This is a genomic window from Vibrio proteolyticus NBRC 13287, from assembly GCF_000467125.1.
Taxonomy (GTDB): Bacteria; Pseudomonadota; Gammaproteobacteria; order Enterobacterales; family Vibrionaceae; genus Vibrio; species Vibrio proteolyticus.
The window spans coordinates 1-57,089 of record NZ_BATJ01000012.1 but is presented as its reverse complement, the minus strand read 5'-3'; the positions used below and the strand labels follow the sequence as shown (position 1 = coordinate 57,089).

General features: G+C 51.1%; 55 protein-coding genes and 2 pseudogenes. 34 read left to right on the top strand and 23 right to left on the bottom strand.

Translation table 11 applies throughout. From position 1 onward, the window contains the following. Positions 1-226: 226 nt before the first annotated feature. Positions 227-1,597, bottom strand: a complete 1,371-nt coding sequence (locus VPR01S_RS15075; RefSeq protein WP_040902857.1) for a YjiH family protein — start codon at positions 1,595-1,597, stop codon at positions 227-229. Positions 1,598-2,012: 415 nt separating this feature from the next. On the opposite strand from VPR01S_RS15075, the gene VPR01S_RS15070 reads away from it, so the two are divergent. Continuing rightward, on the top strand, positions 2,013-2,201 hold the full coding sequence (locus VPR01S_RS15070; RefSeq protein WP_021706219.1) for a ribbon-helix-helix protein: 189 nt from the start codon (positions 2,013-2,015) through the stop codon (positions 2,199-2,201). Positions 2,202-2,223: 22 nt separating this feature from the next. Here VPR01S_RS15070 and VPR01S_RS15065 read toward each other — a convergent pair whose 3' ends face one another. Continuing rightward, a complete protein-coding gene (locus VPR01S_RS15065) occupies positions 2,224-3,858 on the bottom strand; it encodes a SulP family inorganic anion transporter (RefSeq protein ID WP_021706218.1) in 1,635 nt (544 codons plus the stop codon). A 150-nt stretch (positions 3,859-4,008) separates the two neighbouring features. Continuing rightward, positions 4,009-4,416 carry a GFA family protein gene (locus tag VPR01S_RS15060; RefSeq protein WP_040902872.1) on the bottom strand — a complete coding sequence of 136 codons (408 nt, stop codon included), beginning with the start codon at positions 4,414-4,416 and terminating at the stop codon, positions 4,009-4,011. Positions 4,417-4,494: 78 nt separating this feature from the next. Here VPR01S_RS15060 and VPR01S_RS15055 point away from each other — a divergent pair, with 78 nt between their 5' ends. The 3 genes from VPR01S_RS15055 (at position 4,495) to shyA (ending at position 7,047) form a co-directional block, all read left to right on the top strand. Further along, a complete protein-coding gene (locus VPR01S_RS15055; protein ID WP_021706216.1) occupies positions 4,495-5,121 on the top strand; it encodes a hypothetical protein in 627 nt (208 codons plus the stop codon). A 128-nt stretch (positions 5,122-5,249) separates the two neighbouring features. After that, positions 5,250-5,549, top strand: a complete 300-nt coding sequence (locus VPR01S_RS15050) for an isoamylase early set domain-containing protein (protein WP_021706215.1) — start codon at positions 5,250-5,252, stop codon at positions 5,547-5,549. A gap of 190 nt (positions 5,550-5,739) precedes the next feature. Continuing rightward, the gene (shyA, locus tag VPR01S_RS15045) at positions 5,740-7,047 is read left to right on the top strand and encodes a peptidoglycan DD-endopeptidase ShyA (protein WP_021706214.1); all 1,308 of its coding nucleotides are present in this window, start codon (positions 5,740-5,742) and stop codon (positions 7,045-7,047) included. A 35-nt stretch (positions 7,048-7,082) separates the two neighbouring features. On the opposite strand, the gene VPR01S_RS15040 is transcribed toward shyA, so the two are convergent. Next, positions 7,083-7,964, bottom strand: a complete 882-nt coding sequence (locus tag VPR01S_RS15040) for a LysR family transcriptional regulator (RefSeq protein WP_021706213.1) — start codon at positions 7,962-7,964, stop codon at positions 7,083-7,085. A 91-nt stretch (positions 7,965-8,055) separates the two neighbouring features. Here VPR01S_RS15040 and VPR01S_RS15035 point away from each other — a divergent pair, with 91 nt between their 5' ends. From VPR01S_RS15035 to VPR01S_RS23155, 3 genes are all read left to right on the top strand, one after another. Next, on the top strand, positions 8,056-9,258 hold the full coding sequence (locus VPR01S_RS15035; RefSeq protein ID WP_040902867.1) for a multidrug effflux MFS transporter: 1,203 nt from the start codon (positions 8,056-8,058) through the stop codon (positions 9,256-9,258). A 50-nt stretch (positions 9,259-9,308) separates the two neighbouring features. Beyond that, a complete protein-coding gene (locus tag VPR01S_RS15030; RefSeq protein WP_021706211.1) occupies positions 9,309-9,662 on the top strand; it encodes a hypothetical protein in 354 nt (117 codons plus the stop codon). Positions 9,663-9,742: 80 nt separating this feature from the next. After that, on the top strand, positions 9,743-9,877 hold the full coding sequence (locus VPR01S_RS23155; protein WP_021706210.1) for a hypothetical protein: 135 nt from the start codon (positions 9,743-9,745) through the stop codon (positions 9,875-9,877). A gap of 82 nt (positions 9,878-9,959) precedes the next feature. Here VPR01S_RS23155 and VPR01S_RS15025 read toward each other — a convergent pair whose 3' ends face one another. Together VPR01S_RS15025 and VPR01S_RS15020 are read right to left on the bottom strand one after the other, a co-directional pair. After that, a complete protein-coding gene (locus VPR01S_RS15025; protein ID WP_021706209.1) occupies positions 9,960-10,565 on the bottom strand; it encodes a glutaredoxin domain-containing protein in 606 nt (201 codons plus the stop codon). Between the two features lie 41 nt (positions 10,566-10,606). Continuing rightward, positions 10,607-11,512, bottom strand: a complete 906-nt coding sequence (locus VPR01S_RS15020; protein ID WP_040902856.1) for a DMT family transporter — start codon at positions 11,510-11,512, stop codon at positions 10,607-10,609. 244 nt (positions 11,513-11,756) lie between these two features. Here VPR01S_RS15020 and VPR01S_RS15015 point away from each other — a divergent pair, with 244 nt between their 5' ends. Next, a complete protein-coding gene (locus VPR01S_RS15015; RefSeq protein ID WP_021706207.1) occupies positions 11,757-12,752 on the top strand; it encodes a succinylglutamate desuccinylase/aspartoacylase family protein in 996 nt (331 codons plus the stop codon). A 276-nt stretch (positions 12,753-13,028) separates the two neighbouring features. On the opposite strand, the gene VPR01S_RS15010 is transcribed toward VPR01S_RS15015, so the two are convergent. The 5 genes from VPR01S_RS15010 to VPR01S_RS14990 all read right to left on the bottom strand — a co-directional run bounded on the left by VPR01S_RS15010 (position 13,029) and on the right by VPR01S_RS14990 (position 18,050). Further along, positions 13,029-14,021, bottom strand: a complete 993-nt coding sequence (locus VPR01S_RS15010; protein WP_021706206.1) for a porin — start codon at positions 14,019-14,021, stop codon at positions 13,029-13,031. A gap of 241 nt (positions 14,022-14,262) precedes the next feature. After that, positions 14,263-14,997: a thioredoxin domain-containing protein gene (locus VPR01S_RS15005; RefSeq protein ID WP_021706205.1), complete on the bottom strand. Its 735-nt coding sequence runs from the start codon at positions 14,995-14,997 to the stop codon at positions 14,263-14,265. Positions 14,998-15,021: 24 nt separating this feature from the next. Next, on the bottom strand, positions 15,022-15,546 hold the full coding sequence (locus VPR01S_RS15000; RefSeq protein WP_237668182.1) for a protein disulfide oxidoreductase: 525 nt from the start codon (positions 15,544-15,546) through the stop codon (positions 15,022-15,024). Next, entirely contained in the window at positions 15,530-17,587 is a 2,058-nt protein-coding gene (locus VPR01S_RS14995) for a protein-disulfide reductase DsbD family protein (protein WP_345604576.1), read from the bottom strand. The genes VPR01S_RS15000 and VPR01S_RS14995 overlap by 17 nt, the downstream gene beginning before the upstream one ends. A gap of 100 nt (positions 17,588-17,687) precedes the next feature. Continuing rightward, positions 17,688-18,050 carry a hypothetical protein gene (locus tag VPR01S_RS14990; protein ID WP_021706202.1) on the bottom strand — a complete coding sequence of 121 codons (363 nt, stop codon included), beginning with the start codon at positions 18,048-18,050 and terminating at the stop codon, positions 17,688-17,690. 447 nt (positions 18,051-18,497) lie between these two features. On the opposite strand from VPR01S_RS14990, the gene VPR01S_RS14985 reads away from it, so the two are divergent. The 3 genes from VPR01S_RS14985 to VPR01S_RS14975 all read left to right on the top strand — a co-directional run bounded on the left by VPR01S_RS14985 (position 18,498) and on the right by VPR01S_RS14975 (position 21,570). Continuing rightward, the gene (locus tag VPR01S_RS14985; protein WP_021706201.1) at positions 18,498-19,505 is read left to right on the top strand and encodes a porin; all 1,008 of its coding nucleotides are present in this window, start codon (positions 18,498-18,500) and stop codon (positions 19,503-19,505) included. Positions 19,506-19,703: 198 nt separating this feature from the next. Further along, complete coding sequence (locus tag VPR01S_RS14980; protein WP_021706200.1) at positions 19,704-20,720, top strand: porin; 1,017 nt, start codon at positions 19,704-19,706, stop codon at positions 20,718-20,720. 235 nt (positions 20,721-20,955) lie between these two features. Then, positions 20,956-21,570: a fumarylacetoacetate hydrolase family protein gene (locus VPR01S_RS14975; protein WP_021706199.1), complete on the top strand. Its 615-nt coding sequence runs from the start codon at positions 20,956-20,958 to the stop codon at positions 21,568-21,570. 206 nt (positions 21,571-21,776) lie between these two features. On the opposite strand, the gene VPR01S_RS14970 is transcribed toward VPR01S_RS14975, so the two are convergent. The 3 genes from VPR01S_RS14970 to VPR01S_RS14960 form a co-directional block, all read right to left on the bottom strand. Then, complete coding sequence (locus tag VPR01S_RS14970; RefSeq protein ID WP_021706198.1) at positions 21,777-22,100, bottom strand: AzlD domain-containing protein; 324 nt, start codon at positions 22,098-22,100, stop codon at positions 21,777-21,779. A 2-nt stretch (positions 22,101-22,102) separates the two neighbouring features. Continuing rightward, the gene (locus VPR01S_RS14965) at positions 22,103-22,822 is read right to left on the bottom strand and encodes an AzlC family ABC transporter permease (protein WP_021706197.1); all 720 of its coding nucleotides are present in this window, start codon (positions 22,820-22,822) and stop codon (positions 22,103-22,105) included. An 85-nt stretch (positions 22,823-22,907) separates the two neighbouring features. Beyond that, positions 22,908-23,753 (bottom strand): AraC family transcriptional regulator, encoded by an 846-nt coding sequence (locus tag VPR01S_RS14960; RefSeq protein WP_021706196.1) that lies wholly within the window; start codon positions 23,751-23,753, stop codon positions 22,908-22,910. A 212-nt stretch (positions 23,754-23,965) separates the two neighbouring features. Between VPR01S_RS14960 and VPR01S_RS14955 the strand changes: the two genes are divergently transcribed. Further along, on the top strand, positions 23,966-24,598 hold the full coding sequence (locus VPR01S_RS14955; RefSeq protein ID WP_021706195.1) for a LysE family translocator: 633 nt from the start codon (positions 23,966-23,968) through the stop codon (positions 24,596-24,598). 74 nt (positions 24,599-24,672) lie between these two features. Next, on the top strand, positions 24,673-25,092 hold the full coding sequence (locus VPR01S_RS14950) for a GNAT family N-acetyltransferase (protein ID WP_021706194.1): 420 nt from the start codon (positions 24,673-24,675) through the stop codon (positions 25,090-25,092). Positions 25,093-25,145: 53 nt separating this feature from the next. On the opposite strand, the gene VPR01S_RS14945 is transcribed toward VPR01S_RS14950, so the two are convergent. Then, on the bottom strand, positions 25,146-26,849 hold the full coding sequence (locus VPR01S_RS14945) for a phospho-sugar mutase (protein WP_021706193.1): 1,704 nt from the start codon (positions 26,847-26,849) through the stop codon (positions 25,146-25,148). Positions 26,850-27,144: 295 nt separating this feature from the next. Between VPR01S_RS14945 and coxB the strand changes: the two genes are divergently transcribed. The 4 genes from coxB to VPR01S_RS14925 are packed head-to-tail and all read left to right on the top strand — an operon-like array spanning position 27,145 to position 31,446. Further along, entirely contained in the window at positions 27,145-28,311 is a 1,167-nt protein-coding gene (gene coxB / locus VPR01S_RS14940) for a cytochrome c oxidase subunit II (protein WP_021706192.1), read from the top strand. After that, positions 28,308-29,951 carry a cytochrome c oxidase subunit I gene (gene ctaD, locus VPR01S_RS14935; protein WP_021706191.1) on the top strand — a complete coding sequence of 548 codons (1,644 nt, stop codon included), beginning with the start codon at positions 28,308-28,310 and terminating at the stop codon, positions 29,949-29,951. The genes coxB and ctaD overlap by 4 nt, the downstream gene beginning before the upstream one ends. 14 nt (positions 29,952-29,965) lie before the next feature. Then, positions 29,966-30,565, top strand: coding sequence for a cytochrome c oxidase assembly protein (locus VPR01S_RS14930; RefSeq protein WP_021706190.1), 600 nt, complete (start codon positions 29,966-29,968; stop codon positions 30,563-30,565). Next, positions 30,562-31,446: a cytochrome c oxidase subunit 3 gene (locus tag VPR01S_RS14925; RefSeq protein ID WP_021706189.1), complete on the top strand. Its 885-nt coding sequence runs from the start codon at positions 30,562-30,564 to the stop codon at positions 31,444-31,446. The genes VPR01S_RS14930 and VPR01S_RS14925 overlap by 4 nt, the downstream gene beginning before the upstream one ends. Here the strand turns inward: VPR01S_RS14925 and VPR01S_RS14920 are convergent. Continuing rightward, on the bottom strand, positions 31,443-31,664 hold the full coding sequence (locus VPR01S_RS14920; protein ID WP_021706188.1) for a DUF2909 family protein: 222 nt from the start codon (positions 31,662-31,664) through the stop codon (positions 31,443-31,445). The genes VPR01S_RS14925 and VPR01S_RS14920 overlap by 4 nt on opposite strands. 67 nt (positions 31,665-31,731) lie before the next feature. On the opposite strand from VPR01S_RS14920, the gene VPR01S_RS14915 reads away from it, so the two are divergent. Genes VPR01S_RS14915 through cyoE form a run of 4 tightly spaced genes read left to right on the top strand, consistent with a single transcriptional unit; the run spans position 31,732 to position 34,884 of the window. After that, the gene (locus tag VPR01S_RS14915; protein WP_345604493.1) at positions 31,732-32,400 is read left to right on the top strand and encodes an SURF1 family protein; all 669 of its coding nucleotides are present in this window, start codon (positions 31,732-31,734) and stop codon (positions 32,398-32,400) included. Beyond that, a complete protein-coding gene (locus VPR01S_RS14910; protein ID WP_021706186.1) occupies positions 32,397-32,942 on the top strand; it encodes a redox-active disulfide-containing membrane protein in 546 nt (181 codons plus the stop codon). The genes VPR01S_RS14915 and VPR01S_RS14910 overlap by 4 nt, the downstream gene beginning before the upstream one ends. Positions 32,943-32,965: 23 nt before the next feature. Continuing rightward, complete coding sequence (locus VPR01S_RS14905) at positions 32,966-33,982, top strand: COX15/CtaA family protein (RefSeq protein ID WP_021706185.1); 1,017 nt, start codon at positions 32,966-32,968, stop codon at positions 33,980-33,982. Further along, positions 33,979-34,884: a heme o synthase gene (cyoE, locus tag VPR01S_RS14900; RefSeq protein ID WP_021706184.1), complete on the top strand. Its 906-nt coding sequence runs from the start codon at positions 33,979-33,981 to the stop codon at positions 34,882-34,884. The genes VPR01S_RS14905 and cyoE overlap by 4 nt, the downstream gene beginning before the upstream one ends. On the opposite strand, the pseudogene VPR01S_RS23075 reads toward cyoE, so the two are convergent. Then, positions 34,873-35,040: pseudogene (locus VPR01S_RS23075) on the bottom strand (amino acid ABC transporter permease); the annotation flags it as partial. The gene cyoE and the pseudogene VPR01S_RS23075 overlap by 12 nt on opposite strands. Beyond that, positions 35,022-35,159, bottom strand: coding sequence for a hypothetical protein (locus tag VPR01S_RS22685; RefSeq protein WP_021706182.1), 138 nt, complete (start codon positions 35,157-35,159; stop codon positions 35,022-35,024). The pseudogene VPR01S_RS23075 and the gene VPR01S_RS22685, both read right to left, overlap by 19 nt. 223 nt (positions 35,160-35,382) lie before the next feature. Between VPR01S_RS22685 and VPR01S_RS14895 the strand changes: the two genes are divergently transcribed. Then, positions 35,383-35,844 carry a hypothetical protein gene (locus VPR01S_RS14895; protein WP_021706181.1) on the top strand — a complete coding sequence of 154 codons (462 nt, stop codon included), beginning with the start codon at positions 35,383-35,385 and terminating at the stop codon, positions 35,842-35,844. A 475-nt stretch (positions 35,845-36,319) separates the two neighbouring features. Further along, complete coding sequence (gene aroG, locus VPR01S_RS14890) at positions 36,320-37,372, top strand: 3-deoxy-7-phosphoheptulonate synthase AroG (protein ID WP_021706180.1); 1,053 nt, start codon at positions 36,320-36,322, stop codon at positions 37,370-37,372. 118 nt (positions 37,373-37,490) lie between these two features. Here aroG and VPR01S_RS14885 read toward each other — a convergent pair whose 3' ends face one another. The 3 genes from VPR01S_RS14885 to VPR01S_RS14875 all read right to left on the bottom strand — a co-directional run bounded on the left by VPR01S_RS14885 (position 37,491) and on the right by VPR01S_RS14875 (position 43,512). Continuing rightward, positions 37,491-39,875: a VolA/Pla-1 family phospholipase gene (locus tag VPR01S_RS14885; protein WP_021706179.1), complete on the bottom strand. Its 2,385-nt coding sequence runs from the start codon at positions 39,873-39,875 to the stop codon at positions 37,491-37,493. A gap of 19 nt (positions 39,876-39,894) precedes the next feature. Beyond that, entirely contained in the window at positions 39,895-41,136 is a 1,242-nt protein-coding gene (locus VPR01S_RS14880; RefSeq protein ID WP_021706178.1) for an outer membrane protein transport protein, read from the bottom strand. A gap of 324 nt (positions 41,137-41,460) precedes the next feature. Then, on the bottom strand, positions 41,461-43,512 hold the full coding sequence (locus VPR01S_RS14875) for an alpha-amylase (protein WP_040902854.1): 2,052 nt from the start codon (positions 43,510-43,512) through the stop codon (positions 41,461-41,463). Between the two features lie 207 nt (positions 43,513-43,719). Between VPR01S_RS14875 and VPR01S_RS14870 the strand changes: the two genes are divergently transcribed. Then, the gene (locus tag VPR01S_RS14870) at positions 43,720-44,760 is read left to right on the top strand and encodes a helix-turn-helix domain-containing protein (RefSeq protein ID WP_021706176.1); all 1,041 of its coding nucleotides are present in this window, start codon (positions 43,720-43,722) and stop codon (positions 44,758-44,760) included. Here VPR01S_RS14870 and VPR01S_RS14865 read toward each other — a convergent pair. Next, positions 44,752-45,792, bottom strand: coding sequence for an alpha/beta hydrolase family protein (locus VPR01S_RS14865; RefSeq protein WP_021706175.1), 1,041 nt, complete (start codon positions 45,790-45,792; stop codon positions 44,752-44,754). The genes VPR01S_RS14870 and VPR01S_RS14865 overlap by 9 nt on opposite strands. 125 nt (positions 45,793-45,917) lie before the next feature. On the opposite strand from VPR01S_RS14865, the gene VPR01S_RS14860 reads away from it, so the two are divergent. Next, entirely contained in the window at positions 45,918-46,514 is a 597-nt protein-coding gene (locus VPR01S_RS14860) for a hypothetical protein (protein ID WP_021706174.1), read from the top strand. Here the strand turns inward: VPR01S_RS14860 and VPR01S_RS14855 are convergent. After that, complete coding sequence (locus VPR01S_RS14855; protein ID WP_021706173.1) at positions 46,474-46,884, bottom strand: helix-turn-helix domain-containing protein; 411 nt, start codon at positions 46,882-46,884, stop codon at positions 46,474-46,476. The genes VPR01S_RS14860 and VPR01S_RS14855 overlap by 41 nt on opposite strands. Before the next feature lie 94 nt (positions 46,885-46,978). On the opposite strand from VPR01S_RS14855, the gene VPR01S_RS14850 reads away from it, so the two are divergent. From VPR01S_RS14850 to VPR01S_RS14810, 9 genes and pseudogenes are all read left to right on the top strand, one after another. Continuing rightward, positions 46,979-47,887 carry an aldo/keto reductase gene (locus VPR01S_RS14850; RefSeq protein WP_021706172.1) on the top strand — a complete coding sequence of 303 codons (909 nt, stop codon included), beginning with the start codon at positions 46,979-46,981 and terminating at the stop codon, positions 47,885-47,887. 188 nt (positions 47,888-48,075) lie between these two features. Continuing rightward, complete coding sequence (locus VPR01S_RS14845) at positions 48,076-48,708, top strand: hypothetical protein (protein ID WP_021706171.1); 633 nt, start codon at positions 48,076-48,078, stop codon at positions 48,706-48,708. Positions 48,709-48,717: 9 nt separating this feature from the next. Then, positions 48,718-49,400 (top strand): annotated as a pseudogene (locus VPR01S_RS14840) (ABC transporter ATP-binding protein). After that, positions 49,388-50,647 carry an ABC transporter permease gene (locus tag VPR01S_RS14835; RefSeq protein ID WP_021706168.1) on the top strand — a complete coding sequence of 420 codons (1,260 nt, stop codon included), beginning with the start codon at positions 49,388-49,390 and terminating at the stop codon, positions 50,645-50,647. Before VPR01S_RS14840 ends, VPR01S_RS14835 begins: the two are co-directional and overlap by 13 nt. Then, on the top strand, positions 50,640-51,404 hold the full coding sequence (locus VPR01S_RS14830; protein WP_021706167.1) for an outer membrane lipoprotein-sorting protein: 765 nt from the start codon (positions 50,640-50,642) through the stop codon (positions 51,402-51,404). The genes VPR01S_RS14835 and VPR01S_RS14830 overlap by 8 nt, the downstream gene beginning before the upstream one ends. A 1-nt stretch (position 51,405) precedes the next feature. Beyond that, positions 51,406-52,635, top strand: coding sequence for a hypothetical protein (locus tag VPR01S_RS14825; RefSeq protein WP_021706166.1), 1,230 nt, complete (start codon positions 51,406-51,408; stop codon positions 52,633-52,635). Next, entirely contained in the window at positions 52,635-53,708 is a 1,074-nt protein-coding gene (locus VPR01S_RS14820) for a sensor histidine kinase (protein WP_021706165.1), read from the top strand. The genes VPR01S_RS14825 and VPR01S_RS14820 overlap by 1 nt, the downstream gene beginning before the upstream one ends. After that, complete coding sequence (locus VPR01S_RS14815; RefSeq protein WP_021706164.1) at positions 53,680-54,447, top strand: LytR/AlgR family response regulator transcription factor; 768 nt, start codon at positions 53,680-53,682, stop codon at positions 54,445-54,447. The genes VPR01S_RS14820 and VPR01S_RS14815 overlap by 29 nt, the downstream gene beginning before the upstream one ends. A 305-nt stretch (positions 54,448-54,752) precedes the next feature. Continuing rightward, the coding region (locus VPR01S_RS14810) for a retention module-containing protein (RefSeq protein WP_021706163.1) at positions 54,753-57,089 on the top strand (2,337 nt) is incomplete at its 3' end.

The following is a 57,089-nucleotide window of genomic DNA, read 5'->3' as shown; positions in this document are numbered from 1 at the left end:
TCCCGGTGATTTATCTGCTTTCGAGCCAAAAAGGGTAAACGTACTAATATTATAAGGTTAGTCATCCGGCAAGGGAATGAGTTATTAATAGATTTGATACTTAAGTTTAGGTTCGCTGTATTAGATATTAGCCCACTGTCACGGAATATGGAGTGCACCGGAGCGCAGAAGCAAACAAGCCCTGCACGATGGCAGGGCTTGTCAATTTATTAAGTGGTGGTGCTGATTAGAAAATCAGGTGTGCAACACCAGCGATCACTGGCAGCGTGATCAGGGTCCGCAGGATGAAAATCAGAAACAGCTCAAAGATGTTCACCGGAATACGGCTGCCCAGCAGCAAAGCGCCCACTTCCGACATGTATATCAACTGAGTGACAGACATCGCAGCAATCACAAAACGCGTCATCTCACTGTCGATAGAAGCCGCCAGAATCGCCGGAATAAACATATCGGCAAAACCGACCACGATGGTTTGTGACGCCTGTACCGCTTCCGGAATGCCCAGCAGTTCCAGGAATGGAATGAAAGGCTGGCCAAGGAAAGCAAATACAGAGGTGTATTCTGCCACGATCAGGGCAATGGTTCCCAGTCCCATCACGACGGGCAGTACACCAAAGACCATATCTGCCGCGTTACGCAGGCCTTCTGCAAACACCTCTTTGAAAGACTTAACCTGGCCGGCTTTGTTCAGGGCCAGTTCCATTCCCCAGGAGAAGGTAGTGTGACCTTGAGGTATGGCATCAGCGTCTTTGTGTGGTGCGGTGCCGTCGATGAACTTGTCTTTTTTCAAGCTCAATGGTGGCAGACGAGGAATGATCACGGCTGCCACAAAGCCAGCCAGACAGATCGCACCGTAAAATGGCAGGAACAAGTGTTCCAGGTTGACCTGAGCAATCACCACCAGACTGAACGTGATGGACACCGCTGAGAAGGTCGTCCCCACGACAGCCGCTTCACGCGCGGTGTAGAATTTATCTTCGTACTGTTTGCTGGTCAGCAGGATACCGACACTGCCGTCACCCAGCCAGGATGCCATACAGTCAATCGCGCTACGGCCAGGCAGATTAAACACCGGACGCATCACTTTAGACAGCAGGGTACCGAACAGTTCCAGCAGACCGAAGTTCAGCAGCAGTGGTAGCAACAGACCGGCAAAAATGAACACGGAGAACAGGGTCGGCAACAATCCTTCCAGAACCAGGCCCCCCGTGTTTTCTTCCCAGACCGCCTTAGGACCAAGCTGAAAAAACGTCATGACAACCGCAGCGCCGCCGATAAGGCGCACCGCCAGCCACAGTGGGGTCGGGTTAAACAATCCGTTCAGGAATGCGTTTTGAGTGACAAATGCCGGCTTGAAAACTTTGCACAAAAGAGAAGCGGCTGACATAAACGCGATAATGGCCGTCACGATGCCGACCAGAGCGTCACCAAACAGAGCCTGAATGGATTTCGCCAGAATGGCGACAGGAATGGTGATATCACCGTTGTAACTGACGGGTGCCATAAACAGGAATACACCGATCAGAGATGGGATGAAAAACATCCAGAAATTGCCCTTCTCTGGGCTGGATTCTAGGGCTTGAGTGTTACTTTGCATAGGGTTACTCATGTTACTGCTAGTCAATTACTGCCAACTCCGTGGCATATGTATTCACTAAACATCCTTAATTACTCACTACTGACAAGAGTATCTGCATTTGTAATCGGATGCAATACTATTCAACATAATGGGTTAATTATTCAGACGAAAAGTCCGTACTGATTGCATATTTTGGTTAAAAATATGTTTCCAGTGTGTTGCAATATATCCGATGTTTTATTGAAAGGCATGTGTTTTTTACCGACTGATGTATGGTTAATTCGTTGAGGCCAGAAGGAATGGTTGTTGAGCGGCTGATAAATAAAAGCGCCCAGAATGAGAAATGCGTGACAAAAAATGCGGATCAGAGTTGTTGCAGAGCGTTGGGGATGATAATTTGATGTTAATTGGATTATCATGTTGGTGAAGAACAATGGAAAAGAAAAGTGCACGTTTGACCGTGTTGATTGACCCAAGAAAAAAGCAAGCGTTTGAGTCGTTGTGCGCCCAGCAGGATCTCACGCCTTCGCAAGTCGTTCGCCAATTGATTCGCGATTATCTGGACAAGCACGGTGTCAGCTATCTGGATGACGGGGCGACCAATAACCCGCAGGTAAAATAAGCGGCTTGCGCCGCTTATTGCATTATTTTAGGGCTTGCAACGCCAGTTCGATGTGCGCGAAATAGTGTTCTTCTCCAACCAAACCCACCACTCCGGCTCTACGCAGCTTCTTATCAACCCGCTCGTTGGCCCCGGACAACATCACCGTAACGCCTTTGCTTTGCTGAGCCCGAATTACGTCTTCGAGCGCCTGTAAGCCAGTGATATCAATAAACGGGACCCAGCGCAGACGAATGATCAGTGTTTTGGGTTCAGTGTGAGTATTGGAGAGTGCCTGCTCAAAATTTTCCACGGCGGCGAAGAAAAATGGCCCGTCGATGGTAAAGACCAGTACGTCTGGTGGAAGCTCGCCTAATCCTTTGTGCGCGAACTCTTCCACCAACTCTTTGTGGCTGGCTTGATGCACGGCCACGCTGCTTGCCATCCGGCGCAGGAAGTGCAGCGTGGCAAGAATCACCCCAATGTTGACCGCGACCACCAGATCCGCGAAGACCGTCAGAGTAAACGTCATCAGTAAAATCACCACATCTGCACGTGGTGCGCGCTTGATCATCGCGATAAAATGCCGGGCTTCACTCATGTTCCATGCCACCACAAACAAGATGGCGGCCAGTGTGGCAAGCGGAATATGGACCGCCAGAGGTGCCAGCAGCAGCAGGATCAACACCAGCACCACTGAGTGAATCACACCTGCAAGTGGGGAATTGCCGCCATTGCGAATGTTGGTTGCTGTACGGGCAATGGCGCCGGTTGCCGCAAACCCGCCGAACAGTGGTGCCGCGATGTTGGCAATGCCCTGGCCGACCAGCTCCTGATTAGAGTTGTGACGTGTGCCTGCCATGCCATCGGCGACAACAGCAGACAGCAGTGATTCAATGGCCCCGAGCATCGCGATGGTAAAAGCCGGTCCAAGCAATTCGATCATTTTTCCCCAGGTCACGTTGGGCAAAGAAAACTCAGGCAACCCCTGTGGAATGCCGCCAAAGGCTGAGCCGATGGTTCGCACGTCGTCAAACTGAAATAGATATTGGAGGCTGGTAACGACCAACAACGCCAGCAGTGGCCCGGGCACGCGCTTAACGCCGGGTAATTTCGGACCAAGCAGAACCAGTGCCAGCGACAACAATGCCAGCAGGGTGGTGGTCAGGTGAAACTGAGGCAGAACTTCAAATAACTGCAACAGTTTTTGATGGAAATGCTGACCATGTATCTCAGGCAAACCAAAAAAATCCCGCCATTGTCCAACCCAGATGATCACACCGATCCCGGCAGTAAAGCCGACAATCACAGGCGCAGGGATGAATTTAATGATGCTGCCCATTTTAGCCAACCCAAGCAGCAGCAAGATGCCGCCAGCCATCAGCGTAGCAATTTGTAAACCTTCAAAGCCATACTGCGCGGTGATCCCCGAAAGTACCACGATGAAAGCACCGGTTGGGCCGGCGATCTGAACCCGGCTTCCCCCAAACAGTGAGACGCAAACGCCTGCGATGATGGAGGTATAGATACCTTGTTCGGGTTTGACGCCGGACGCGATAGCAAAGGCCATGGCAAGGGGCAGGGCGACGACCCCAACGATGACACCGGCAATGATGTTTCTGACCCACTGGTGTTTATTCAGCAGGCCGGCTTGTCTGGCTTCGAGAATGGCCAACATGGTGCGTTACTCCTCACGGAAAACATGTTAATCACATTATAATATTATTGTAATTGCATCATAATCCTGATGCTGGGAAGATCAAGCGCCATAAACAAAAAATCCAGCCCGTGATGAGCTGGATCATGTTTTACTTTGCCGCTAATGTGGTCAACGGTCGTATTCGATTTGGCAGTCAAACTGCACCCATCCTTGTTTACGCTCCTCATACACGCTGAAACTCGGTGGCGCAAAGTCGAGCTGGTTAAAGACACCGACGGGAATGACAAGCATGTCCGGCAGGGCACTCAATCGCATTAGCATTGTGGTGCTGCAACGCGGACAGAAGGAGTAGGTGACTTCTGCACCACTGTCGGCCAGGCGGGTATACTCAGTCATGTCACCACTGTAAGAGACTTGCTCTGCGCCGAAACGGGCCTGAACACCGAAAACGCTGCCGGTTCGTTTCTGACACTCAAAACAGTGGCACAGCGAAGTGCGGGCTGGTTCGCCACGGCAGACCAGATTCACCTGACCGCAACTGCAGTCAGCAATTCTAATTTTGTATTTACTTTCCATCATCTTCTGTACCTTCGCTGTGGTAAGGTATCGCCATTAGCTATCCTAATAACCAAGATACAAGACACCGGATCGATTATGAACAAGCGACGCTTACCCCTACCTCTTATTCTCCTTATTCCCATCGTGCTGCTGGTCATTGTTGCCATTGCCGGCGTTTATCGTTTCAGCCTCAGTGATGAGGAGATTCTGGCTAAGTTTCCTGCTCAGAAGGTGTCTGCTGATCCAATTGTAGATCAGGTTTTCTCGATTCAATCCGCAAATCCATGGACGATTGAAGTTCCGCAAAGCAAAGCATTCGCGTTTATCGATCAATATGACCCGGATCTCCACCAAGCTCGCGGCCGGTATGACGACGGCATCGAGCGAGGCCAAGTGGTGGTGGATACCCAACGGCTTATACCGTGGACGACCGAGGGCGACGCGCTCTATCTTGCGCCCATGGTGGTTTCCAATCAGGGTTCGGGGGCTTTTTATTATTTGACGCTGTTTCGTTTTGATTCGCAAAGAAGCCGTATGGTGGTGGCGGATACCCATTTTCTTGGCGACAGAATTGAAGTCACGGCTGTCACAGCAGAACCGAACGGAGTGCGGGTTAATATGAAAGTTCGTGAAGCTGGTCAATCAATGGCGGACGCACCGACGCAAAGTCACGCTATACTTTTTGCGATATCTTCGCAGGCTAAACTGCTGAAGACACCATAATCATCCTGTTGGAACAGGGGAAAGCGGAAGCTCAGGCCCACGTTGGTATCGGGCGTGCTTCTACAGCAATGCTGATATTTAACAAGGTATGAGAACGTCGTGACACCTGAAACAAAACGGAGTTTGAGATGATTAATAAGCGATTTTTTAAAACCAAAGACGAAGTGGAAGTGACTTTTGAGTTACCTCAAGAACTGGCCGGAGATTCGGTGGCGCTGGTTGCCGACTTTTTGCAGTGGCAGCCGATCGAAATGACGCGCGTGGCGAAATCCAAATGTTACAAATACAAAACCCGTCTGCCAAAAGACGGTGAGTTTGAATTTCGCTACTTGATCGATAACGAACGTTGGGTCAACGATCCTCATGCTGACAATTATAAGCCAAATGGTTTCGGTGAAGATAATTCCACTGTGGTGACGTACGCATGATTGACCACTTTTTTGCCGTGAGGTGGTCAAATGATAAATTTGGCCGAAGTGAACGCTTACTTGGAAAAGTCTGGTAAATATAAAAGGCGCAATTGCGCCTTTTTTGATCTTACTTTTACAATCCAAACCTAGAAATTTTTTTTCAAAACCGTAGTCTAATCACTTCGTTTACACTCTATTGAGGCTTATTGTGCGTCCGAAGTCTGTAGCTGCGCGTATTTCAGCGTGGTCAAAACAAAAAAAGATCCTAGCTGCGTGCCTTCCTATCGTAGCGATCGCGATCTTCTCTTCTTCGCGAGACAGCTCGCTCCAGGGCACTGTTGAGCTCTCGTTGCCGGAATCTCAGGTGATTGACACCATTCTGGCTGAAAATCAGGTGGCTCATGACATCCCTGATTATGAATACCAAATTTCGAAAGGTGACAACCTGAGCTCGATATTCAGCACGTTAGGATTCTCCTATCAGGAGCTGATGAGAGTCATGGAAACCGATTTAAACTATCTGGTGCTCGATACGCTCAAACCAGGTAATACATTACGCTTCTGGAAAACAGAAACCGGCGATCTGAAAAAAATGGAACTGGTGTTCAATATTGCTGAACATGCGGTTTATACGCGTCTGGATGATGGTTCGTTTGGGTATCGTGACGTTAAGATCCCGGGCACCTGGAAACAAGTCCCGGTGGTGGGAGAAATTCATGGCAGTTTGTCCGCATCGGTTAACAAACTTGGCCTCAACAGCGCTGAAATCAGTCAAATCGTGACTTTGCTGAAAGACAAGATCAACTTCAAGCGTGACCTGCGGGCTGGTGATCGCTTTGAAGTGGTGCAGTCACGTCAGTATGTCGGCGATGAAATGACGGGGAACAGCGAAATTGAGGCGGTCAGAATTTACAATCGCAATCGGGTCATTTCAATTTATTTGCACAGCGATGGTCAGTACTACGATCAGGATGGTAATAGTCTGCAGCGCGCGTTTCAGCGTCATCCGTTTAAAGGCAATTACCGTATGAGCTCCAAGTTCGATCCAAATCGTCACCACCCTGTCACTGGTCGGGTTGCCCCGCATAACGGTACGGATTGGGCTACGCCAAGTGGTACGCCGATTGTGGCAACAGGCGACGGTGTGGTGATCATGACTCGCAATCACCCGTACGCAGGCAAATATGTTGTGTTGCAGCATGGCGGCGCATACAAGACCCGGTATCTGCATCTGAGCAAGATTCTGGTGAAAAAAGGCCAGCGAATCAGTCGTGGTCAGCGCATTGGCTTGTCTGGCGCCACCGGCCGCGTAACCGGACCGCACATTCATTATGAGTTCATTATGCGTGGTCGTCCGGTGAACCCTGTGACAGCAAAAATTCCGATGGCCAGTTCAGTGCCAAAAGCGGAAATGGCTCAGTTTAAGGCCAACCGTGACAAGCTCAACGCCATGCTAAAAGCACAAGAAGCCAAGCTGGCGAACGTGGAACCGAAAACCGAGCCAGTGGAAAGCTAACATCGCTTCTCCCCCGGTGTGTCTGGGGGAGAGCCTTATCCGGCCTGAGACAAGCGCATTTTCAAGTAATTGAGAAACAATTTCGTGCGGGTGTGTTCGTAATCTAGCTTCGGGTAATAGGCGTAGACGGTGGAATCGTTGGTCGTCACGTCGGGCAAAATGCGCACCAGAGCGCCCGATCGTACATCTTCTTTGATCATTACATCATTGCTGATCAGAATCCCCATACCGTTTTTGGCGGCGTAAAACAGCGCTTCGGGGTTAGTGGTGGCGAAGTTACCACTGAGAACCGTCCGCTTGCCTTTCGAAAACTTAAACTCCCGCTGGGGGCGTTCACCCCAAATCAGAACCTTATGTTGTTTGAGCTCCTCAATCGTGGTCGGCACACCGTACTCGGTAATGTAACTGGGGGAGGCGTAAAAACCGATCCGCTGTTCAAACAGTGGCGTGGCTTTGTAACTCAGCGAATTGAATTGTTCCAGTTCACGACTGATAAACAGATCCAGACTCATCTCCGGTATCTGGCCCGGCGCGGTGGTCGTCAGCTGAATCCGGATATCCGGATATTGCTTGAGGAAGTCGTCCAGATATTGAACCAGAAACTTTGAGCCGACCGCGATGGTGGCCCCGATTTTCAGCAGGCCCGCCGGACTTTGACTGACTGAACGGGTTTCATCGATGATGGACTGCAAACGGTCTATCGAATCTTTAGCGCGCTCATAAAACAGCGCACCGGCTTCGGTTTGCGTGACTGAGCGTGTGGTGCGTTTGAGCAGTTGCACACCAACCCGTTCTTCCAGCCAGTGAATCCGTTTACTGATGGCTGAGCTGGTGGTGTTGAGCCGGCGGGCTGCGCCGTTAAAACTGCCTTCTTCGACAACTTTTATAAAGCTGTCGATGCCTTGAATCCAATCCATATTCCCACCTTACACTCATTCCTAAAAGGACTTAATTTATTTCCATTTTAATAGATTATCACTTAAGAGTTGGTAATTTAGAATGGCTGATATGAAGAAAAATGATGCAGACCGTTTCAAAAAAACACCGATGCTGCTGGCGATGATGATCATCGCCACCGGGCAGGTAGGTGTGAGTATTTACTTGCCTTCACTGCCAGTGATCAGCGAGCAGTTGGCGGTGGGACAAGCTCAGGTACAAATGTTGGTCACTCTGTTCCTGCTTGGGTTTGGGTTGTCACAACTGTTTTATGGCCCGATGTCCGATGCCATTGGACGCCGCCCGGTATTCCTGCTCGGTCAAGGCGTGTATCTTGTTGGCACAGTATTGTGCCTCAGCGGAGCGGACAGCTTTACGGCGCTGGAAGCGGGACGTCTGCTACAGGGACTCGGCGCCGGCAGTGCGTCGGTACTTGGCCGCAGCGTGCTGCGCGACAGTTATGATGGCGTGCACCTGACCAAAGCTTTGTCTTACATCTCCGTGACGGCATCGATTATGCCGATCATTTCGCCGGTATTCGGTGGCTGGATCGCGTTCCACTTTGGCTGGCAGGCGGTGTTTGTGTTTGTGCTTTTGTATTTGAGTGCGATCTTTATTCTCGGCTGGCGAATATTGCCGGAGACTTTGCCTTATGCCAAACGGCGCTTTCGGTTAAGCGATGTCGTTGTGACCTATTGGCAACTGATCCGCAACCCTCAAGTGATCAGCAGCGCCAGTTTCAACTGGGTGAGTTACCTTGGCAGCCTGGTGTCTCTGTCGGTACTGCCGTTTCTTATGCAGCATCAGTTGGGGTTGAGTGTTGCTGAGTACGGTTCGATCATGATCATTCCGTCTGCCGGGTTGCTGATTGGCAGTGTCTCGCTCAATGTGCTCAACCGTTTTATGTCCCGAAGCCGTTTGATGCTGCTCGCCATCGCGATCATTGTTTTTTCCGGACTGTGGCTGCTCAATACGCCGACGACTATTTTTAACCTGACCTGGGCGTTTACCTGTCTGACCATTGCACAGGGGATGTCGTTCCCGTTGTCGCTGAGCATGTTGCTCGAGCCGCACAAACGACAGGCTGGCGCCGTGTCTGCGCTGTCTGGTTCTGTACAGATGTGTATAGCCGGGCTGTTTGGCGGGTATCTGGTGGAACACTGGGTGACCAATCAGGATGCGCTGGGCGGATTTTACCTGCTAGTGGCGCTTAGCATGATTACAGTGCTCGCGTTGCGCCAGTTTCGTCGTCTGGGCGGGCGAGAGTTCGCTTGAAACCCGAAAGGGGGTTGATACAATGCGCGAAACTTTTAGAGGATACCTCCATGCAACAGAAAGAATTTGAAGCTCTGGTGAAAGCCGCATGCGAACAACAAACCCTGCCACGGGCGCTGGAGCTACTGAAAACGAGTGACGACAGTGACGTGGCCGAAGCGGCATTGTCTTTGAGCGGCCAGTTTGCTTTGGCGGACATCGACGGTGAAAAGCGCATTTATCACGTCACGACGCAAGCAAATGATGATGGCGAAGAAGAAGAGTTTGTTGAACACGTCATGAATGAGGGTGATGACGTGATTGCATTCGTTGCCTGGTTCTTTGATGCGATGTTTGAAGTAAAGCGTAAAGATACGTATCAAGCAGCAGGGAAGACCTATCGTCAACCAAAACGTGACAAATAAAAATGTGATATGGCGCTTGTTTTTTATGTGATCCCGATTACAATTCTTGGCGGTATTTCCAGTGCATGATCGGAGACAAGATGAGTTACGAACTGGGTTCAGCCTATCTGGGACAGATGGTGGCAAAACAAGCGATGCATGAAGCGTTTTACGGTAAGCCAAAAGCGAAAAAACCATCATTCTTTAAAAAAATGATGAAAAAGATGGCGAAGTAATAGACGCCAGCAAATGGACTTTCCCAAAAAGCCCCGGCAGTGATGCCGGGGCTTTTTACTGGTTTGCTGTCAGACACTCCGTTCAGGCGTCAAGATTGACCACGTTGTCCGGGACGTACTTTAAACCCCGCTCATCCAGCCAGGCTTCCAGATTGTCACAACCACCAACGTATTGGCCGTCAAGCCAGATCTGTGGCACCGTTACGGGCGTTTTTTCGCCGATGATGGCTTTGACTTCGGGAATCATTCGATATAGCGCTGCGCTTTCTTTTACCACGTCATGGTAGCGGTATTCGATACCTGCATTGTCCAGCAGCTGTTTGGCTTTGACGCAATAAGGGCATGTTGCTTTACCATAAACAATGTTGCCTTTTAACTTGTCTCGTTTGGTCCACGATTGAATCACCGACTGCACCAACACACCGCGATTGAGCGCTTCCCCCTGACTGACCACTTTACCTTCGACAACCAGAATCGGCGCATGCCATGCCCCCAGTTTCAGCGGTTCCCACCAGTGTGACAGCCAGTCTTTGACTTCCAGCTCTACGGGTACATCAGCCAGTTCATGCTCAAACGTATCATTGAGAATGTCTTTGGTCAGAGTGCACTCGCCACAGGGAATATTGACTTTAAATGGGCCCCAGCTTCCCGCCCAGCGGTAAAGGGTGATCTTAATTGGCTTAGCCATAGGTGTTCTCTCTCACATTGCGCTTATCCCATTAGAACCGTCTAAGACTGAATTTCTTTCAGCATACGACGGGATTTTTTCGCTTCCCATTGGGTGATAAACGCGACAGAGCCGATAATAAAAGCGGCCCCGAGCCACAAACGACCAGGCGGAACCCAACTAAAGACCAGCCAACCTGCCAGTACGTTCAGCGGCAACTTCGCGTTATCAAATGGTTGAACAAATGAAGCGTCGGCCACCGCATACGCTTTAACGATAGCCCACTGAGCCAGCGTTGTCATAACCCCAGTGCCAATCAATACCAGCCATAATGTCGCGCTTTGAGGTGTCTGCCATTCCGGAATGGCGAGGAAAATATTAAACGGAGTGATCAGGATCAGCAGATAAACCACCATGGTAGACGGAGAGTCGTAACTGGAGAGTTTTTTCACCATCAGCGAATAACAGGCCCAGAAGAACGCCGCGCCGACCGGCAATAGTGCAGCCCAGCTGAAATCATCAGACCAGGGTTCCAAAATGATCATGGCGCCGACAAATCCGGTCAGGGTCGCAATCCAGCGTGCCGGACCAACATTCTCTTTCAAAAACAATCCCGAACCGAGGGTGGCGAATAGCGGAGAGGTCATCAGCAGCGCAATTCCCTGCCAGATTGGCACTGGGTAAGCCAAGGCCCACAACCACAACTGAATGCCGATAACGGCCAGAAATACTCGAAATACATGAGCCGGAAAGTGGTTCGTTCGCAGTGAGTGGCGAATCCCCAAGGTTCGCAGATACGGCAGAATCACAATCAGGGCAACGGCATACTGAATAACAGCGACGGTTGTCGACGTCAGGCCATAGTGAATACTGGCGATTTGAGTCAGGCTATTGACGATGGCGAAAGCGAGGCCGGCGGTCAGCATCCAACTGGCCCCCTGGACTGGATGATGATGTCTGGTGATCATGAAATTAAAGCTATCAGTAAAAAATTCGTTAAATCATATACCCAAGTGAATGCAATAAGCGAGCGTCTGCATAGATTATCTGCTGCTATTTCAATAGGACGCCGCGTTGAAGCAGGCAATTGTGTGATGTCGGTGAGGATTATGACTCATATGGGTGGCACATCTGCCCGGGCTTTTTTATCTTGATTGGCGGGTGTGGCCTTGCCGCAGTGATGGTCGGTTTGGATTTCAGGGAGACGTAGCGATGCCAACCGAATATATGGATGACGTGGTTCAGGGAAAAAGAGTGATCCAACGCCTGGATGTGGAAGACTTACCACCGGGTGAGCACAGCTTTTGGTTTCAGGCCGGGACTCAGGCGCTTGGGCAGCCTCAGCATGTGCCAGTCAGAGTTATCAAAGGACAAAACGCGGGTCACCGGGTGGTGATCACAGCAGGCGTACACGGTGATGAAATGAACGGGATTCTCTCCGCCCAGGCGCTGGCTCGTGCGCTGCATCAGCAACCGCTGTGTGGGACGGTTGTGGTGTTGCCGCTGATGAATCTGCCCGGTGTGCTCAGTCACAGTCGTGATTTTACCAGCTCAGATCCGGAAATACCCAGCGCGAACCTTAACCGTGGCTTTCCCGGAAATCCGGACGGCGATGCGGCGCAGCGATACCTGCATGCTATCTGGACGCATTTACTGCAGCCGAATGCAGATATGGCCATTGATCTGCATACTCAGACACGTGGTACGGTTTATCCTTTGTATGTGTTTGCTGATTGTCGTGTTGAATCCGCCGCGACCCTGGCTCGATTGATGAATCCGGACATGATTTTAGATGATCCCGGGGAAGAGGGAGTGCTGGAGACGGTATGGAACAATCACGGTGTTCCCTGCATTACGGTGGAAGTCGGTATGGGTAAAGTAACCCAGCCGGATTTGATTGATCGAGCAGTGGCCGGTGTGATGAATACTCTGCGTCATTACGGCGTGTGTGAGGGGCAGGTCGTGCGCACGCAAGATACGATGAAAGCGCAACAGGTCATTTCGGTACGCGCGAGCCGTGGTGGTTTTGTTCTGCCACAGGTCAATTTACTAGACCGCATCAATAAAGATGATCTACTGGCGATCCAGTACGATGCGTTTGGCGACGAAGTGCATCGCTATCTGGCTCCGGATTTCGGGGTGGTGGTCAGTTATTGCAATGATGCGCTGCGTGAGCCCGGGGCGTTACTGGTGCGTTTGGTCAAATAAAAAAAACGCCTCCCGAGAGGGAGGCGGAAAGAACATGAAACTCTTTATAGTCTCTGCCGGGACTATAAAAATGAAGCACAAACGCTGCCGAGCATTTGTACTTACTGTATTGCAGTTCGCGTGCCACTTTTTAAGTGATTGATTTATAATAACTTGAAGTTTTGAATATATCCGATTTGCCTTCTTCTGGTGAAACTTGAACTTATCTGGTGCAATTAAAAAGGCCGAGCAGATGCCCGGCCTGAGTTTTCACGAGTATTTACGGACAGGTAAATATCAGAAGTCGTAACGTAGGCCCAGACGTACAGAATCGTTAACGTCGTAACCAGTGTCTTTATCGTCCAGGTTGTTCAGTTTATACGCAACGTAACCACGGATAGACTTGTTGAAGTCGTAACGTGCAGTCAGCTCGAAGAAGTCAGCAGTATCGACGCTGTCATTTTTCGCTGCGTCTTCTTCTTGTTTCACGTAAGCCGCAATCAGACGGAATTGTTTGGTAAATTTGTAGTGGCCCGCGAATTCGAGACCTTCAAATTCGGTATCCGCGTCGTCATCCAGATCACCCATGGTGTAAGTGGTTGCCAGGTACAGTGCGTCCATCTCGTAGTTGATACCAGCAATGATTTGGTTTGCCGAGCCAGCACCCTGACCATTGTCATTGGCCGCGTAGCCCAGACCAAAACCCAGACCCATAGGCAGAGTGTAAATAGCAGAAATACCGTAGCCATCTGTGTCTTTTTCTTCGCCAGCAATGAAGCTTGCTTTAATCGACAATGTGTCGGTGTTGTAGCCGTATGCAAACGTGTTGTTGATCTGCTCGTTACCGGCATTGATAAAGGCTTTCTGATCGCCTGTGTAAGTACCGATATCTGACATGTCGGAGATTTGAACGCCTGCGGTGTCCTGACGACCAGCGGAGACTGAGCCGAAGTCGCCTTTCAGGCCCGCGAAAGCGTAACGTTGTTTGAATTCAGTGTTCGCGTCTTTGTCGCCAGAGGACAAAACAGATTGCTCTGCTTCGTACTTACCGAAACCAGACAGAGAATCGCTGATCTGAGTCGAACCCACGACGTTTACACGCACGCGGCTTTTGTTTTTCATTGTGCCTTCGATGTCTTTGCCGTCTTCAGCACCATTGAAGTCACCACGGAATTCTGCGCGGCCGCCGATTTTCAGTTCCGTGCCGTCATTGCTGTAAACTGTTGCAGCCAGAGAAGAACCAGATACCAATGCTGTCAGGATCGCAGTAGAAATTGCTGCTTTTTTCATTTTATTTACCTTATTAGTCGTACTTGAGCTTCATTGCCCGATTGTTTTGGGATGGGAAGTAAGGTAGATGTTTAAAATGAAAGTTTGATTTCTGGAGTGTGACTGTTAAGTGTCGGTTTTATTTAGAAAATATTAATTATGCCCGCTCTGATATGCAGAGCGGGCAAGCAGTTTTACTACAGATTAATGAGGAAACAATCAGTTTTCTCTAGACTTCGTTCTGATTTAATAGATTGATAAATCAACTGTTTTTATTGATTTCCTTCTCAACCATTTGTTTGAGCTGCGCGTACGGAATGAAGCCCGGCACAACGTCATCGCCAACAAAAATGGCCGGCGTACCGCGCAGACCCAAGTTAGTAAATGTTTGCAGATTTTTAATGATCGACGCTTCTACATCTTTATTCGCGACCAGATATTGTGCGGTGTTGGTTTTCTTCGCAATGGCCTCCAGAGACTCTTTGGTGTGACGGCCATTTTTCGCCACCAACAACGCATGCACCTGAGCGAATTTATCCGGTGCTTTCTGCCACACATTCAGCGCGTAGATGGCGGAATTGGTATCCAGTCCAGCCACTTGTTGCTGTTGCAGCGGTACGTAAATATTGATCACTTTCACGTCGTTATATTCTTTGACCAGTTGGTCGATGCCCGCTTCAAGTTTTTTACAGTACGGACAGTTGTAGTCGGTAAAGTTGATCAGCACGGTGTTGCCATTCGGATTGCCGGTGACACTGTGAACCTGGGTGTTGTTCAGCCAGGCCTGGCTAGCTTGTTTTACCTGTTCAAATTGCGCCTGACTTTCCACATACTGATTCAAGCTGGCGTGGAGATCACTGATAATATCAGGATTATTTTCCAGTAACTGCTGAATCTCGTTGAGCTGCTTTTGCTGAGCAGGAGAGAGCGAGGCCATCGCGTTGGCCGTGAAAAGCAGGGTGGATGCGAGTGCGATACTGACGATTGATTTTTTCATGTAGGTATTCCTTTATTCTCGCTGTCAGGCGAAGAGAGTTCTGAGCCACAAGCCAACCGGAGAGGTAATGCCGGTTGCGATGCTCTTGATTTTGCCGTCTTTGATGATAACGATCGTCGGCGTAACAGCGATGTTCCAATCCCGGCTAATATGCCCGGTGGAATCATTGAGTACGCTGAACTGATACTGTTTAGCCTGCATGTACTGTCGTACTCGTTCATCCTGACCGGATGAAAGTGCCACAGAGACGACAGTATGCTGGTCGGCAAAGTAATTGATCGTTGGGCTAACCCAGCGGCAAGCACCGCACCAGGTCGCCCAAAAATACACAATAACCGGTTTTTCACGGCTGGCTTTAATGACGTCGATGGTCTCACCAGATAGAGCCGTAGCCACAATCGGTGGCGCGTCTCCATCGGGCATATCGGCGCTGTAATAGCGATCCATGAGCAGTGAGATCGCCACCACAACGATCATCATCAAACCGAGTTCTTTTGACCACTTTTTGAGTCTTGAAGTCCGGATTGGTTCCTCACTTTTTCTTGTCATGATCGCTCCCGGCAGAGTGAAGGGCCTGTATTACCTCAGTATCACTGAGTATGACGGGCAGTGCGATTCCACTGGCGGCATCAGGCCCATACACTATGTTAAATGGCACGCCAAAACGGCCGTGTTCGCGCAGATAGGCCGTAACCGAATCACTGGGCTTGGTCCAGTCGCCCTGCATCAGTACGATGTCCTGCGCTTTCAGAGCGCTATAGACCGGATCCTGTAAGATCACGCCGATTTTGTTGGCTTTACAGGTGATGCACCAGTTCGCTGTGACGTTGACAAATACCACTTTACCTTGGCTGACCAAAGTCGGAATGGCTGTCGCATCCAGCGGCTGCCAGGTGAGATCGTCGACGATCGGGGTGGCCCAACTGTTGGCGGTCAGGCTGCCAGTGATCAATCCACCGCCCAGCGCGAAAATTGTCACCACCGCCATCGGCACCGTTGCCTGACGGCCATAACGGCGTGCGAGCAACACGCCTACGCTCAGCAGCACGGTTCCCATCATGAGCAGACTAAGCCCGGTGCCTGTAAAGTTTTTCATCAACCACACCAGCCATAGGCTGGTCAGGAGCATCATGCCCGCAAACAACCACTTAACGTGGCTCATCCAACGGCCGGGTTTCGGTAGCCATTTCACCAACGAAGGACAAACCGCCATCACCAGCCACGGCAGGCTCATGCCCACTCCAAGTGCGAAAAAAATCATCCACATTTCAAGGTAACTGGCGGCCAGCGCATAAGCCACGGCGGTACCGAGAAATGGCGCGCTGCATGGTGTTGCCAGCAGCGTTGCAAAGGCGCCCTGGATAAAATGACCCGAGTAAGAGTGATTTCCTTTCGTCGCCAGCCAGGTATTCAGGCCACCAGGCAATCGGAATTCAAACAGGCCAAATAGGTTGGCCGAGAACAGCAGGGTGATCAGTGCCATAAAACCAATGAACCACGGGTTCTGAAACTGAATCCCCCAACCCACAGCATGACCGGCGAATTTCAGTAGCGAAAGTCCCAGAGCCAACAGTAGGAACGAGGTGATGATCCCGCTTGCAGAGGCCAAAAATGACAGGCGAATATGACCACGAGAGGCGCTCTGGTTGACCAGCAAAGTGTTGATTTTCATCCCTAGCACCGGCAGAACGCACGGCATGATATTGAGGATCAAGCCTCCGAGTAACGCCACTCCTATCATCCATAAGACATTGCCATTTTGCGGCAGGGTGAGTGGCGTGGTCGACACTAGGGTGCGGGTTTCGGATAACAGCAGTGTGTCCGAAACGGTGATGAGCACGGATTTGTCGCGAAGATCTGCCTTACCCAGCCAGTTGCTGACGTGAAAGCGTGCAAACAGCGTGTGACCGTCAATCTGCAACGTTGGCTCGGAAAAGAAATCATCGGCAACGTCCGGACCATCGATCAATACCTGAGGCTCTTGCCAGGGAGTCTCGCTACGCAGTTCAACTGTCAGAGTCTGAGCGTTGTGATCCCAGTAGTTGGCCACGGCTTCAATCTGCCCGTTTCGGGCTGGCGTCTGGCTGTTGCCCTGAGCGAAGAGGTACGCAGCTTCACTGTCAGGGCTTAGATCGTGTGGATCTACGTTGAGCTCAATGGGGTAATCGGTGACCACACAAATGTTGGTGCAACTGGGCAGGCGCAGGTTGGCCTTGAGCCGGACAGGCTGGTTGAGGTCATTGACTTCCACCAGGAGTGGGAAGTGAACCTGATGCTTGTAGCCCAGCGTCTGCACACCCAACTGTTCGTAGTAAGCCGGAACTGGCCAGCGCCACTCGATGTTGCGAATATTTTGCGATTCACGCCAGTCCAGCTCCGGAGCGATGCCGCCTTCGCCGGGGCTGCGCCAATAGGTTTTCCACTCTCCCTCTAACGCGACATCAAGCACCATTTCCAGGGTGCGATTGTCACTGTCCAGGTGGCCGGTCGACAGTAACCGGACTTTGACGGGCGGGTGTGCAGGATCTTGTATCCAGCCGGTTGTTTGAGCCTGCACGGGCAGCGTGGCAAAGCACAGCATGACCAGCATCGCAGGTAAGATAAAGCGTCTGTCAGACAACAGACAAGTAATTAATTTGTGCACATGGTTTCTCCAAAAATAGTGATACGACGAAATAAGACGTCGCACTCTATTCCCGGAAAATACAGTGAGTGATGTGGATACGTAATTTGGGTACGGTGAACTCAGACGGTGCAGCTCGTTGCACTTGTTGGGTTTGTACGGCACCAGAGAAGAGCAGGGCGATCAGAATCAGTAGCGGCGTCAAGGTTTCCAGATTTGCCAGAGACTGGGTGAGTAGCTTCTCTGTCAGCTTACACGGTGACGCTGAGCTTTCAGCTTGTGTGTCGTGGCTGTCATCAACATGGACGGACAGATACGGCTGAGGAGCGTTCTGATACGCGGTAGTGGTTTTCACTGCGCACAGCACGACCACCATCACCGCTAGCAGCAGTGATAAATACGCGGATGTGGTTCGGCGGAATAGGCGCACAGTAAACTCTTTGTTGATGTTCAATAAGCGATTCAAAGGCTAGAGGTTTTTGCACAAAGATCAAGTCTGTTTTCACGTGGAATTGTAACCGGAGCCTGTGTCTGGCCAGTGGATAATGTCTGGTACGTTAATGCAGTCAGATGTATAACGATGTTAATTAATTGTTATTGACGGTTTTGGGTCTGAATGGGTGAGACATTCGTTTTAATGTCAGTCATCATTGTTTCTAACTGTAACATCAAAACTTATCTCAATGACTTTGATGATTTTTATCTTTCTGTATGAAAAGAAAGGCTTTTTCTTTTTGATAAATGTGTTTTTATCGTTTTATATCATTTTATGCAACTTTCTCTGTTTCCATAGATACATTGAATCTAACTGTTAACCGGGTGGTAACAAACTCGGTGACGGTGGACCAAAAAACACAACAAAATATGGAAATAAAAAATGAATAAAAAGCTTATAGCTATGGCAGTGGCTACTGCGGCGTTTGGATCACAGGCATTTGCAGTAGAACTTTACAACAATGCAGGGACCACGTTTTCAGTGGGTGGTCATGTTTCTGTTGGTCTCGGTGGCTCTGAACAGGGCGATACGGAAGTCCAGCAGGTTTCTCCACGTATCAATTTCAATGCGACTCAGGATATTGGCAATGGCTTTACCGCCGATGCAAAAGGAGAGTGGGCGCTGAACTATCTTGATGGCGGTGAAGAGTCGTTTTCGACGCGTCTGGGCTACATTGGGCTGACGCACGATAGCTACGGCCGGGTTGTTGTGGGCACACAATGGTCACCGTATTACGACGCCGCGGGTATTGCTGATATGCCGATCGCTTATGCGAACGACTTCTTGTATGACGATCATGGCCCGCTGGGCACAGGCCGTGCGGATAAAATGATTTCGTACCGCAACGGGTTCAGTTTCGGTGATGCCGGTGAATTCTCGTTTGGCTTAGGCTGGCAGGGGTCGAAAACCGATGAATTGAATGCCGCCAACGTCAAATATGATGACCGCGTACAAGCGGCATTGACGTATAAGATTGCTGGGTTCAGCTTCAACTATGCGTACAACACGGGTGATGTTCAATGGACAAGCGCGAAAGACACTGCGGTGTCGAACATGCTCAGCGCCAGCTACGGTACCTATGGTAAAGGTTTGTATGTGGCGGGGGTTTATGCCATGAACGAATACATGAATCGTGGCCTGGAAGAGTCCATTGCGATGGAAGGTCTGCTGGCTTACGCGTTTGCCAACAGCCTGAATATCAGTATCAACTATGAAGGTGTGGAAGACGACAAGAACAACGACACCATCTACAGCCAAATGGCACTGCAGGCCGAATACAACTTTACGCCAAGCTTTGTCGGCTTCGCTGGCTATCAGTTCGATCTGGGCAATGACATCGATGTCGCTGAAGATGACATGTGGTTGCTGGGTGTGCGTTACTACCTATAAACTCGTCCCACTCTGTCCAAGAGTAATTATTGACGCTTGCTCCATTAGGAGCAGGCGTTTTTTTGTACATCTTCACGTATGTGGCACGTTGCATTTGAAATGTGATTTTTATGTACTACGGTTGAAGTGTTCGTGATGTATCAGTGCTTTAGCTCTGATTCGAACTCGTTATTAAACCAGTAATACGGACATTATAAGATGAAGATGAAATTATTAGCTGCAGCAGTGGCAGCGACAGCATGTGGTACTCAAGCCTTCGCAGCGCAAGTTTACAACAACGAAGGTACAACTCTGTCCATCGGCGGTCACGTTTCCGTGGGTGTCGGTGAATACGATGGCGGCGTTAACTACGACGGTTCTGATGAAGTTCAGGTTAATCAGGTTTCTCCACGTATCAATGTGGCGGGATCGCAAGATCTGGGCAACGGTGTCGTTGTCGACGCAAAAGGTGAATGGTCTCTGAACTACCTGGAAGGTGGTGACAACTCTTTTGCAACTCGTTTGGGCTACATTGGTGCAACACACGATGACTACGGTCGTCTGGTGGTGGGTACTCAGTGGTCGCCATACTACGATGTCGGTGGTATTGCGGATTTACCAATCGCGTTCGCGAACAACTTCTTGTATGACGATCAATACGATCTGGGTACTGCCCGTGCCGAACGTATGGTCAGCTACCGCAACGCTTTTGCGATTGGCGATGTGGGTGAACTGGCTATGGGTCTGGGCTGGCAAGGCGAGCACGACATGTACGATGCACGTATCCAGGCAGGTCTGACATTCTCTTTCAGTGCGTTCTCTATCGGTTATGCCTACAGCGGCGGTGACGTGGGTGTAGGTAGTCAGGAAAACGCAGAATCCAGCATTTTCTCAGCGAAGTACGGCAGCTATGGTTCAGGTCTGTACGTGGCTTTGGTTTACGCCATGAACGACTACATGAACGATGGATTTGCCGGTGGCAAGGTCAAAGACAGCGATGCGTATGAAGCGTTGGTCGCGTACGGTCTGGGCAACGGCCTGAACCTGAGCATCAACTACGAAGCAGTTGAAGACAATGACGACAGCGATACCGTATTCAGCCAGACGGCTCTGCAAGCAGAGTACAACTTCACACCGAAGCTGGTTGGTTTTGCAGGGTATCAGTTCGACTTGGGTAACGATTACAACAGCGATGAAAACGATGAGTGGATCATCGGTGCTCGTTACTACCTATAACTAGAATCTACTGCCTAAACACACCAACTTGTGTTTGCGCCTGTTCGTTTTGGACAGGCGTTTTATTTTTGGGTCATCGGGCCGCCATCAATCCGATGGCACGCGGATAACCAAAGAGAATGAAGTCGCAGAATGGGGCTGCGATCTTACTTTTGCAACGAAGTTCATTGATTTACTTCTGAATTTTTTCAACTAGGCTAAAATCTGCTCTCTTATTCACATCAGGGAAGAGTTTATGCAATCCGTTCGCTTACAGGATAAAGTCATTACGCCGTCCAAGATATTGTGCATCGGCCGTAACTACCTCGAACACATTCAGGAGTTGAACAATGCGGTGCCAGATGAAATGGTGGTGTTCAACAAAGCCAATTCCTGTATCAGTCAGCGTCTGCATTCCTTTCGTGATGAGCGCCTGCACTACGAAGCGGAGATCTGTTTTGTCGTTGAAAACGGTCAGTATAGCGGAGTGGGTCTTGGCCTCGACCTGACCAAACGTGAATTGCAGTCAAAACTCAAAGCCAAAGGGTTGCCGTGGGAACGGGCGAAAAGCTTTGATGGTTCTGCGGTCTTTAGTCGTTTCCTGCCGCTCAGTGGCATGGATATCAATGCGTTACAACTTGAACTGTTCATCAACTGTGTTCGCGTACAATGCGGAAAAGTGACGCAAATGATGTACCCACCACTGACGATTCTTGATGAACTGAAAAGTTACACGACGCTGAATGATGGCGACATCGTGATGACCGGGACGCCACAGGGAGTCGGAGAAGTACATCAGGGGGATGTTTTCCTCGGGCGTTTAAAATGCGGTGAGCAAACGCTGATCGAAATTGAATGGCTCGCTGACTGAAACAAATTCCTTTACCTTCACCCAAGGGCAAAGCGTAACCTCCGTGATGAGTGACATCTATCAGCGGAGGTTTTTTTATGGGTTGTTGTAATCAGGCACCGAATGGTGGCAGCGGAAACTTAGGATTGTTGGTGAAAGTCACCGTAGTGCTCGCCGCCGTTATCGTGTTGCTGACGTTCTTTTTCGGTTAGCTCTAAACGACACGCTTAATGGGCAAATACCCACAGATTCAGCAGCAGAAAGACGGCCATGCTGATGAGCGTGGTGAGTAATACGTTGCGCGTTTTCCAGGCCAGTAGGGCCGCCAGTGCCGCCCCCCATATATACGGATTGTCGGCGGCCACCCACAACTGGTCCTGTTCGGGCATAAACACAATCGGTGCCCAAATCGCGGTCAAAACCGCCGGGCTGGAGTAGCTCAGCAGACGTTGTGCCTGAGGATTTAGTCTGAGTGGCAGTTTGGGCTCCAGAAACAGGTAGCGACTGAGAAAAACCAGTGCCGTCATGGCAAGGATGGATACGATCACCATTGTTAAACTCCTTTCTTTCGCCAGGTTTCACACAAATAACCGGCCAGCATTCCTCCGATACTGGCGATCATCAGGGCTCCTTCCACTTGCCAGTGATTCAGCATCACAGACAATACCAGAGAGACTATTACCGCTGTCACGACCGGTAGGTTGACAACATGTGGTATGACCAACGCAATGAAGGTCGCCGCGACGGCAAACTCTAGGCCAAGTTGATTCAGTGCGGGGATGTAGCTGCCCGCGATGATGCCAACCAGTGTGGCTGCGTTCCAGGCGAAATAAAAACTCAACCCGGCACCGAGCGCATACCAGCGGTTAAATTGTTTCTCAGACTGTTGTCCGCAAACAGCGAACAGTTCATCAGTCAGGAGGAAACCCAGTGCCAACCGCCATTTGAGTGGCATTGGGCTGACCTTTTGGCGCATGGATACACTGTAAAGAAAGTGACGCGACGTGATGAAAAATGTGGTCAGCAACAAGGTTGCCAAGCCCGCACCTGCTTTCAGCATACCGGTCGCGACCAGTTGTGCCGAGCCCGCAAACAGAATCGCGGATAGCGCCTGGCTTTCAAGCGCGTTGAGTCCGGCATCAATGGCAAACGAACCCGCCAGAAGTCCCCAGGGAATCACAGCCACACTCAGTGGAATCATGGCAACAGTACCCCGCCAGAAAAGTTTACGCGGGCAGTCAGATGAAGAAGTTTGCAAAACGGTGGTATCCATAGCGTTATCGTTATTGAAAAATCATGAGGTTATCTAGCCACAAAACATCCAGTGAGGATTGCACAAAATTGCTATGCCAGGTGCATCATCGTAAGCGGATGGAGGTCAGATATTGTTTCGGGGTTATTCCCATGGCTCTTTTAAAGTGGCGATGCAAATGGCTTTGATCGTGAAAGCCTGCTTCCTGAGCGGCATCGGAAATCGAATGGCCACGTCTTAGCAGCGACCGGGCGCAGCGTAATCGAGACTGGATTTGGTAGGCGTGCGGAGGAAAACCAAATGCTTTCTGGAAAGTCCGCACCAGATAGTAAGGGCTGAGTCCGGCCAGTTTTGCCAGATCTTCCAGTGACACATCTGCCTGAGGAAAGTCGTCCAGAAACTCTTTCACCAGCAGGAGTTGTTTTTGACTGCGACTGACGGGCGGCTCATCAACCCTACGTTTACCGTGCCGGCAAATCAGCTTGACCAATGAGCCGTATACCAGCGTTTCTCGCAGCAAGCGGTTGTCAGAGTGTGTCAGCGTGTCAAACACCAGACGCAGTTGCTGTGCCATCTCGGGGTCATACACCACAGGTTCAGGGAAGTAAGGGATTCCAAGCCCAGACGAACAGGCATTTTCGGTTAACGCGGAGAATTGTTCAGGCAATGGATACATGGCTTTGTACTCCCAACCATGATCGGTGGCGGAGTGACCATTATGGACTTCATCAGCGTTGACGAGGATGATGCTGTCTTGTGGGGCCACGTGATTGCCCCCCGTCCGGTAAAAGCGCTGGGCGCCTTTTTCTATCACCCCGATCGTAAAGCCTTCATGGCTGTGACGAGAAAAGTTCTGATGCTTGTATTTAGCATCCAGTAATTCCAGGCCGCCAAGCTCTTTGGCTAACTGAAAGTTTGCGGTTTCAGTAAAGTGCTCTGCGTTCTTTGCCATCTTATGCCCGTTGTTTAAATACATCCTGACTCAGCCTAGCGTAAGTCGTTTCGCCTGTTTTGTACAAAATTGCTTTTTTCGTCATGACAGCTTAGGTTAAAAAACAATCTCAAACGCTCTATTTTTACGCTCTTATTGAGTGGTTTGTAATGGATTGTTTTTCTTGGCTGATATAAAATCCGGCGCTTTCCTGATTCCATAATATTATTGCTATGATCGATCTTTCCATTTTGCCAGTATATCTGACGGCCGTCGTCGCCTTACTGCTGCTTCCCGGCCCCGACATGTTGTTGATTGCCAGCTCCAGTATGAGCTATGGCCGCCGTGTGGGTCTGTTTGCCAGCTTGGGTAACGCGACCTCTGGAATTATCCTGACTCTGCTGGCCGCGATTGGGGTGTCGACGTTGATTGCCATGAGCCCTCTTGCGCTCAAAGCGTTGCACGTACTGGGCGGAGCATATCTGCTTAAAATGGGATGGGATTGCTTGCGCGCAGAAGCAAGTGCAGCGCCTGAACTGGACGCCGGAGTCACGATGGCCCGAACCTTCTATCAGCGTGCACTGATCAGTAATCTGCTCAACCCTAAAGCCTTGGTGTTTTTCGTCATGTTCTTGCCTCAGTTTGTGTCCACCAATATTGACGCTTCGTCGGGAGAACAAATGCTGGCATTGGGATTGCTGCTGAATGTTCTCGGTCTGACGTTCAATCTTGTCCTGGTAGCGCTGGTTGGCTCACTAGGACGCTCGTTGTTGTCCAATCAGCGTTTTCGAACTTATCAGCATAAGTTTATGGGCGCGATCTTTATCTTGCTGGCGCTCTGGATGCTGAGTGGCTTCACACTCTGAAGCAGCAGAGCAAGACGACTTAAGGGCTTTTCTGGTAGAAAAGCCCTTTGTTTATCGAAGGACAGTAATGAAACATGGACATTGATTTTGTACAACATCCGGATGAAGCGGATTATCAGACCGTACGCCAGGGCATCATTCGTTACAACCGTCCGCACTTTTCCAAACAGGACGTGACTCCCGTGGCGTGTTTCGCGCGCAATGAGCTCGGGGAGGTAAAGGGTGGCCTGACGGGAGAAATCTACGCCAATACGCTGTTTGTTGAGTTCCTTTGGGTGGATGACAGTCTGCGCAGTGAAGGGGTCGGGCGCCAGCTCATGTTGCGTGCAGAAGCAGAGGCAAAAGCGCTGGGCGTGACTCACTTGTATCTGGATACGTTTACCTTTCAGGCCAGAGAATTTTACATCAAGCTGGGGTTCGAAGAAGTCGGGCGATATACCGGTTACCCGACTCGCGGCGTGGATAAAATCTTTTTACAGAAAGCCATTGGCTAACAAAAGCAAAAAGCAGCCTGAAAGGCTGCTTTTTGATTCCAATGGTGATTGGCTCAGAGCGATGTCTGATGGAAATCAATCAGTTCATTCATTTGCGCTTCGGCGCGTTGATAGGCCCGCTCATAGCTATCGCTGTCGGTGAATTGGCCGACCACTTCGTAGTAGCATTTTAATTTAGGCTCAGTACCGGAAGGGCGTACCACCACTCGGGCACCGCCTGCCAGGTGGTAGATCAATACGTCACTAACCGGCAAATCAATAGGCAGCGTTTTACCATCGATGGTTGTTCGGGTAGACGTTTTGAAGTCCTCGATGACTTCGACATTCATCCCTGCAATCTCTGATGGCGGATTGGCGCGTAACTTATCTCCGACCGGAGGTGCACCAGGATCGAGTGCGATGGAGCGTTGCGCATTAATGTACATGCCGTGCTGACGGTAAATGGTCTCGAGTTGATCCCAGATGGTTTTACCCTGGCTGTACAGCTCTGCCGCTAGCTGAGCAAAGGCCACCAGCGCAGATAAGCCATCTTTATCCCAGACTTTATTCCCGACGGTGTAACCCAGCGCTTCTTCGTAAGCGAACAGGAACTGGTGTTGGTCGCTCTGCTTCTGCATGGCAACGTTGGTCAGCCATTTAAATCCGGTTAGCGTTTGGTAGTACTCGGCCCCCGCCGCTTGAGCGACTTTGCTGAGCAAGCTTGAAGAGACGATGGTATTCCCCACCAGTTGTTTGTCCGGAGTCGGGCTTTTGGCCAACAAGTAATGGCCAAACAAGGTCCCGACCTGATCGCCGGTCAGCATTTGATAATCACCATCCGGCTTGCGTACCGCTACAGCGAAGCGGTCTGCGTCCGGGTCGTTGGCACACGCCAGTTGCGCCCCATGTTTTGCGGCCAGTGCCATAACCATGTCCATGGCGCCTGCTTCTTCCGGATTAGGGAAATTCACCGTTGGGAATGCACCATCTGGTTCACGTTGCTCCACAACGCTGTAAACCTGATGAAATCCGGCATCTTTGAGCAACGTCTCTGCCATGTCTGCGCCGACACCGTGCATGGCGGTGTAAGCCAGACCAATGGCGTCTGGCTTCGTATGGTTAGCCAGCAACTCGTTGTTGTTCATGACCTGGCGATAAGTCTGGTAGTAATCGTCTGTTAGCCACACCAGTAAACCCTGTGCTTCGGCTTGGTCTAAAGGCATCAGTGCCAGAGGTTGAGTGGCGGCCTGATCGATTTTGGCCGCAATACCGGAGTCGTGTGGGGGAATGATCTGTGCTCCATTTTCCCAATAGACTTTGAAGCCATTGTATTCTGGAGGGTTGTGACTGGCAGTGACTACGACGGCCGCAGCGGCACCAAAATGCATCACGCCAAATGCCACCACGGGCGTTGGGGCGACTTTATGTGTCAGGTAGACTTTAATACCCTGAGCCGCCAGTGCGGCGGCGGTATCGTGAGCAAATTGCTGCGAATCCGGACGCCCGTCATAACCAATCACTACGCCACGATGGGCGGCCTGTGGGATCTGTTCGGTGAGGTAGTGGCCCAAACCGGTTGCAGTTTCCTGAATCACCAGGCGGTTCATACGGTTTGGTCCGCAACCCACTTTGCCACGTAAGCCTGCGGTACCAAATTCAAGACGGGACTTGAAACGATCATCAAGCTCAGCAGTGTTATTCGCCTCAATGAGGGCTTTGAGTTCTTGTTGAGTTCTTGGATCTGGGTCTCTTTCAAGCCACTGAGTGATCTTTTCCATTGTTAATCCAACCTTTGTTTATGTGTTAAATGAATATTAAGTGATATTCATTATCATTTGTGGGGGCGCAATCGCTAAACTGATCATAACTCTTGTTATCTCATTGAGCGAATTGTCAAAAATTACCTTTTAAAGGCGTTGCACACTTTAGTTTGGACTTTCTTGCGCATTCGATAATCGTTAACTAACGTTAATTAACATAAATATAACAAATTGTGCCGAATTCGCTGTTTCTACGGAAGTTTTCCTAAACAGTACCTCTCAGGTACTGGGGGGACAGAGGAGAAATCTTTTGATGAAAAGATCACTGATCGATCCAAGGACGCTGACCAGTTTTCTGTTTGTTGGTTTCGCCTTTCCTGCTATGTCTGCCGAACACTCACTGAACATGACGCGTGGTGTGACGGAGATAAGTGGCAAAGTATATGAGCTGCACATGCTCATCTTTTATATCTGCTGTGCCATCGCCATCGTGGTGTTTGGCGCGATGTTCTATTCCATTTTTAAACACCGCAAATCGAAAGGCGCGGTGGCCGCTCATTTCCATGAAAGCACCCGGGTTGAAATTGTCTGGACGGTTATTCCCATCATTATTCTGGTGTTGATGGCGATTCCGGCGACCAAAACACTCGTTGCCATGGAGGATACTTCCCAGTCTGATTTGACGATAAAAATCACCGGTTCTCAATGGAAGTGGCATTACAGCTACTTCAACGAAGAGGTGGAATTTTTTAGCTTGTTGGCGACCAGTCAAAAGTCGATAGAAGGGGTGGAAGAGAAAGGGGCGCACTACCTGCTTGAAGTCGACAACCCGCTGGTGGTGCCGATTCATCGCAAAATTCGTTTTCTGCTGACTTCTGACGACGTGATCCACAGTTGGTGGGTGCCGGCATTCGCCGTTAAAAAAGATACGGTACCTGGCTTTATCAATGAGGCCTGGACACGTATCGATGAACCCGGGGTTTACCGGGGTCAATGTGCCGAGTTGTGTGGTAGAGCGCATGGCTTTATGCCGATTGTAGTGCAAGCCATGGAAGAGGCTGATTATGAGCAGTGGCTGAGTGATAAGAAAGCCGAGCTGGCTCAAGCCAAGCAGGAAGCAGCATCAGCATTGACCGCATCGCTGTCAAAAGAGGAATTGATGCAACAGGGTGAAAGCGTCTACACCGCCCGCTGCGCTGTGTGTCATCAGGCCAACGGAATGGGGGTCCCGGGGGCATTTCCGGCGATTAAAGGCAGTAAAGTGGCTACCGGCGATCTGGATGTGCATCTGGATACCATTGTCCATGGTCGACCGGGTACAGCAATGCAGGCATTTGCCAATCAGCTGACCGACAAGGAAATCGCGGCAGTGGTGACATATCAGCGTAATGCATGGGGCAACGATACCGGCGATGTGGTTCAAGCCTCTGACGTCAATGCATTCAAAATGCAGGGCCAGGAGTCTAAGGAGGGGCAATGAATACGTCCACTGACACAAACGCAAAATCGGCGCCAGTTGCGGATGCTGAACTGAGTCGGTCCAATTCAACCATCGCGATTGATGAACCAGATCATCATGCTGCGCCGAGTGGGATTGCCCGCTGGATCTACTCCACCAACCACAAAGACATCGGAACGCTTTATCTGTGGTTCAGTTTTGCCATGTTCTTGATCGGTGGTGCGATGGCGATGGTGATCCGGGCGGAGCTGTTCCAGCCGGGATTGCAGTTGGTTGAACCCGAATTTTTTAACCAAATGACAACCGTGCATGGTTTGATTATGGTGTTTGGTGCGGTGATGCCTGCTTTTACCGGTCTGGCAAACTGGATGATTCCACTGATGATTGGTGCGCCGGACATGGCGTTACCAAGGATGAACAACCTGAGTTTCTGGATTCTGCCTTTCGCTTTTCTGATTTTGTTATCGTCCTTGTTTATGCCGGGTGGCGGGCCGAATTTTGGCTGGACGTTTTACGCTCCGCTCTCGACCACCTACGGGCCCGATAGCACCGCCTTGTTTGTGTTTTCTGTCCACATCATGGGGATCAGTTCGATCATGGGGGCGATCAATGTCATCGTCACCATCATCAATATGCGTGCCCCTGGGATGACCTGGTTCAAAATGCCCATGTTTGTCTGGACCTGGTTGATCACAGCGTTTTTGTTGATTGCCGTGATGCCGGTGCTGGCGGGAGCCGTGACCATGGTGTTGACCGATAAATATTTTGGCACCAGCTTTTTTGACGCCGCTGGTGGCGGAGATCCGGTGATGTTCCAGCACATTTTCTGGTTCTTTGGGCATCCGGAAGTGTACATCATGATCCTACCGTCATTTGGCATCATTTCCGCCATTGTACCTGCGTTTAGTGGTAAGAAGTTGTTTGGTTATCATTCGATGGTCTATGCCACTTGCAGTATCGCGTTGTTGTCATTTCTGGTTTGGGCGCATCACATGTTCACCACGGGCATGCCAGTTTTCGCTGAGTTGTTCTTCATGTATTGCACCATGTTGATCGCGGTTCCGACCGGGGTCAAAGTGTTTAACTGGGTGGCGACCATGTGGCGGGGGGCGATGACGTTTGAAACGCCGATGCTGTTTGCCATCGCATTCATTGTCCTGTTCACCATCGGTGGTTTTTCCGGCCTGATGTTGGCGATCGTACCGGCCGATTTTCAGTATCACGACACCTATTTCGTGGTTGCTCATTTCCATTATGTACTGGTGTCCGGCGCCGTCTTCTCCATCATGGCGGCTGCGTATTACTGGCTACCGAAGTGGACGGGGCACATGTATGACCAAACCCTCAGTCGCTGGCATTTTTGGTGTTCGGTGATTTCCGTCAACGTGTTGTTTTTCCCGATGCACTTCCTGGGGTTGGCTGGCATGCCCCGGCGGATCCCGGATTATGCCATCCAATTTGCAGACGTGAACCAGATTGTCTCGATTGGCGGTTTTGCTTTTGGCCTGTCGCAGCTGATTTTTCTCTGGGTGGTGATTAAGTGCATCAGAGAGGGAGAACAAGCGGAAGCCAAGCCTTGGGAACGTGCAGAGGGATTGGAGTGGACGGTTCCTAGCCCAGCGCCGCACCACACGTTCTCTACTCCGCCTAAGGTGGACTGAAGCAAGGGGGCACCATGGACGATTCTCACGGCAAGAACAAAAAGCTGACCCTGAAACTGCTGGTTGCGGTTGTGGCCATGTTTGGGTTTGGGTTTGCTCTTGTGCCGCTGTATGACGTGATGTGTGAGCAGTTGGGTATCAATGGCAAAACCAATACCGTCTCAGCCATTCAGCCACAGGGAATGGTGCCCGATGAGTCGCGGACCATCCGGGTGGAATTTATGGCGCACATCAGTCATGACATGCCCTGGAGTTTTAAACCCGAGAAGACATCACTGAACGTCCATCCCGGTCAGGTGATTCAGACCGCGTATCTGGCCAAAAACTTGTCCGGACACAAAATTGTCGGTCAGGCGGTACCCTCTGTTTCTCCGGGGTTAGGGGCAACTTACTTCAATAAAATCGAGTGTTTTTGTTTCAATCAGCAGCCGCTTGATGGCAACGGGTATGCAGAGATGCCACTGATCTTTTACATCGAGCCGGACATTCCGGAATCGATCCATACTTTGACGCTCTCTTACACCCTTTATGACATCACAGCGAAATCAACGGATGTGGTGCAGGTATCGACCGATGCCGCGCGCCGTACTGAGAATCAAGGAGCGACACAATGAGCTCAAAACATCAGAGTTACTACGTTCCGGCGCAAAGCAGCTGGCCCATTGTTGGCGCCCTGGCACTGTTTCTGGTGGCGCTCGGGGCCGGACTAACGGTACAGAGTTTAGGCGCAGAAGGGCATGCGGGTGTGTTTGGTAAAGTGGTATTACTGATCGGTTTTATCGCCTTACTCTACATTCTCGCCGGATGGTTCCGCAGTGTGATCATGGAGTCCATGTCCGGATTGTATTCAGAGCAGATCACGCGCTCGTTTCGTCAGGGGATGAGTTGGTTTATTTTCTCTGAAGTGATGTTTTTTGGCGCATTTTTCGGTGCTCTTTTTTATGCTCGCATCATTTCGGTTCCTTGGTTAGGTGGCGCGGGCAACAACATCATGACCAATGAAGTGTTGTGGCCGACATTTGAGGCGCTCTGGCCGTTAACGCAGACACCGGGCGGAGAGACTACCGAAGCCATGCCCTGGCAAGGTATTCCGCTGTTCAATACGGTCATCTTACTAATGTCGTCAATTACGTTGCAGATGGCACACATCAGCCTGGAAAAAAACAAACGCATGGCGCTGATTGTGTGGCTGGAGATCACCATCGTTCTGGCCGGTTTCTTCCTGTACTACCAGAGTGTGGAGTATGCGCATGCGTATCAGGAAATGGGGCTTACCCTGCAGTCTGGCATTTATGGCAATACCTTTTTTATGCTCACTGGCTTTCATGGCTTGCATGTGTGTTTGGGGACGATTTTTCTGATCGTATTGCTGGCCAGAATTGCCAATGACCACTTTACCCCCAAAAACCATTTCGCATTTCAGGCGGGGAGCTGGTACTGGCACTTTGTGGATGTAGTGTGGCTATGCCTGTTTGTCTTTGTGTATGTGCTTTAGTAAGGACGAGGATTGGGTTCCAGCCAGCCTCCAAGCAGAGCAATAATGAGTAATACGACTACCACAGCGGACAGCAGAACCCGGCGACCCAAATAGTGACTCATAGGGCGGGCATTGTCGTCATCCGGAGAGCGAACCATCTGTACCAGCGCGCGAGCCAGGTTGAAAATGATGAACAGTAAGAGTAGGACCAGTAAGACTTTGAATGCCAATATCATTTCAGCTCCTAGTAGCAATGTATGGAAGTCTGGCCGCTTTTGGTTCGCCGCCGTACTAACTGTGGTTGTGTTTTCGATTCTGGTCAAACTGGGGCTCTGGCAACTCTCACGGGGAGAGCAAAAATCAGAACTAGAGCACACTCTGGCAGCCAGACAAACACAGCCTGAACGATCTATTTCGTCGGTTTCAGTTGGTGATGATGTAACCGGTCTGAAAGTCAGCGGGCAATTTAGCCCCGTACCTGGCGCGTATGTGTTGCTGGATAACCAGACTTTTGAGGGCAAAGTCGGCTATCTGGCATATCAGGTGATGACCTCTGGCAAGCAAGCCCTCTTGCTTGAGCGAGGTTTTGTTCCTTCAACTGGAACGAGGCAAGTCCTGCCGGAAGTAGACTGGCTGACAGAGCCGAAAACATTGCAGGGGCGTTTGTATCAGCGCTCGATGAACCCACTCAGTGCGGACTTGGGACTGGAAGAGACCAACCCGATTCGGATTCAGAGTCTCGACATCGATGCACTTTCAACATGGTTTGAGATAACCCTAGAGCCGTATGTATTGCAACCCACGGTTCAAAACTGGCCTTACGCGCAGCCGTGGCGGCCTGTGCCACTGAGTTCAACCAAACATTACGGTTACGCGCTGCAATGGTTCTCGATGGCGCTTGCGCTCTTGGTTCTCAGTGGTTGGATATTGATGAAAACGCTGAAAAACAACAAGACAAGGAGTGAAGAATGAATCGTAAATGGAAAGGACGCCTGATTCTGCTGTCGCTGGTCTTTATGTTTGCTTTACCCGCTTTATTGGCAAAAACCGTCCTGGTCAATCATTGGTATCAATCCGGTGTGACGAACAAAGGACAGTTGATTGAACCGTCGGTGAGCTATCAGTCACTCGGATTAGTGAATCCGCTGCTCAACCAGAGCTGGCAATTGGCGTACGTGGTTCCTGAACAATGTGATGACTTTTGTCACCGTCAACTGTACCTGCTGAGGCAGAGTCATGTGGCTCTGGGCAAATACCAGCAACGGGTGACGCCCGTGGTGCTAATGACGCCGCACAGTGACAATCGCGTTCTCGGTGACTACGATTTTAATCCCATTGAGGTCAGTCAGGCTTTTGTGGAACAGATCAGTGAGTTTGAGGTGGTTATCGTAGACCCGTTAGGAACATTGGTCATGCGGTACCCTAAAGTTGGGAATGCCTCAGAGCTGGCTGCCCAGAGCAAGGATTTGCTGGCTGATTTAAGAAAATTGCTTAAGTTGTCCCGAGTAGGGTAAGCCTTTGATTGCAGGGAGCATGTATGAAGGTTATCTATCTGGTTCGATTCAGTTTGCTGCTGACCGTGTGCGTTATAATGCTGGGGGCATACACCCGTCTGGCTGATGCCGGTTTGGGGTGCCCAGACTGGCCTGGATGCTACGGGCACATGACGGTCCCGAGTTCTACACAGCAGTTGATGCGGGCGGATCAGTTGTTTCCCGGATTGACGGTGGATGCGCCAAAAGCCTGGTTGGAGATGATTCATCGTTATTTTGCCGGTACGTTGGGCATAGTGGTGTTTTTGATCACGGCGCTGTCCCTGCGTGAAAAATCCATTCCTAAAACCTTACCGGTAATGATCTCTGTGTTGGTTGTTTTTCAGGCCTTGCTCGGCATGTGGACGGTGACGCTGAAACTGATGCCACTCGTGGTCATGGGGCATCTGCTGGGCGGTTTTACGTTGTTATGCGCGTTGTCTTTTCTGCATTGGTTACTCACTCAGTCGATACACCGCGACAGCCCTGTAGCAGCGTCGTCTTCTCTGCGCTTTCTGGCCTTAGGGACCTTGCTGGTTGTCGTCGGACAAATCGCTATTGGTGGCTGGACGTCCTCGAATTACGCTGCGCTGATGTGCACAGACTTACCCATTTGTGAAGGCAACTGGCTACAGCATCTGGACTTTCGCACTGCGTTTACGCCCGTGCACTTTGGTCATGACAGTTACGAGTTCGGTGTATTGGAGTATGGAGCCAGAATGACGATTCATGTGACGCATCGTATCGGCGCTCTCCTGACCATGTTGATGGTTCTTACTTTGGCGTATCACTGTTTTCGTCACCCTAGTGGCCAATTACGAACCGCAGCGATTCGGTTGAGTCTGGTCCTGGCGATGCAAATATTGCTGGGGGTGAGTAACGTGATGTTTAGCCTGCCACTTCTGAACGCGGTCGCCCACAATTTGGGAGCCGCGGTGCTATTGGTGATGGTGTTGCATACCAACTATCTGTTGCGACAACCCGATTTAGTCCCAGTTCTGAATAAGGAGAGCATTCAATGAGCAAGTCTATTTCTGTTTCTCAAAGCGCTTTCCAGGCGCGTTCCGGGTGGCGAACCTATCTGACACTAACCAAGCCCAAAGTGGTGGCACTGATGTTGTTAACGGCACTGGTTGGTATGTGTTTGGCGGTGTCTGGACCGCTACCCTTGTGGCCAGCGGTATTGGGACTCAGTGGCATCGCGCTGATGGCTGGTTCAGCGGCAGCGTTGAACCACCTTATTGATAGACGAATCGACGCCATTATGGCGCGCACTTATCAACGCCCGTTACCCTCCGGTGACATTCAGGCGTCTCGAGTGTTTATGTTTGCAACGGCCATCGGTCTGGTAGGATTTGCTATTTTATTCTGGGGTGTGAATGCGCTCACGGCCTGGCTGACATTGGCCAGTTTGCTCGGGTATGCGGTGGTGTACACCATGTATCTGAAACGAGCGACACCACAAAACATCGTTATCGCCGGGATCGCTGGAGCTATGCCGCCACTTCTGGGGTGGACCGCCGTTACCGGGGAGCTGCATGCTCACGCTTGGTTATTGGTAATGATCATCTTTATCTGGACGCCCCCCCATTTTTGGGCACTAGCGATTCACCGTAAAGAGGACTACGCCAAAGCGGATATACCCATGTTGCCGGTCACCCACGGTGAAGACTACACGAAAACATCCATTTTGCTCTACACGATTTTGCTGGCGTTGATTTGTTTGTTGCCTGTGTTGGTCGGCATGAGTGGTACACTTTACCTGGGTGTATCGACAATCCTCAGCGCTGGTTTTATTCATTCTGCCTGGACACTGAAATATGCGCCGCAAAGTGATTCCGCCATCACGACATTTAAATTTTCGATTTATCATCTGATGGTGTTATTTGTGGCGTTGCTGGCTGACCACTATTTAGCGTTTTAGGTGATTTAGGCGCCTTCGCTCGAGGCGCCGGAACATCAGGGATAACCCCTGGCACAAGGCCAGATAAGCCGCACCGGCGATCAGCCATATTTCGAAAATCAGGCCTGAAGAGTTGGTGATGTCTGTGTCGACAAAGGTCATTTTCTGGAACCAGATGGCTCACAGACCACCGGAATTTCTCCGGCGCGGACACTCAGATTGATGGATTTCAGTGTCTGATAATCCTGATACCACTTATCGACGTTATCGAACTCAATGGCATTTACGTTGGCCATTCTCTTCTTCTGGATATGAACTCAGTTACCTTAATAATATCAGAGAGATATTTTACTCTATCCGCCACAAAGAACTTGGTCAGGTCTCGAAAATCAACCAGATCCTAAGCGATATTTTGTTGGTGAATCAGGTTTTACCATCCGGATCTGATAACAGCGCCGGATTGTGGTAAACATGTTTGTTCTGGATAGTTATTGAACAATTATTACAAAAGGTAACCCTATGGCACGCATCAGCGCAGTAGAAAAAGAGCGCAAAAAGCGTATCTATGACGCGGTGATTTTCAACATCTTTATCAATGAAGGCTGGGAATACATTACTTATGAACGACTCAGCACAGAGTTGGATGTGAGAAAATCGACGTTGCAAGGCTATTACCCGACCCGGGCGCATTTTAGTACCGCGCTTCAGGACAAAGTCTTGCCGCTCATGATCGAAAAACTCAATTTTGCAAACAAAGACGCGTTTATTGACTCCTGGCAACAGGCGTTAATGGAAAAACGTTTTTTGATGGTAATCCGTATGTTTATTGGCAGCGCGCTGTCACCGGAAACCAGCAACGGTACTCGCCAGAGCCTCAATCACCTGCAACGGGAAATGCAACGCACCATGTCACAGGAGGAGGCAGACAGTGCGATTCGTGCTGTCATGGGGGATTCGATGGTGTTTATTATCAATCAGTAAGCCACCATTATTGTCAATTGGGCGGGAAAGACGGGATTTCCTGCCCAAGCCTCGTTACTTCCCACTTTCTACTCCTTCTTTCTCGAGTGTCGGTCTGCGTGATTTTTGACCAGGTTCGCGTGCTCATCCGCAGCCGTTTTGTGACTTAAGTATGTATAGTACTGCGTACTCTCAATAATTTTTACGTTGATAAACACCTGAAAAGAGTGATGGTGAAATAGGTGTTTTTGCAATTTTTAGAGTCTATTCGTAACCTTTTTCGGTATTTTAAAGCCTTTTCTTTGATGTATATTAATTTTTACATCAACTTGTTTGTGTAAATGATTTGGTTATATTGCCTTTCTTTTAAAATAATGGTTGCGAGTCTGGTTTTTAATGGATAAGTTACAGGGAAGAGGAATAATCAGAGTTGAACAATTATGCATCAACTTTAATGCAAATGAGTTCAACCACCGCAATATAGGAAGAAGTAAGCATGTTCCAAACTGATGATGTACGAATTAACCGAGTTAAAGAATTATTGCCGCCAGTTGCGGTTTTAGAGAAGTTTCCTGCGACAGAGACTGCTGCTTCGACCACGTTTCAATCCCGAGAAGCGATTGCAAAAATTTTGAAAGGCGATGATGACCGTCTGTTAGTCATCATTGGGCCTTGTTCTATTCACGATCCGCAAGCGGCGATTGAATACGGTAAGCGCCTGAAAACGCTGCGTGATGAACTCGGGGACCGTTTGGAAGTGGTGATGCGCGTCTATTTTGAAAAGCCTCGTACCACCGTGGGTTGGAAAGGCCTGATCAATGACCCGTACCTGAATGATACGTTTAAAATTAACGACGGCCTACGGATGGGACGCAAGCTGCTTTTGGATCTGACCGATATGGGCATGCCAACGGCAAGCGAGTTTCTGGATATGATCACACCGCAATACGTGGCAGATTTGATTAGTTGGGGTGCCATTGGTGCGCGTACAACGGAATCTCAGGTGCACCGTGAGTTGGCATCGGGTCTGTCCTGTCCGGTGGGCTTTAAAAATGGCACCGACGGTAACATCAAGATCGCCTCTGACGCGATCCGTTCTGCCGGCGCTTCTCACCATTTTCTTTCTGTCACTAAGTACGGCCATTCTGCGATTGTTGAAACCGCGGGCAACCCGGATTGCCATATTATTCTGCGTGGTGGTAAAGAGCCAAATTACAGTGCTGAGCACGTCCAAGCCATCAAGAGTGAATTGCAGGCGTCAGGTCTGCCACAAAAAGTGATGATTGATTTCAGCCATGCGAACAGTTCAAAACAATATCAGCGTCAGATGAATGTCGCGGAAGACGTCAGTGCGCAAATGGCAGCGGGTGAAGAGGCTATTTTCGGCGTGATGATTGAATCACATTTAGTCGAGGGGCGTCAGGATTTGATGGATGGAAAAGCATCCACGTATGGGCAGTCGATCACCGATGCGTGTATTGGTTGGGAAGACACGGAGAAAGTCTTGCGCCAATTGGCAGATGCTGTGACCGCACGTCGCAACGCTTAATCACTCAACCGCCATACAATCCAAAGTAAAAAGAGGCCCGATTCAATCGGGCCTCTTTTGCATTTGTGACAAAAGAATAGAGGCTATCATTGAGAGCCTTTATGCCATTCAAGCAAGTTTATTTAAGTGTTGCTACCGATGGAGCGGAGACTAAAGTCCCTGCTGCAAGAAACTCACCGTTGCTGGTCTGCATTTGCGCATAGTTCGGAAGATCTGAGTTATCGCTTTGCTGAGGCGCGACGAATGTCGAGTGCAGCGCGGTGCTGTTAAACTGTACAAAGCTTGCCGTTCCATCACTAAGAGCGGTGCTTGAATTCACCGTCGCCAGACCCAGTTTCGCAGCCAGTGGCTCGGTACCGGCAAACGGCGCGTTGGTCACTGAGTTCGGCACCGTGTCGTCTTGGTCCACTTCCGTCATGTAAAACGGAATGTTCACTTTGTCTGAGGTCAGCAGATTGCTCGCATTGGTATACGGATCAACGGTATCCAGCACAGTTTGCGCCGCGTAAGCAAATTCGCTGAATCCACCTGCCAGCGTCGCCAGCGTTTCTGCTGTGGCCATTGACTCAAACTGCTCATAACACTCTTTTTGTTTATCTGCGGAACAGCTGCTGTCTGCGTAAGATTTGTAGTCAGCAGACAGGGCTGAAGTTAGGTTGTGCTTGATCTGCGGCCCAAACTCGCTGGAGCCCAACAACAGATTTGCGATCTGACCACCTGAGTTTTGAATTGACGCACCACTGAAGCTGTACAGCATGTCCGCGGCATCGCTACCAAGCGATTTATTGCCTGCCGCCACGGCTGTCGTGCCGACGATCCCACCTAGAGAGTGACCCAGCAGTTTTACTTCGGAACCTGTCATTGGGTTAAACGACTGCAGTGGTGATCCCACCAGCAAACCGGCTTGCAGTGACGTGACCAGGCTGGCGCGCAGTCCCAGCACATCCAGCACACTCTGGCGCACGTTGTCACGCGCTACCGCCAGATTGTTCAGGTTGAGGTAAGCCAGTACATCCGCGTTTGCGGAGCGGCTGTCATCCAGACTACGGCTGCCGTGTAGCGGCAGGTCAATCGCGATGACTGCAATGCCTGCTTGAGCAAGGTTAAACGCAAAAGCGTACGCGTTTTCTTTCGCAGAAGTAATGCCGTGCTGGTAAATCACCACATTGGTCGGGTTACCGCCGTTTGGCGTAAATAGCAGGAACTCCGCATTTTGCAGTGATTTCACCTGCGGTACCGGCGCGTAGCGGGTTAGAATACGATCCTCGTCCAGCACAGAGCCGTCAGATTTGGTCAGTGTCAGACCAACCAGTTTCAGCTGCTCCGTCACATCGGTCGCAAGTTTGGTGGCATCAATGCCCGCCGCCAGCAATTGCGCGCCGATAATGGCTTTTTCGTTGTCATCAGCCAGCGCCTCTTTAATCAGTGCCAGACTTGGCATGGCTGATTCCATCGGTTGGCTGTTCCAGTCGGCGTCAGTTTCAAGATAATAAGGTAGCGCCACTTGTCCGTGAGTGACATTCACGTCTGCACCAGAGCCTGTATACAACGCTTTAATGCCGGCTTTTTTAGTGCCGTCAGGGTCAATGTATTTGTCGAAGTCGGCGTCGTTATCGATGGCAGTATTGAAGTCCTGCGTTGTGCCGAACACCATCGCGTAAGCAGTCGAGAGATCGACGTTGTTCGGGTTGGCGCCGTCTTTCCAGACACTGGCCAGGCCACCGTCTTGATTCAACGCAGTGGCAGTTGCGCCTTTAACGGCGTACAACGTGTCGCCGACAGACTGGGTGCTAAACCAGGTTGAATAGATGATGTCAGTGGTGTCCGCGATACCCGCCATAGTAAAGATGGTTTCGACACCCTGAGTGACCTGCTGAGCGGATGCCACTGCGCCGGTTTCATAAATCTTGGATTTCGATTTCAGAGCGGCGTAACTGCTGGATGTGCCCACCGGATCGCCGTTGACGTCAGTGACTTCATCGGTGATGGCAAGAATGTATTCGCTGCTTGGGTTGAGGTCTTTGCTCAGCACAATATTAATCCGATCGCTGGCGGAATCCGCTACAGCGACAAAATCGGTCCCCTGAACCAGCACTGATTTCACGCTGGGTGAGCCTGTCATGCTGTCGGTCAGTTCAACCAGATAAATGCCGGAAGTGACCAGTCCGTCAGCCAGACCTGCGCCCTCAAAATCCATCAGCAGTGGCATGGTCGTGGACCAGCCATCCATGGTGCCCATTGAGGCACGCGGGTTGGTGAGTCCGTCATCCCCTTCGGTTGGAATTTCCAGCGTACCGTCGCTGGTATTCATTAGCGCGAAAGAGGGTAGCGGTACACTGGCATTGGTACCTTGTAAGGCGAATTTAATCGTCGTATCGCGGCTCAGTGCTTCCTGAATGTAAGATTCGTACTGCGGTTCGTTGGTGCTGCTGGATGAGTTGTCACCACAGCCTGCCATTAGCAAGGCAGCCGTCAGCAGAGAAAGTTTAATTCCGTGTTTCATGATGAGAGCTCCTTGCTGGTTAGAAAGCGTAGTTCAATTGGACGGACCCGATATATGCGTTACCTTCAGAGTCGAAGGTCAGCTCATTACCCAGGGCATCCGTTTCTTTAAACGAACCATCTTTACTCCGTACAAGAGCAAAACCGGCATCCACACTCAGATTCTGACTGTAGATATAAGTGAGGCCGGCCGAGTACCAGTAACGGTCGCTGTCTGGAATACTCAGTGTGGCTTCACCTGCCTGTTCATCGTACGCAAAGCCGATGCGGCCAATCCAGTTCTGGTTAAACTGGTAGGTGCCACCCAGAGACCAGCGACCATTGTCGTCGTAGTCTTCTTTCTTGAGGAAACACTCGCCAGCTGTGCCGTTATTGCAGTCAGATGAAGTGGCTTTCAGCTCAGTGAAGGTGCTCCAGTCGGTATGTTGGTAGCTGTAGTGAACGGCAAACGCTTCGGTGATTTGGTGGAAACCAGAGATTTCCCAGATGGCTGGCAAGCTGATTTCAAGGCGCCCGTCGACGGTTGACTTTGAGGCAATGCCAGAATCGTAGCTTTTGAACTCACCATCGTCGAAGTCCAGATCCACTTTTGATCGGTAACCGAAGCCAAAGCGGTTATTTTGATTGATTTCATACATGGCGCCCACATTCCAGCCCCAGCCGAATGTATCGCCTTCCAGACCAATCAATTTGTCTGAAGCACTGCCACCAAAAAATGGGGCCAACGCACCTTTGTGACGTGTCAGTTCCGCTTGTGCATACACTAGGTTCACACCGGCACCGATACTGAAATTGTCATTGATTCGGTAGGCCACACTAGGGTTAAGGTTTACCGAGATCAGTGACGTATCACCAGCCAGATCGCCGGCCTGAATGTTGTCCGGATAATCCGTGGCAACGCCGTAGGTGGTGAACATACCGATGCCCCAGGCCCACTTTTCGTTTACCGGGCTGATGTAATAAGCCGCTGGAACGAACTGGACTGGTGCCACATCTTTAGCGGACTCGCCATTGGTGCGATCCCATACGTCGACTTCCGGATCGATCACCGTCAGTGCACCGGAGAACTGAGCGCGATCGAAGAGTGTCATAGCAGAAGGGTTTCGCGCCAGAACTGCGGCATTGTCGGCAACGGCTGCCTCACCGGAGAAGGCACGTCCCAAGCCAGATGCAGAGTGCTCGGCAACCTGGAAGCCCGCAGAATGAGCTTGTGTCGCCATCAGAATGCACAGGGAGAGCGTTGAATAGTGCTTCATGTTCATTGTTGGACCTCCAAGGACCATGGTTTTTATAGTTAGTTCTCAATGATGTTAAAATTGTGTTACCGGAATGTCAAAGAAACTGTTTGATTAATATGTGACCGGAATTGAGTTTTTTGAAAGGAAGGGAGAATAAACAAAAGCTTACATAGCGACAATTTAATAATTGCAGGTTTGACCAGTTCTATTTTGCATAATATGCAGATAAATATGCTCGAACGTGCCAGTTCAGGCGATATTGTTCGGTTTCAGTCACAGTAAGATATTGAGAAATATTAAAGGGCCCGCTTTTGGCGAGCCCTTAATAGGATAGCGTCTTTTCAGATTTCAACGGCCTACATAAGCAATTACGACTTTATCCTTATTTAATGTGCGGGAAAACACATAAGCATTGTTTTGTGGAATTACCGTATGGCTTCCTGCGCCTATTGCTGGGTGGCGCTGACGGAACTGGCCGACCGTTTGCCAGTGCTGCAATAAGGCCTGACGTTGTGCGTTGAGATCCCACACCATGTCCGAGCGTGTACCTTGGTGAAAATCATCCGCATACGGACCAACAGGTCGGCCGATTTCGTCTCCATAATAAACCTGAATCGCGCCGGGGCTCAGCAGCAAAGCACTGGCGGCGTTGCGCTGCATCTCAAATGACTTGAAGCGGCCGAAGAACAGTTCCGTATCATGGGATGACATGTAACTGACCGGAATAAAGTCTGCGGACTGCTGCATGCTATTGGCGTAATTCTGGTAGGTGTCAGCCATCTGGCTAAAACAGGCCGCGCCTTTATCGAGCTTTTTCTGCAGGTCGAAATTGATCAGTGCATCGAAGCCGTCATCAAAGTACGGGCTGCGATAAGCTGAGTGTCCCCAGACTTCTCCCATCATCCAGAACGGTTCGCCGCTGAGGTGGTGTTGCCCCCGCCACTGTTCCAGCTTGTCGGACGCCTGCTGCTTGAGGCGTTTCCATACTTCGCCTTCCACGTGTTTGACGGTATCGACCCGAAAACCATCGATACCGAACCGTTTCACCCAGTCTGTCTGCCATTCAATCAGATAATCGGTGACGGTATAGTCCGGGCGGCGGACCACGCGAGTCCCCGGGTTGTTCAATAACCATTCGGGAGGAGTGACGCCGCGTGTGGACTCGGTAACGAAATCCGGTAAGCCGGCCAGTGTCATGGTGATATCGCTGGAGCCGGGCTGAGGGTAACCGGGCAATCCTGCACGTACCCAATCGGCTCCCCACCACTGGGCCCACTCCGGGCTTTGGTAATTGATGGCCTGGTGGTAACTGTGCCAGTTTTCACCGGACTTCGGCACCCAGTCGGCCCAACTGGCAGGCATCTGACTGGTGTTGACCACCTCGATACCATCGAGTTGCAGGTCGGCCAGCGTGGCATAACCTGCATGATTTAACACGGCATCCAGCAGCACCTTGAGCCCGCGCTTGTGTGCTTCATCGACCAATGTTTTCAGATCGTCTTCGTTGCCGAAATTCTGATCGATTTTGGTGAAATCTCGCGTCCAATAGCCGTGGTAGGCGTAAAAAGGAAAACTACCGCTGTCTCCGCCGCCGACAAAACCGTGAACCTGTTCCACGATGGGAGAGAGCCAGATGGCGTCGCTGCCTAGGCTCTTGATGTAATCCAGTTTGGCGATCACCCCTTTGAGATCACCGCCATGAAAGGTACCGACTTCTTGTTGGCCGTCTTTTTTACGGCCATAACTGTGATCGTTGCTTGGATCGGCGTTATTGAAGCGATCGACCATCACAAAATAGATGTTGGCATTGTGATAAGTGAAACTGGCTTCCTCGCTGGTGTGTTCAGCCGGCTCCAGTAAAATCAGCCCACCACTGCTGGGTGACGGGGTTAGGGTCACCTGATGATCTTTGACGATGACGCGTTGCCCCGACAGGGTGTCCCTGAGCAGTGTGCCGTCGGTAAATGTTTCACCCAGTTGAAGGGTAACGGAGCCGCCCGCGTAGGTTTCACAACGAACATCTGGAATAGGCCTTTTGAATTCTTGCTTCGAGCTCTGTTTAGGCTGGCGTTTGAAGGTCAGCGTAAGCGCTGCCGCATCATAATAAAAGGCGTAATCACCGCTGAAACGGATGGGCAGCGACAGCTCAGTGGCCTGGTGACAGTTCAGTGCAATCGGGGTATTGAACTTCACTTTCTGCTCGTCGTTTGCCTGGCAGTTGCCTTCCACCCCTGTGATTTTGAGCGTGTAGTTGCCTTTGGTCAGAGGGATGACCAGCGGCGTTTCGGCTGACAGTGGAAAATCGCGACTGTTGGTGGTGGTTGAAATAGTTAGATTGGGTGAGGCAAACAGACCGGGCGAAGCCAGCAGCAGTGCCATCGATAAAGCCTTCAGTTTCATGTTCATTCCCTGTCATTATTGTTATCCATTGCTCATGATACTGCGTGGCTAAACCAGCCACATCCTTCCCAGAGCCTACGCCCCGAAATTTGCCGTCGCTCACAAACCGTCTTCAGGCGGCGTAGAGCGTGCAATAGGTTTGACGGACGGCCATGCAATAGTATGAAATAGCGACTGTTTGACGTTGGTTAAGGACATGAGACGTTCATGATTTACATTCCCCTGCCTATGGTGCTCTCACTGTTACTCATGCTGGTTGCCGGGCTGATTTACCTCAGGCGGCCAGAAAGTGGAAAGCCGGTGTGCGGATTTGTGCTGGTGTGCGCCGTGTCGCTGAGCCTGGTGGGATTACGCTGGAGTCTGGACATTGCCTTGCTGCGATTTTTGCAACCTGCCGTCGCTGCATTGATTCCGGTACTGGCATGGTGCTGCTTTATGCCGGCACACCGAGCCGGAAGCGTGTCTTGGTGGCATTTTTCCGGCCCAGCGGCGGTACTTCTGGGATCGTTCATATATCCCTGGTGGCCGTGGCCTATTGATGTGGCGCTAGTGGGGCTTTCCCTTGTGTATGGCGTGGCGTTATGGCGACTGTCCACACAACCTGCCGCGTATGTGCGATTGGAAGACAGCCGCTGGTTTGTGCTCAATGAGCGACTTGGCGCCGGGTTACTGCTGTTTTCCGCGCTGGTCGATGCATTGTTGGCCATCGATTTTGCCGTGTTCAGTGGAGAGCATGTGCTGACGATTGTGTCTGCGGCACACCTGATTATGTTACCCGCACTGGTGGCGGTGGTGATTTTGGCCAGCCGTACCATGCCATCTCTAACGGTATTATCACCCGATAACTTCACCGATCCGGAACCGTTGCCACTGGCAGCGGAAAACGACGATGACGCACGGTGCCAGATTGTCGCCCGACTGGATGATCTGATGTGCGAGCATAAATGGTATCTTGATACGGATCTCACCTTGGATCGCCTAGCGCGCAAGATGATGATCCCCGCACGTCAGATCTCGCGCGCCGTCAATCATGTTCATGGTGAGAACCTGTCTCGATTCGTCAACCGTTATCGGGTGGAGCATGCTAAAACGCTCTTAATTACGACAGATCAGAGCGTTACCGAGATCTATCTGAGTGCCGGCTTTCAGACCAAGTCGAACTTTAACCGGGAATTTGCCAGGCTCACCGGTGTCACGCCCAGTGCATTTCGTCGTCAAGGCCGCGATAGCTGCTCCAGTTTACAATGATGGTGCTGGACTACGATGCTGGTGCAGAAAGGCGGTAATGTCCTCATAGATTGTCTGATGCAGAGCTGCCCGTTGTGTGCCGACAGCATCTCGACAAATAATGCTGTCACCCTTGCTTTCTTGCTCAAGCATCGTCAGGGCATCAGGTTTGCACAACTGCAAGAAACTGAAGTGCATGGCCTGTTGGTAGACCCGGTAGCGGGTGTGGCGAAGAGGCAGATGTTCGGATAAAAAACCCGACTCCTGGCTCTGGGGAAGATCGCCAATATCGACACCTGCGGCCAGAATCAGTACCGGTATGTCAATCTGCCTGAGGCTGCTCACTGACAGACTGTGTGCCAGGCCGATATCCAACAGGATCGCGCGTTTGACGCGCGCATCACGCAGGGGGTGACGTGGTGGCTCGTCGTCTTGCCGGGCAAACAAGCCCATTTCTGATGCTACACCGCATGTTCTTGGGTTTGGCGAGCGTTGACATTCGCGGCTCAACTGTTCGCGGTCCACTTCGGCACCCGTTAGCAAAAGAGTGCTCCAGCCACCTAAGGAATGGCCGATCACACTGATGTCGCGCTGATCGATATGCTCTGCCCAGAGGGGGTGTTGAGTCAGACTGTCCAGTGTTCGTGAGAGATCAATCGGGCGTTGCCACCACTGCCGGGCATCTTGAGGCGCGTGGTTTCGGGATGTTGTTCCCGGGTGATTGACAGCGGTCACCAGATAGCCGGATGCTGCCAGTCGTGTTGCCAGCCAGTTCATATTGCGCCAGTTTCCCCGGTATCCGTGAGACAGGATTACCACTGGAAAACGGCCGGGTTTGACACTGGCATCACGAATGACCCGAGTGCCTACAAAAGCCGGATTGTCGGCAATCAGGCTGTAAGGGGTTGATTGTGATGTCGGGTACCAGACGCTGATGTGTAATGGCCGGGATGTCTGGCTATCAGCACGAAACTGAAGAAAACCGACGTCGTTTGCCTGCACCTGAGTTAAGCTAGTGAGCAGCAGCGCGATAACGATAATACATTTGTACATGGTGTGATGTCCTTTATGGGATAGAGAGCCAACAATAGCGCTCAGTCCAGATGCCAAGAGACCTGAATCGCGATCGAGGTCGTCCTCAATCGGGTTTTAGAACGGTGCTAACTAAGGAGCCAACAGTGAAAAAACATGCGTACCTGCTGTGCCGCTGGGCAGTTTTTGGGCTGGTGATGTTCTCGCCGTCACTGTTCGCCGCGCCGGACTTCTTACAACCGTTTGTCGATATCCGGCAACCGTTATGGACGGTCGATATGGCTGAGCAGGATCGCCGTTTGTATGATTGTGGACTGGAGAAGGAACGAGAACGCATTTGCAGTGATGACTTTGTCTTTGCGCACACCACTGTCAGAGCAGAATGGTTTGTCTCGGGCGACCGCTTGCGACGCGCAGTGTTGCGGGCGGTTTATTCGCCGGCAAACTACGCTGATTTGCAGCTAAGTTTGCGACACTCGGGATATGGTATCGAAAGTGCGTGTGTTGAAACGCGTTGTTTTGACGTTCGGCAGGCGGTGCAGCGCCAGGGGCGTGCCGCCGCAGACAGAGCGCTGGTGACGTTCATCAATCAGCCTGGCAGTGCGCTCTCGATGACCCAGCAATGGGTGGCGTTAAGTCTGTGGGATCGCCCGAGCCCTGTGCTGCGTGCAGAGTTGACCAGTGACGGACAGCAGATTCAGCTTAGTCTGATTCGGGCAGATGTTCTCGAGGATGACGATTGAGGAAGGCAATCATCGCCGATTCATCCAGGTAACCGTCGGCGCGTTTGTGCGCGCGCAGGTATTGATAGCCTGAGACTATCAGTCGTTGTTGCTCTTCGTCTGCCAATGGCTGACCGGTTATATGCTGATAGGCAATGCGGTAGGCTTCCATATCCACCACCTCCGCACGGCGATAAAGATAGCCACACCCCGTTGCCAGCCATTCCAGTGAGCAATTGGCCCGTTGTGCGATTTGATTGGCTTTGCTCAGACTTGGCTCGCTGCCTTTGAGGTATTTTCGGATCAGCCCCTCGGACAACCCGACACGGCGCGCAAAGCCGCTGATGCTTTCTTCACCAATCAGGTTTTTCAGTCGCTCGGAAAAACTCAAAACTCGTACTCCAGTTCGATTTTGTGCTCAGTATACGTTGAGCCGTTGTTGAAACAAGCATAAGGTATGGGCAGATTTTTACAGGAGAGAAGTCATGGTGGAGAAAGTAGCGATAGCACCTCAGGGGCCGGAGTTTTCTGAGCTGGTTCAGGGATACTGGCGACTGGCCGAGTGGGGCATGACACCGCAGCAGCGGCTGACGTTCCTCAAGCAACACATTGAACTGGGGATTACCACCGTCGACCATGCGGATATCTACGGAAATTACCAGTGCGAGCAGTTGTTTGGTGAAGCGTTGCAACTGGACCCGGTGGTCCGGGAGCAGATTCAGATTGTCACCAAATGTGATATCAAACTGTGCTCGGATCAATTTCCACAACGTCGCATCAATCATTACGATACCAGCGCGTCACATATTTATGAGTCAGTGAATAACTCATTGCAGCGCCTCGGGGTGGATGAAATTGATGTGTTGTTGATTCACCGTCCGGATGAGCTGATGAATGCCGATGAAGTAGCGGAAGCCTTTACCGAACTGCACAAAGTTGGCAAAGTAAAACATTTCGGTGTGTCGAATTTCAGCCCGCGTCAGTTTGAATTGTTGCAATCGCGAGTGAGCAAAGCGCTGGTGACCAATCAGGTGGAAATTAATCCGCTTAATTTTGAGGTGGCGCACGACGGTACACTGGATCAAATGCAGACGCTGCGCACCCGCCCAATGGCATGGTCTTGTCTCGGTGGAGGCAGTATTTTCTCCGGCGAAACCGAGCAATCAGCGCGCGTGCGTGCTGAGCTGGAAGCGATCCGTGAGGAAGTTGGTGCGAAAAGTATCGATCAGGTTATTTATGCCTGGGTGCGTCGCTTGCCGTCAAACCCGCTGCCGATCATTGGCTCCGGCAAGATCGAGCGCGTGGAATCCGCGGTGGCGGCTCTGGACATAGAGTTGACCCGCGAGCAGTGGTTCCGGGTATGGGTGGCATCGAAAGGACACGGTGTGCCATAAACCAAGCTTGTATTTACATTGTAAATTCCCTGGGCAGCGTCGGCTGCCCTTTTTATTGCCTGAACGCTGCCCATTCGTCCCGTTTATCTGCCGTTCACGGTGTGTATTCACCGTTGGTCGCAAAGTCCAGCGGCACCCATGGGGGTCTTTTAGTCTGAGAGTTACCAAAGACGAAAAGGAAGACCGCCATGAAATTGACATTGTTTACCTCGCTGTTGCTGGTCAGCGTGCCATTGTATGCCGCGCCCAGTGACCAACTGATCGATCAGTACAATCTTGCGGCTGAAGGCGACCCCTCCCATGTCGAGCCTGTGTATCAGACTCTCCATCAGCAAATTGAATCGCACGGCGCAGACCCTCTTAGCCTGGTGTATCTCGGTAGCACGCAAACCTTAATGGGACGCGATGCTCTGATGCCATGGAATAAAATGAAATACACTGAACAGGGGCTGTCTACCATCGCCAAAGGTTTACGCCTGCAAAGTGCCAATCCTCAACCGCTGCAGGAGCAATTGATTCGCCAGGGGGTGCCTGAGTCGGTATTGACGACGGCCATCGCGGCGGCCACTTATACCTCATTACCGGACATGTTCAATCACTTCGAGCGTGGTTACGACCTCTATCTGACCTTGCTTAGCGAGCCGGTATTTACCCAGCAACCTTTTGCAGCCACCGCCTGGATTTACTTCTATGCGATCAAGGCGTCACTGCGTGCCAATGATATCGAGCACGCGCAGCAATGGACCCGTCTGATGGCTGTCCACAATGCAGAGAATCCCTACACCCAACAGGCGCAAGCCTTGCTGGCCCAAGCGGATTAAGGAGGTCTCATGCTGAAATTCAGTCAAATCGAGAAACATTACCGTCTTGGCAATCAGTCAGTGCCGGCGCTTTGCGGTGTCAGTGGCGAAGTGCAGCGCGGTGAAATGGTGGCGTTGTGCGGTCCGTCAGGATCTGGAAAAAGCACACTGCTCAACCTGCTTGGCCTGTTGGACATGGATTATCAGGGGCAGATTGAACTTGATCAGGTGTCCTGGCCTAAAGATCGCACGCAGCGGCCCAGATCCGTCGTTCACAAATGGGATTTGTGTTTCAGAAGTTCAATTTGGTACCGATTATGACAGCGTTGGAAAACGTAGTGTATCCATTGATGCTTAATGGTGTGGCGATCAGTGATCAGCAGCGGCTTGGCCATCAGATTCTTGAGCGAGTCGGGTTGGGGGGCTTCGAATCTCATCGTCCGGACAATCTGTCCGGAGGGCAACAACAACGGGTGGCGATAGCCCGGGCCATGATCCATCAGCCACAAATTGTGATTGCGGATGAGCCTACGGCCAGCCTGGACAGCCAGACGGCAAACACCGTCATTGACATGATGAAGTCACTTGGCCATGACATGGGCACGACGTTTATTGTCGCGACGCATGATGGACGGATGGCGACGCGCTGTGATCGGGTCATGAACCTGGTGGACGGTGCACTGATACAGGAGACGATGAAATGGGCAAGCTGATTCTATCTCATGTGAAAATTGCGTGTCTGAATCTGATGCGCAACCGTCGGCGCAGCCTGCTCTCGGTGCTGATCATCGCGATTGCAGTGTTTGCCCTGACCAGTGCGGGTGGGTTTGGTCTCTACACCTACGATTCGCTCAAAGAGTCCACGGCACGGGACACCGGCCATCTGACTCTCAGCCAACCAGACTATTTTATCAAGGATGAAGAAACGCCTCTGGCAAATGGTCTGGCCGGCACCAACGCGCTCACCAAAGCGTTGATCGGCCACCCGGATGTGCGAGGTGTCCAGCCTCGGATAGAGTTCAGCGGACTGGTCTCAAATGGCAGTAAATCCACCATTTTTGTCGGGCACGGTGTCGATGAACACGAATTCGATATGAAAGGGCCGTTTCTTGACGTCAGACAGGGAAACACTTTGTCTTCAGTTGATTCGCAGCGTTATGACCCAGCGGAGCCGGAGGTGATGTTAGCGCTGGATCTGGCACGCAACCTCAATGTGTCGGTTGGGGATTGGGTTACATTACTGGCCACGACCAGTGACGGCGCTCTGAATGCCTATGACTTTAAAGTTCGTGGTATCTATTCGACCGGCGTACCGGAATTGGATAAACGTCAGCTCTACATCCATCTGAGCTCTGCGCAGTCATTGCTGGTGACGGACAAAGTCAGCACGCTAGCGCTGTTTTTGTTCGAGACCAGCCGGACTGTCGCGATGCAGGCATGGGTGGAAGATCAGTTGAGCCGTATGACGCTGGCGCAGCCACTGACCGTAACGCCCTGGCAGGAACGGGCCTTCTTCTACAAAAAAGTGCGTGCTCTGTACGACCGTATTTTCGGCATCATGGGGGCGGTTATGGCTCTGGTGGTCTTTGTCGCTCTGTTCAACACCATGACGATGTCGGTCACCGAGCGAACCCGGGAAATAGGCACGCTGTCAGCGCTCGGCACCTATCCCTCTGAAATTATCGCGGGCTTTATTCGCGAAGCGGGGCTGCTGGCGATACTGGGAGCACTCATCGGCGGTGCGTTAACGGCGGTGAGCTGTCTGGGACTGATGGTCGCAGACATACAGATGCCACCTCCTCCGGGCAGAACTGAGGGTTATCCGCTCAATATCTATTTCTCAGCCGAGTTGCTGATGTACAGCGCAGTGGGGGTGCTGCTGATTTGTATTGCAGCGGCCTGGTTCTCGGCGCGTAAAGGGGTCAACAAACCGATTACGGAGGCATTGATTTATGTGTAGTTATCCGAAAAACGTTACTCTGATGGCGTTACTGATGTTGTTCAGTGTGCCGTCCTTGGCGCAGCTATCACGGGTAGAGAAAATGCTGACGCACGCGGATGCTTTCCGTCTTGATCTGGCATCGGCACATGTGGTGTCGTTGGTGACTCTGTATCAAAACGGAGAACAGGACAAGACTCGTCGTTACGACGTTTATACCCGTCCAGAACGTCAGTCGCTGGTGATTTTTAAGTCGCAGGTTGAAGCTGGGCAGAAAATGCTGATGCTAGGGGATAATTACTGGTTGCTGATGCCCAAAAGCCGTCGACCCATTCGCATCACTCCGATGCAAAAGCTGTTGGGCGAAGCCTCCATCGGCGACATTTCGACCTTGAAATGGAGTGATGATTACCACGGGCAATGGCAGGCAGAAGAGATCCTGGCACTTGACGGACAGCAGGTTACGGCGAATCGACTTGAGTTGTCGGCCGCCACTGACGGAGCCAGCTATCAACGCATTACCTTGTGGCTCACTGCCAGCGACGATTTCCCACTTAAAGCGGATCTTTATTTACGTTCCGGTAAGCTGGCGAAGCAGGCACGGTTTCATGCCGGTGATGATGATGGCAAGCGCCGAGTGGTTGCGATGACACTGTTTGATCGTATTCAGCCAGCCAAAAAAACCGTGATTGAATACCAAAGCATTGTCCCGGTGAACCTAGACGACAAGTACTATAACCCGGCTTATCTGGCCCGAAGCGACGCGGTGGAGTGGTGAGATGAGAATCTTGTTGGCGTTGCTGCTGTGTCCTTTGAGCTGTACGGCTGAAGATGTCTCGTTTGACTGGGATTGGACGTTGAGCGCTGCCACAGCACAAAGTACTGACAGCCCGTTTTTCTCACCCACTGACGCCGAGCGCCAGACACTCGATGCATTGTTGGATGTGCAGACCCACTGGCAAGGCATGACTGGGCGCCTTGCCTTGCGCGCAACGAACGTGCTCAGCAGTGACGAAGAAGCCCATGACGGAGAGGTCATGATCCAGGAGTGGTTCTGGCATCACAGCTTTGGCAGTGTGGATGTGACAGCAGGAAAACTGCGTCTCGATTGGGGCGTTGGTTACGGTTACCGGCCGCTGGACATCTTTAAACCGTATCGTCGCCATCCGGTCGGCATTCAGGTTGAAGAAGGGGCAGGCACGCTATTGCTGTCGCATTTTGATGCGCTGGGTGACTGGAGTGTCGTGGCGACCGATTCGTCCTGGACGCAGCAAGAGGGCAGTGAGCTGGAACAGGCGGCGCAGCAAAAAGGCATCGGTATCCGCCGCTATCTCTTACAGGGTGATACCGAGTGGCAGGGCATCGCATATTACGATGATGTCAGGCGTGGCCTGCTGGCAATGTCGGTGATCTCCGTTCTTGATCCGGCTTGGGAGTGGCACGGCTCACTGCTGTATCAGAATCGCTATCTCTCTTATGTCACAGATAGCTCTGCTTTCGCCCCTGAGTTGAAGACGCAAAGCAGTGGCTATCAGGGGTTGCTGGGTCTGAACTGGGCCAGTCTTAGCGGGCATAACATCATTGCAGAATACTGGTATGACAGCCGGGCCTGGAGCCAGTCTGAGTGGCAAAATGTGCGGCAAAGCGCACAGCAGTGGCAGCGCTCGCCTCTGGCACAGTCTCTCGCGGCGGGATACAGCCATGCCAATCTGGTGCAACATAATTTCATGCTGCACTGGACGATGGCGGCGACTGCCTGGCGGGAATGGTCATGGAGCCGCACTCAAAACTGGCTGGATGATTTCACTCCGACCACCGATGTCTTGATCGCGCCACAGGATGGCGGAGTGATTGCCACACAGTGGTTCAACTATCTGGCCTGGGATAGTGGTACGACGTCTGTGGAAGTGGAAGTTGCCGCACGTTTTTACACCGGACGTTCCGAATCTGCTTATGCCAACCTACCGGATAAGCATATGATTCTGTTAAACCTGAAAGGAAAGTTTTGATGTCTGAACTCAAGCAACATATGTACGACAGTGCAAAAAGCCTGCTGTTCACCGCGCTGTTTTGTGTGGCCATTGCGTTTGCCACTCAGACAATATGGCCAAGTAAGCTGCAGGAACATCTGGCGATCAGTTTTGGGTACGGATTCAGTGCAGTGATTGCGGCACATCTTATCGCGTTGCTAAAGCCGAACTGGTCGTCGCGTCAGGTGAATCTGTTCGCGGTGTCCAGCTCCATGGTTATCGGCACGCTGAATGCGTACTGGTGGCTGAGTAAATACCCCAAGTTCAGTCACTTTTCCGCGATGAAACCAGTGATTGTGCTGGGCTTTATCTTCACTGTCGTTTGCTTCGTCTATTTTTATGCGCATGAACAGCGCTTGCTGGCAGAGAAGGCGCTGGAAACGGCCAAGCGCAAGCAATCTGAGCAGGACAAAGCGCTGCTCATGAGTCAGTTAAAGCAGTTGCAAAGCCAGATTGAACCCCACTTTTTGTTTAACACGCTGGCCAATATTCAGGCGTTAATTGATACCGCGCCTCAGGACGCAAAACAGATGTTAAACCGGCTCACAGAACTGCTTCGCGCGACGTTGAACACCACACGCAGTCAGCAAGGCTCCCTGAACAACGAACTGGCGTTACTTGAAGCGTATTTAGGTATTCAGAAAATTCGATTGGGCGACCGGTTGGATTACGTGATTGACAACCGATGCGGTGACAACGACCTCATGCTTCCACCGCTGCTGATCCAGCCTCTGGTTGAAAATGCTATCCAGCATGGTATTGAGCCGCAGCCGCGCGGCGGTGCAGTGACGGTGACCGTGACAGAGAATGCACAACGGTTGATGATTGAAGTTTCAGACAGCGGCGCCGGGCTGGGAACATTTCCGGATACCTGTGGAAGCGGGTTGGGATTGACCAACATTCGTCAGCGACTCATGGCACTGTATGGGGAACAGGCGCGCCTGATCATTCAGGAAAGCCCGGGTAACGGTGTAACCGCACGCATTACCATTGCAATCGAAGAGTTAACACAAGGAGAAGCGGATGTCGGTGACTGCGATCATTGCGGATGATGAACCTTTACTGCGTCACCATCTGAAACGAGAGTTGGCAGACGTCTGGCCCCAGCTCGATGTGCTGGCCAGTGCCGAAAACGGCGCACAGGCTCTGGAGCTGATCGCCCAGTTGCAGCCTCAGATTGCGTTTCTGGATATCCGTATGCCGGGACTGGACGGGGTATCGCTGGCCAGGCAGCTATCCAGGCAGACAAGCGCGCCTCTTGTAGTGTTTGTGACGGCGTATGATGAGTACGCGCTCGCGGCTTTTGAGGCCAATGCCGTTGATTATCTGCTCAAACCGCTGTGTCAGGAACGTCTGCTGCAATGTGTGCGGAAGTTGCAATCTCGCCTCCAAAGCGGTGACGTGGGAGTGCCTTTGCAACTGGCATCGTTGCTGGAAAAAATCGAGCATGCATCGCGTGACGTCAGCCCACAGTATCTGCAATGGATTAAAGCTTCGAAAGGTGATGAAATTCACCTGATCGCGGCCACCGACGTGTTGTATCTGAAAGCCGAAGACAAATACGTCACTCTAGTGACCCTGCACGATACGTTTTTGTTGCGTACCTCACTCCGCGAGCTGCTCACCCAGCTCGACCCACAACAGTTTTGGCAAATTCATCGCTCAACGGGAGTCAATGTTTCGGCGATCGACAAGGTGAAGAAGGATTTTAGTGGCAAAATGCATGTGTACATTGGTGATGCGAAGTTGTCAGTCAGTCGTGCTATGCAGGCGTTATTTCATCAGAATTAATGATATGCAGGCCGGGAATATGTTCAAACCTGATACCCAGGTTAACTGAAGGTACAAAAAATAGAATTCGCCAATAATTTGACTAGTCCTTATCGTCAACTTCATGTATGTTCTGTCACCAATAGATACAATAGATTAATTCTGGTTAATTGCCGTCAGTTAGAGTTTTCTCCGGTATACTAATACCTGTTAAGTTGCATAGCTGAAAGAACAGAATCAACTAAGATGTGGTCGCGCGTAAAAGTCGTGGTTTATCTACACTTTATGGACGCGATACAACGGATTCCTGAAGTCGTGAGGGTCGGATGAGTACAAATGTTTTGCTGCAAAAAGCGATGGTTGAAGAAGTCAACGGGGAAGTCATCGCTGTCAATGAAAAAGGGCTGGCCCGAGTGGTTCGCCCAGGTGATGAGTTGCTGGCTGGGGAGATTCTTCTGACGGTCAACGATGCTTCTGCTGTTGTAATGATCAATGGTCAGCCAACGGTCGTCGACCAGAACTGTGTGGCATGTCTGGCACAGCCACACGGTGAGGACACCGCATTCGAGGCATTGGCTCAGACTCCGCTGGGGGGCGCCGTTGCCATTGATCCGACTCAACTGGATAACACGGGCTTTGGCGCCGATGAAATTCTCGCCATCCAGGAAGCCATTCTGGCCGGCGCTGACCCGACCGAAATTCTTGATCCAACCGCCGCGGGTGGCAGTGATGGTTCTGCGAACGCCGGTTTCGTGACGGTGGACTACCTTGGGCCGGAAGTACTGGCCGCGACATTCTTTGAAACCGCAGGTTTTAACAACAGCTTTGAATCTGAGGATGAAGACCCGTTTAATCCGCTGGTGTTTGCTGCTGGCGGTCAATCTCTGGCAGGCGAACTGACAGAAGGTTCATTGACCCTATCGACGTACCCGCAGTCTATAACAGTTTCAACTTTGGTTCAGGCGGGCGATTTGCCTCTGGATGCCACGTCTTTTGTTCCGGACCCGGTTTCTCTTGCTTCTCTTTTGGCGGAACTCAATTCAGATATCACGTCTTCCGGACAGCCGGTGACCTTTACCTATGACGCTGCCAGTAATGCCATCATTGGTGAACTCAATGGTAGTGAAGTTCTGCGCATTGACATCACAGCCACTTCGGTGGGCAAAAATATTCAGTTGGATGTAACCACGACGATCAGTCAACCGATCGATCATGTCCCGTCAGTCGGGGGTGGTCAGGTTGCCATTAATGGCGATCAGATCAACATCAGCTTCGACATCACTGGTACAGATACTGGGGGGAATGCGATTCAACAACCGATTGATGTGGTGGTTGGCATCAACGATGGTGTGGATCCTGCGCCGCAAGATGTAAATATTGAAAATATTGAGTCGTCCAGTGCTGTAATTGAAGGCACCTTGGTTGAAATTGGCAGTGATGAACTGCAATCGGTGACGTTTGACTCGTCCGCGCTGGCGCAATTTGATGGCCTGATGAGTGATAATCAGGCGGTAGCCGCCACTCTGTCTGAAGATGGCACAAAAATTACTGTGACGATTGCCGGCAGTGACGAGGTCGTACTGACGGTCTCCGTCGGCACTGACGGAAAATTCCAGTTCGAGCAGTTCAAACCGCTTGAGCAGACCAACAGCGATGACACCATTAAACTGTCATTGCCAACCACCATCGTCGACTTTGATCAGGATACGGTGAACAACACCATCAACATCAGCATCATCGACGGTGACAACCCTGTGATTGATGATGTGAGCGGCTTAACGCTGGACGAGTCTGGTGTGACCGATGGGTCTCAGGAAGGCAGCACCATCACGTCAGGTAGTGGGACCATCAGTGCTACTCAAGGCAGTGACATTATCGATCACTTTGAACTGGAACCTGCGGAGTTTAATCAGAATGGTGCTCTGATGTCTCAGGGGCAGGTGATTCAACTGGAGTTGGTGTCAGACGTTAATGGTGTACGCACCTATGAAGGTTACATTGAGCTGAATGGCAGCCGCGTGACCGTGTTTGATATCAAACTGGATTCTCCGTCTCTGGGAGAATACGAGTTTAACCTCTATGAGCAATTGGATCATACGGGCGCAAACGACGAATCCTTGAACATCAATCTGCCAGTGTATGCCGTTGATGCCGATGGCGACCGCTCTTCGTTGACTCCAGGGGCGAAAGATTCTGAAGCGGCGCAGATTGTGATTGAAGTAAAAGATGACGTTCCGACCATCAATGATGTGGATGCGTTGGATGTCAGCGAAGACGATTTGGCCAACATTGGCTCCGATCAGAGCGATCCGGTCAGTGTCGATGGCAAGTTCACCACCACGCAAGGCTCGGACGGGGTGGTCAGTTACCAGCTGGACGGCAGCGCCGATCCGCTTAACGGCCTGACCTCCCAGGGCAATCCGGTCACGTTAGTGGAAACCGCCAATGCCGACGGCAGCTTTACCTACACCGCGACCGCCAATGGCGAGGCGGTGTTCACTCTGGTGATGCGCCCGGACGGCACTTATACCTTTACCCTGGAAGGGCCGATTGACCATGCGCCGGGCAGCGACAGCCTGACGCTGGACTTCCCGATCATCGCCACCGATTTTGACGGTGACAGTGACAGCATGACGCTGCCGGTTACCATTGTGGACGACAAT

Coding starts and splice junctions, on each gene's coding strand:
- VPR01S_RS15075 (WP_040902857.1), bottom strand. CDS start 1,597: ATGCAAAGTAACACTCAAGCCCTAGAATCCAGCCCAGAGAAGGGCAAT.
- VPR01S_RS15070 (WP_021706219.1), top strand. CDS start 2,013: ATGGAAAAGAAAAGTGCACGTTTGACCGTGTTGATTGACCCAAGAAAA.
- VPR01S_RS15065 (WP_021706218.1), bottom strand. CDS start 3,858: ATGTTGGCCATTCTCGAAGCCAGACAAGCCGGCCTGCTGAATAAACAC.
- VPR01S_RS15060 (WP_040902872.1), bottom strand. CDS start 4,416: ATGGAAAGTAAATACAAAATTAGAATTGCTGACTGCAGTTGCGGTCAG.
- VPR01S_RS15055 (WP_021706216.1), top strand. CDS start 4,495: ATGAACAAGCGACGCTTACCCCTACCTCTTATTCTCCTTATTCCCATC.
- VPR01S_RS15050 (WP_021706215.1), top strand. CDS start 5,250: ATGATTAATAAGCGATTTTTTAAAACCAAAGACGAAGTGGAAGTGACT.
- VPR01S_RS15040 (WP_021706213.1), bottom strand. CDS start 7,964: ATGGATTGGATTCAAGGCATCGACAGCTTTATAAAAGTTGTCGAAGAA.
- VPR01S_RS15035 (WP_040902867.1), top strand. CDS start 8,056: ATGAAGAAAAATGATGCAGACCGTTTCAAAAAAACACCGATGCTGCTG.
- VPR01S_RS15030 (WP_021706211.1), top strand. CDS start 9,309: ATGCAACAGAAAGAATTTGAAGCTCTGGTGAAAGCCGCATGCGAACAA.
- VPR01S_RS23155 (WP_021706210.1), top strand. CDS start 9,743: ATGAGTTACGAACTGGGTTCAGCCTATCTGGGACAGATGGTGGCAAAA.
- VPR01S_RS15025 (WP_021706209.1), bottom strand. CDS start 10,565: ATGGCTAAGCCAATTAAGATCACCCTTTACCGCTGGGCGGGAAGCTGG.
- VPR01S_RS15020 (WP_040902856.1), bottom strand. CDS start 11,512: ATGATCACCAGACATCATCATCCAGTCCAGGGGGCCAGTTGGATGCTG.
- VPR01S_RS15015 (WP_021706207.1), top strand. CDS start 11,757: ATGCCAACCGAATATATGGATGACGTGGTTCAGGGAAAAAGAGTGATC.
- VPR01S_RS15010 (WP_021706206.1), bottom strand. CDS start 14,021: ATGAAAAAAGCAGCAATTTCTACTGCGATCCTGACAGCATTGGTATCT.
- VPR01S_RS15005 (WP_021706205.1), bottom strand. CDS start 14,997: ATGAAAAAATCAATCGTCAGTATCGCACTCGCATCCACCCTGCTTTTC.
- VPR01S_RS15000 (WP_237668182.1), bottom strand. CDS start 15,546: ATGACAAGAAAAAGTGAGGAACCAATCCGGACTTCAAGACTCAAAAAG.
- VPR01S_RS14995 (WP_345604576.1), bottom strand. CDS start 17,587: ATGCTGGTCATGCTGTGCTTTGCCACGCTGCCCGTGCAGGCTCAAACA.
- VPR01S_RS14985 (WP_021706201.1), top strand. CDS start 18,498: ATGAATAAAAAGCTTATAGCTATGGCAGTGGCTACTGCGGCGTTTGGA.
- VPR01S_RS14980 (WP_021706200.1), top strand. CDS start 19,704: ATGAAGATGAAATTATTAGCTGCAGCAGTGGCAGCGACAGCATGTGGT.
- VPR01S_RS14975 (WP_021706199.1), top strand. CDS start 20,956: ATGCAATCCGTTCGCTTACAGGATAAAGTCATTACGCCGTCCAAGATA.
- VPR01S_RS14970 (WP_021706198.1), bottom strand. CDS start 22,100: ATGGTGATCGTATCCATCCTTGCCATGACGGCACTGGTTTTTCTCAGT.
- VPR01S_RS14965 (WP_021706197.1), bottom strand. CDS start 22,822: ATGGATACCACCGTTTTGCAAACTTCTTCATCTGACTGCCCGCGTAAA.
- VPR01S_RS14960 (WP_021706196.1), bottom strand. CDS start 23,753: ATGGCAAAGAACGCAGAGCACTTTACTGAAACCGCAAACTTTCAGTTA.
- VPR01S_RS14955 (WP_021706195.1), top strand. CDS start 23,966: ATGATCGATCTTTCCATTTTGCCAGTATATCTGACGGCCGTCGTCGCC.
- VPR01S_RS14950 (WP_021706194.1), top strand. CDS start 24,673: ATGGACATTGATTTTGTACAACATCCGGATGAAGCGGATTATCAGACC.
- VPR01S_RS14945 (WP_021706193.1), bottom strand. CDS start 26,849: ATGGAAAAGATCACTCAGTGGCTTGAAAGAGACCCAGATCCAAGAACT.
- coxB (WP_021706192.1), top strand. CDS start 27,145: ATGAAAAGATCACTGATCGATCCAAGGACGCTGACCAGTTTTCTGTTT.
- ctaD (WP_021706191.1), top strand. CDS start 28,308: ATGAATACGTCCACTGACACAAACGCAAAATCGGCGCCAGTTGCGGAT.
- VPR01S_RS14930 (WP_021706190.1), top strand. CDS start 29,966: ATGGACGATTCTCACGGCAAGAACAAAAAGCTGACCCTGAAACTGCTG.
- VPR01S_RS14925 (WP_021706189.1), top strand. CDS start 30,562: ATGAGCTCAAAACATCAGAGTTACTACGTTCCGGCGCAAAGCAGCTGG.
- VPR01S_RS14920 (WP_021706188.1), bottom strand. CDS start 31,664: ATGATATTGGCATTCAAAGTCTTACTGGTCCTACTCTTACTGTTCATC.
- VPR01S_RS14910 (WP_021706186.1), top strand. CDS start 32,397: ATGAATCGTAAATGGAAAGGACGCCTGATTCTGCTGTCGCTGGTCTTT.
- VPR01S_RS14905 (WP_021706185.1), top strand. CDS start 32,966: ATGAAGGTTATCTATCTGGTTCGATTCAGTTTGCTGCTGACCGTGTGC.
- cyoE (WP_021706184.1), top strand. CDS start 33,979: ATGAGCAAGTCTATTTCTGTTTCTCAAAGCGCTTTCCAGGCGCGTTCC.
- VPR01S_RS22685 (WP_021706182.1), bottom strand. CDS start 35,159: ATGGCCAACGTAAATGCCATTGAGTTCGATAACGTCGATAAGTGGTAT.
- VPR01S_RS14895 (WP_021706181.1), top strand. CDS start 35,383: ATGGCACGCATCAGCGCAGTAGAAAAAGAGCGCAAAAAGCGTATCTAT.
- aroG (WP_021706180.1), top strand. CDS start 36,320: ATGTTCCAAACTGATGATGTACGAATTAACCGAGTTAAAGAATTATTG.
- VPR01S_RS14885 (WP_021706179.1), bottom strand. CDS start 39,875: ATGAAACACGGAATTAAACTTTCTCTGCTGACGGCTGCCTTGCTAATG.
- VPR01S_RS14880 (WP_021706178.1), bottom strand. CDS start 41,136: ATGAACATGAAGCACTATTCAACGCTCTCCCTGTGCATTCTGATGGCG.
- VPR01S_RS14875 (WP_040902854.1), bottom strand. CDS start 43,512: ATGAAACTGAAGGCTTTATCGATGGCACTGCTGCTGGCTTCGCCCGGT.
- VPR01S_RS14870 (WP_021706176.1), top strand. CDS start 43,720: ATGATTTACATTCCCCTGCCTATGGTGCTCTCACTGTTACTCATGCTG.
- VPR01S_RS14865 (WP_021706175.1), bottom strand. CDS start 45,792: ATGTACAAATGTATTATCGTTATCGCGCTGCTGCTCACTAGCTTAACT.
- VPR01S_RS14850 (WP_021706172.1), top strand. CDS start 46,979: ATGGTGGAGAAAGTAGCGATAGCACCTCAGGGGCCGGAGTTTTCTGAG.
- VPR01S_RS14845 (WP_021706171.1), top strand. CDS start 48,076: ATGAAATTGACATTGTTTACCTCGCTGTTGCTGGTCAGCGTGCCATTG.
- VPR01S_RS14835 (WP_021706168.1), top strand. CDS start 49,388: ATGGGCAAGCTGATTCTATCTCATGTGAAAATTGCGTGTCTGAATCTG.
- VPR01S_RS14830 (WP_021706167.1), top strand. CDS start 50,640: ATGTGTAGTTATCCGAAAAACGTTACTCTGATGGCGTTACTGATGTTG.
- VPR01S_RS14825 (WP_021706166.1), top strand. CDS start 51,406: ATGAGAATCTTGTTGGCGTTGCTGCTGTGTCCTTTGAGCTGTACGGCT.
- VPR01S_RS14820 (WP_021706165.1), top strand. CDS start 52,635: ATGTCTGAACTCAAGCAACATATGTACGACAGTGCAAAAAGCCTGCTG.
- VPR01S_RS14815 (WP_021706164.1), top strand. CDS start 53,680: ATGTCGGTGACTGCGATCATTGCGGATGATGAACCTTTACTGCGTCAC.